General features: G+C 40.4%; 40 protein-coding genes (1 of these 40 cut by a window edge). 26 read left to right on the plus strand and 14 right to left on the minus strand.

Annotated elements, in window-relative coordinates; genetic code table 11:
- The 4 genes from AB5062_RS00615 to AB5062_RS00630 form a co-directional block, all read left to right on the plus strand.
- On the plus strand, positions 1–2,389 hold the 3' portion of the coding sequence (locus AB5062_RS00615) for a TonB-dependent receptor (protein WP_224205244.1). Its footprint begins 659 nt before the window's first position; 2,389 of the gene's 3,048 nt are visible here — the last part of the coding sequence; the start codon falls outside the window, past its left edge; the stop codon is at positions 2,387–2,389.
- Positions 2,390–2,415: 26 nt separating this feature from the next.
- On the plus strand, positions 2,416–4,035 hold the full coding sequence (locus AB5062_RS00620; protein ID WP_011965061.1) for a RagB/SusD family nutrient uptake outer membrane protein: 1,620 nt from the start codon (positions 2,416–2,418) through the stop codon (positions 4,033–4,035).
- A gap of 139 nt (positions 4,036–4,174) precedes the next feature.
- Positions 4,175–7,531 carry a beta-L-arabinofuranosidase domain-containing protein gene (locus AB5062_RS00625; RefSeq protein ID WP_115649008.1) on the plus strand — a complete coding sequence of 1,119 codons (3,357 nt, stop codon included), beginning with the start codon at positions 4,175–4,177 and terminating at the stop codon, positions 7,529–7,531.
- Between the two features lie 140 nt (positions 7,532–7,671).
- Positions 7,672–11,658 (plus strand): hybrid sensor histidine kinase/response regulator transcription factor, encoded by a 3,987-nt coding sequence (locus AB5062_RS00630; RefSeq protein ID WP_016271777.1) that lies wholly within the window; start codon positions 7,672–7,674, stop codon positions 11,656–11,658.
- Between the two features lie 93 nt (positions 11,659–11,751).
- Here the strand turns inward: AB5062_RS00630 and rbr are convergent, their stop codons facing one another.
- Entirely contained in the window at positions 11,752–12,330 is a 579-nt protein-coding gene (rbr, locus tag AB5062_RS00635; protein ID WP_005844074.1) for a rubrerythrin, read from the minus strand.
- Positions 12,331–12,510: 180 nt separating this feature from the next.
- Between rbr and AB5062_RS00640 the strand changes: the two genes are divergently transcribed.
- On the plus strand, positions 12,511–12,780 hold the full coding sequence (locus AB5062_RS00640; protein WP_005849984.1) for a DUF4884 domain-containing protein: 270 nt from the start codon (positions 12,511–12,513) through the stop codon (positions 12,778–12,780).
- Between the two features lie 98 nt (positions 12,781–12,878).
- Positions 12,879–14,561, plus strand: coding sequence for a SulP family inorganic anion transporter (locus AB5062_RS00645; RefSeq protein WP_368326918.1), 1,683 nt, complete (start codon positions 12,879–12,881; stop codon positions 14,559–14,561).
- Positions 14,562–14,750: 189 nt separating this feature from the next.
- On the opposite strand, the gene AB5062_RS00650 is transcribed toward AB5062_RS00645, so the two are convergent.
- The 4 genes from AB5062_RS00650 to AB5062_RS00665 form a co-directional block, all read right to left on the minus strand.
- On the minus strand, positions 14,751–14,927 hold the full coding sequence (locus AB5062_RS00650; protein WP_157226777.1) for a hypothetical protein: 177 nt from the start codon (positions 14,925–14,927) through the stop codon (positions 14,751–14,753).
- Positions 14,928–15,149: 222 nt separating this feature from the next.
- Positions 15,150–15,281, minus strand: a complete 132-nt coding sequence (locus AB5062_RS00655; protein ID WP_255323867.1) for a hypothetical protein — start codon at positions 15,279–15,281, stop codon at positions 15,150–15,152.
- Positions 15,282–15,471: 190 nt separating this feature from the next.
- Positions 15,472–16,248 (minus strand): radical SAM protein, encoded by a 777-nt coding sequence (locus AB5062_RS00660; protein WP_008666505.1) that lies wholly within the window; start codon positions 16,246–16,248, stop codon positions 15,472–15,474.
- 45 nt (positions 16,249–16,293) lie between these two features.
- Positions 16,294–18,366 carry a helix-hairpin-helix domain-containing protein gene (locus AB5062_RS00665; RefSeq protein ID WP_011965066.1) on the minus strand — a complete coding sequence of 691 codons (2,073 nt, stop codon included), beginning with the start codon at positions 18,364–18,366 and terminating at the stop codon, positions 16,294–16,296.
- A 162-nt stretch (positions 18,367–18,528) separates the two neighbouring features.
- Between AB5062_RS00665 and AB5062_RS00670 the strand changes: the two genes are divergently transcribed.
- Positions 18,529–19,035, plus strand: coding sequence for a DUF4294 domain-containing protein (locus AB5062_RS00670; RefSeq protein ID WP_007847909.1), 507 nt, complete (start codon positions 18,529–18,531; stop codon positions 19,033–19,035).
- 30 nt (positions 19,036–19,065) lie between these two features.
- On the opposite strand, the gene AB5062_RS00675 is transcribed toward AB5062_RS00670, so the two are convergent.
- Positions 19,066–19,602: an RNA methyltransferase gene (locus AB5062_RS00675; protein WP_368326919.1), complete on the minus strand. Its 537-nt coding sequence runs from the start codon at positions 19,600–19,602 to the stop codon at positions 19,066–19,068.
- Between the two features lie 722 nt (positions 19,603–20,324).
- Between AB5062_RS00675 and AB5062_RS00680 the strand changes: the two genes are divergently transcribed.
- Positions 20,325–22,643, plus strand: a complete 2,319-nt coding sequence (locus AB5062_RS00680; protein ID WP_016271782.1) for a carboxypeptidase-like regulatory domain-containing protein — start codon at positions 20,325–20,327, stop codon at positions 22,641–22,643.
- 102 nt (positions 22,644–22,745) lie between these two features.
- Complete coding sequence (nadA, locus tag AB5062_RS00685; RefSeq protein WP_130084984.1) at positions 22,746–23,738, plus strand: quinolinate synthase NadA; 993 nt, start codon at positions 22,746–22,748, stop codon at positions 23,736–23,738.
- Positions 23,739–23,992: 254 nt separating this feature from the next.
- Here the strand turns inward: nadA and AB5062_RS00690 are convergent, their stop codons facing one another.
- Positions 23,993–24,574 carry a non-canonical purine NTP diphosphatase gene (locus AB5062_RS00690; RefSeq protein WP_005844057.1) on the minus strand — a complete coding sequence of 194 codons (582 nt, stop codon included), beginning with the start codon at positions 24,572–24,574 and terminating at the stop codon, positions 23,993–23,995.
- Between the two features lie 159 nt (positions 24,575–24,733).
- On the opposite strand from AB5062_RS00690, the gene AB5062_RS00695 reads away from it, so the two are divergent.
- Positions 24,734–25,261 carry a GNAT family N-acetyltransferase gene (locus AB5062_RS00695; RefSeq protein ID WP_005844055.1) on the plus strand — a complete coding sequence of 176 codons (528 nt, stop codon included), beginning with the start codon at positions 24,734–24,736 and terminating at the stop codon, positions 25,259–25,261.
- Between the two features lie 98 nt (positions 25,262–25,359).
- Here AB5062_RS00695 and AB5062_RS00700 read toward each other — a convergent pair whose 3' ends face one another.
- The 3 genes from AB5062_RS00700 to AB5062_RS00710 form a co-directional block, all read right to left on the minus strand.
- The gene (locus AB5062_RS00700; protein ID WP_005849962.1) at positions 25,360–26,256 is read right to left on the minus strand and encodes a YitT family protein; all 897 of its coding nucleotides are present in this window, start codon (positions 26,254–26,256) and stop codon (positions 25,360–25,362) included.
- A gap of 81 nt (positions 26,257–26,337) precedes the next feature.
- Complete coding sequence (gene leuS / locus AB5062_RS00705) at positions 26,338–29,172, minus strand: leucine--tRNA ligase (protein WP_005844051.1); 2,835 nt, start codon at positions 29,170–29,172, stop codon at positions 26,338–26,340.
- Positions 29,173–29,470: 298 nt separating this feature from the next.
- Positions 29,471–32,695, minus strand: a complete 3,225-nt coding sequence (locus AB5062_RS00710) for a S41 family peptidase (protein WP_005844049.1) — start codon at positions 32,693–32,695, stop codon at positions 29,471–29,473.
- A 178-nt stretch (positions 32,696–32,873) separates the two neighbouring features.
- Here AB5062_RS00710 and AB5062_RS00715 point away from each other — a divergent pair, with 178 nt between their 5' ends.
- The 7 genes from AB5062_RS00715 (at position 32,874) to AB5062_RS00745 (ending at position 45,098) form a co-directional block, all read left to right on the plus strand.
- The gene (locus AB5062_RS00715; RefSeq protein WP_005844047.1) at positions 32,874–33,461 is read left to right on the plus strand and encodes an RNA polymerase sigma-70 factor; all 588 of its coding nucleotides are present in this window, start codon (positions 32,874–32,876) and stop codon (positions 33,459–33,461) included.
- Between the two features lie 88 nt (positions 33,462–33,549).
- Complete coding sequence (locus tag AB5062_RS00720; RefSeq protein WP_007847886.1) at positions 33,550–34,560, plus strand: FecR family protein; 1,011 nt, start codon at positions 33,550–33,552, stop codon at positions 34,558–34,560.
- A 64-nt stretch (positions 34,561–34,624) separates the two neighbouring features.
- Entirely contained in the window at positions 34,625–38,152 is a 3,528-nt protein-coding gene (locus tag AB5062_RS00725; RefSeq protein WP_057098772.1) for a TonB-dependent receptor, read from the plus strand.
- A 21-nt stretch (positions 38,153–38,173) separates the two neighbouring features.
- Positions 38,174–40,096 (plus strand): RagB/SusD family nutrient uptake outer membrane protein, encoded by a 1,923-nt coding sequence (locus AB5062_RS00730; protein WP_007834228.1) that lies wholly within the window; start codon positions 38,174–38,176, stop codon positions 40,094–40,096.
- A gap of 94 nt (positions 40,097–40,190) precedes the next feature.
- On the plus strand, positions 40,191–41,612 hold the full coding sequence (locus tag AB5062_RS00735) for a sulfatase (RefSeq protein WP_007834230.1): 1,422 nt from the start codon (positions 40,191–40,193) through the stop codon (positions 41,610–41,612).
- Between the two features lie 110 nt (positions 41,613–41,722).
- Complete coding sequence (locus AB5062_RS00740) at positions 41,723–43,249, plus strand: arylsulfatase (RefSeq protein WP_016271786.1); 1,527 nt, start codon at positions 41,723–41,725, stop codon at positions 43,247–43,249.
- Between the two features lie 256 nt (positions 43,250–43,505).
- Positions 43,506–45,098 carry an ABC-F family ATP-binding cassette domain-containing protein gene (locus AB5062_RS00745; protein ID WP_368326920.1) on the plus strand — a complete coding sequence of 531 codons (1,593 nt, stop codon included), beginning with the start codon at positions 43,506–43,508 and terminating at the stop codon, positions 45,096–45,098.
- A gap of 89 nt (positions 45,099–45,187) precedes the next feature.
- Here the strand turns inward: AB5062_RS00745 and xyl3A are convergent, their stop codons facing one another.
- The 3 genes from xyl3A to AB5062_RS00760 all read right to left on the minus strand — a co-directional run bounded on the left by xyl3A (position 45,188) and on the right by AB5062_RS00760 (position 49,849).
- Positions 45,188–47,782: a xylan 1,4-beta-xylosidase gene (gene xyl3A / locus AB5062_RS00750; RefSeq protein ID WP_008666475.1), complete on the minus strand. Its 2,595-nt coding sequence runs from the start codon at positions 47,780–47,782 to the stop codon at positions 45,188–45,190.
- Between the two features lie 185 nt (positions 47,783–47,967).
- On the minus strand, positions 47,968–49,461 hold the full coding sequence (locus tag AB5062_RS00755; protein ID WP_005849940.1) for an acetyl-CoA hydrolase/transferase family protein: 1,494 nt from the start codon (positions 49,459–49,461) through the stop codon (positions 47,968–47,970).
- A gap of 37 nt (positions 49,462–49,498) precedes the next feature.
- Entirely contained in the window at positions 49,499–49,849 is a 351-nt protein-coding gene (locus AB5062_RS00760; protein WP_005844031.1) for a hypothetical protein, read from the minus strand.
- Positions 49,850–50,186: 337 nt separating this feature from the next.
- Between AB5062_RS00760 and miaB the strand changes: the two genes are divergently transcribed.
- Entirely contained in the window at positions 50,187–51,557 is a 1,371-nt protein-coding gene (gene miaB / locus AB5062_RS00765; RefSeq protein WP_005844029.1) for a tRNA (N6-isopentenyl adenosine(37)-C2)-methylthiotransferase MiaB, read from the plus strand.
- Positions 51,557–51,958, plus strand: coding sequence for an FKBP-type peptidyl-prolyl cis-trans isomerase (locus tag AB5062_RS00770; protein ID WP_016271789.1), 402 nt, complete (start codon positions 51,557–51,559; stop codon positions 51,956–51,958). Before miaB ends, AB5062_RS00770 begins: the two co-directional genes overlap by 1 nt.
- A 9-nt stretch (positions 51,959–51,967) precedes the next feature.
- Here the strand turns inward: AB5062_RS00770 and AB5062_RS00775 are convergent, their stop codons facing one another.
- A complete protein-coding gene (locus AB5062_RS00775; protein ID WP_005844025.1) occupies positions 51,968–52,204 on the minus strand; it encodes a PspC domain-containing protein in 237 nt (78 codons plus the stop codon).
- A 137-nt stretch (positions 52,205–52,341) separates the two neighbouring features.
- Here AB5062_RS00775 and AB5062_RS00780 point away from each other — a divergent pair, with 137 nt between their 5' ends.
- Genes AB5062_RS00780 through folK form a run of 7 tightly spaced genes read left to right on the plus strand, consistent with a single transcriptional unit; the run spans position 52,342 to position 57,450 of the window.
- On the plus strand, positions 52,342–53,238 hold the full coding sequence (locus AB5062_RS00780) for a bifunctional 2-polyprenyl-6-hydroxyphenol methylase/3-demethylubiquinol 3-O-methyltransferase UbiG (RefSeq protein ID WP_011965074.1): 897 nt from the start codon (positions 52,342–52,344) through the stop codon (positions 53,236–53,238).
- A 2-nt stretch (positions 53,239–53,240) separates the two neighbouring features.
- On the plus strand, positions 53,241–54,110 hold the full coding sequence (locus tag AB5062_RS00785; RefSeq protein ID WP_005844021.1) for an ABC transporter permease: 870 nt from the start codon (positions 53,241–53,243) through the stop codon (positions 54,108–54,110).
- A 12-nt stretch (positions 54,111–54,122) separates the two neighbouring features.
- A complete protein-coding gene (locus AB5062_RS00790; protein WP_005844019.1) occupies positions 54,123–54,368 on the plus strand; it encodes a DUF3098 domain-containing protein in 246 nt (81 codons plus the stop codon).
- A 37-nt stretch (positions 54,369–54,405) separates the two neighbouring features.
- The gene (locus AB5062_RS00795; RefSeq protein ID WP_005844017.1) at positions 54,406–55,206 is read left to right on the plus strand and encodes an undecaprenyl-diphosphate phosphatase; all 801 of its coding nucleotides are present in this window, start codon (positions 54,406–54,408) and stop codon (positions 55,204–55,206) included.
- Between the two features lie 4 nt (positions 55,207–55,210).
- Positions 55,211–55,918 carry a tRNA pseudouridine(55) synthase TruB gene (gene truB / locus AB5062_RS00800; RefSeq protein ID WP_005844015.1) on the plus strand — a complete coding sequence of 236 codons (708 nt, stop codon included), beginning with the start codon at positions 55,211–55,213 and terminating at the stop codon, positions 55,916–55,918.
- Positions 55,919–55,929: 11 nt separating this feature from the next.
- A complete protein-coding gene (gene queA / locus AB5062_RS00805; RefSeq protein ID WP_007854827.1) occupies positions 55,930–56,985 on the plus strand; it encodes a tRNA preQ1(34) S-adenosylmethionine ribosyltransferase-isomerase QueA in 1,056 nt (351 codons plus the stop codon).
- 18 nt (positions 56,986–57,003) lie between these two features.
- On the plus strand, positions 57,004–57,450 hold the full coding sequence (folK, locus tag AB5062_RS00810; protein WP_005844011.1) for a 2-amino-4-hydroxy-6-hydroxymethyldihydropteridine diphosphokinase: 447 nt from the start codon (positions 57,004–57,006) through the stop codon (positions 57,448–57,450).
- Positions 57,451–57,671 lie beyond the last annotated feature (221 nt).

The following is a 57,671-nucleotide window of genomic DNA, read 5'->3' on the forward strand; positions in this document are numbered from 1 at the left end:
AGTAGCCCCTGAAGATGTTGAGTCCATCGATGTATTAAAAGACGGTTCGGCTACTGCCATTTATGGTACACGTGGTACAAATGGCGTAATTATTATTACAACCAAACAAAGTCGTAAAGAAATGGCTCCCACCATTGATTATAATGGATATGTTTCTGTATCAAACATTTTAAACAGACCTGATTTCATGGATGCTGATGACCTTCGTCAGAAATGGAATGAAGGATATACTTTCAACGGAGCTAACTTGAAAGATTTCGGAGCCAATACCGATTGGCTGGGTGAACTGACCCGCACAGCTGTTTCTCATTCACACAACTTATCCTTAAGAGGTGGTAGTAAAAATACCAATTATACAGCCTCCATCAACTATACCAACCGGCAAGGTACTTTTATAAAGACTGACTTTGAAGCTATAAACGGTCGTATGGACATCACTCACTCTATGTATGACAATAAATTGACAGCCAATGTCAGTACATTCGTCAGCCAACATACCATGCCTCGCAGTTGGAATACATACGCTTATCGACAGGCTTTGATTCACAATCCTACAGAACCTGTAAAAGATGAGAACGGTGACTGGTTTGAGCGCGACTTGTATTTTTATGATAATCCTGTAAGTTATATCCGCGAAACAATTGGTGAAATGAAACGTAAAAACATCCGTTTCAATGGTAGCCTGACTTTCCGCCCTATTGAATCTTTGACCTTGAAAGCCATGTATGCCCGCCGGAGTACGACTTCTACCGATGGATATTACCAAACCAAGAAACATGTATCTACAACCAAGAGTGGCCGTAACGGCTATGCATATCGTTATGATTCTGATTTTGATAATAATCTGATAGAATTGACGGCCAACTTTCAGAAAGCATTCGGCAAGCACAATGTCAGTGTATTGATAGGTTATAACTATGAAGACAACACCAACTCTAACCTGTCCATGTCCAACTACGATTTTCCTACCGATGCTTATTCTTACAACAAAATGGAAGCAGGTATGGCCTTGAAACGTGGTGAAGCTTCCATGACCAGTTATAAAAATTCTGATAAATTAATCGGATTATTCACCCGTGTCAGTTACAATTTCAATGACCGCTACTTATTGATGGCTTCTTTGCGTCATGAAGGCTCTTCCAAGTTCGGTAAAGATCATAAGTGGGGTAATTTCCCCGGCATCTCTTTAGGATGGAGAATTAACAGAGAGAATTTTATGAAAAATGTGAATTGGATGGATAACCTGAAACTTCGCGTGGGATACGGTGTGACCGGAATCAATGTAGCCGACCCGTACACATCACTCTCAAGTTTGAATTATAATGGCGCTTTCCTGTACAATGGAACATGGGTCAAAGCATTGGAAACAATCCGTAACAACAACGCTGACCTGCGTTGGGAAAAGAAACACGAATTCAATGTAGGTCTGGATTGGGATGTCCTAGGAGGACGATTGGGTGGAACCGTTGACTACTATATACGTAGAACAAAAGATGCTCTTTGGGACTACGAGGTTCCTGTTCCGCCTTATATGTATCCAACCATGCTAGCCAATGCATCGGAAATGGAAAATAAAGGACTTGAAATTCTAATTCGTGCTACGCCTATCCAGACAGAAAAATTCACTTGGAATACCAATGTGTCCTATTCTACTAATTCAAACAAGGTCGTTGCACTATCCAGCGAGAAATTCTCGATGGACCAAGATTATTTTTATACAGGGTATACCGGAGAACCCATTCAAACCACTACCCATATCGTCCAAGTAGGCAAGCCTATAGGTACTTTCTATGGTTTGAAATCGGTTGATATTACAGATGACGGACTATGGTTGGTAGAAAACAAAAAAGGTGAACATGTTTTAGCCGAGGAAACCGATGCCACTGACTGGCAAGTATTAGGTAATGGTATTCCTAAACATTATCTGAACTGGAACAATACCTTCAATTTCTTTAATTTCGATTTAAGTATAAATATGCGTGGTGCTTTCGGCTTCCAGATTTTGAATTACCAACGTATGTATTATGAAAATGCAAAACCTGAAATCCAGTACAACCGCCTGAATTCTGCTTTTGACAAAGTATATGGCAAAACCCAATTGAAAGATGACCAACGCTATGTCAGCTATTACGTAGAGGACGGTGATTACTGGAAAATTGACAATGTGACTTTGGGGTATACCTTCAAACTATCCAAACAGCATATCATCAAAAACCTACGTATCTATGCTTCAGTATTGAATCTAGCTACCATTACCGGTTACAAGGGTATGGATCCGGAAGTACCATTGAGCAGCAACACCTATGGATTATTGGATGCCGGTACTGACAATCGCGACAAGTATCCTACCAATCGCACTTATACTTTTGGAGTTAATCTTACATTCTAAATCTAATTAAACAAAAAAGAACAGTTATGAAACTATTTAAATATGGTGTTTATGCACTCTGTGCATCTGCCATGCTCAGTATAAGCAGTTGCTTTAATTTGGATGAGGAGCCTTATTCTGAAATCATTGAAGAAGACTATGTACCAACCGAAGCCGATGAGATAGCCTTGTTGGCTACCACCTATTCACAATTACGCTTTGTGATGGACTGGTATGGCTTGTTTGACCTACAGGAAGAATCGGGCGATGTAATTGTCACACCTACCCGCCCGAACGGCTGGGATGACGGAGGTACTTACAAGCAAATGCACAAACACACTTGGGACAACCAGCAAGGACAGCCCCAAAGTATTTGGGACTATTGCTATAAAGGCATCGCCAATGCCAATAAAATATTAAAACGTGCCGATGAAGGTTTTTTTACAGAAGAAAGTAAACCTAAAGTCGTAGCTGAGGTAAAAGGAGTACGTGCACTTTGGTACTCCATTCTTTGCGATACACATGGAAATATTCCTATACAAACCAGTTTCAGTGAAGAGGTTCCGGTTCAATCTACTCGTAAACAAGTTTTTGACTTCATTATCAATGAACTGAAAGAAGTAATGCCCAATTTGCCTACTGAAGTCAATAAATCCACTTATGGCAGACTCACTCAATGGGGGGCCAAATGCTTGATGGCACGTATGTATCTGAATGCTGGGGTCTATACAGGAACTCCAATGTGGAACGAATGTCTGGAACAATGTAACGATATCATTAACAGCGGTTTGTTTAGTTTAGAAACAAACTACACAGATATCTTCAAAACAGAAAACTCCGGATGTGTGGAAACGATCTTTGCCATTCCTTATGATGAAGTTTATAATGAAGGGGACAACAATGGTCCTGTTTTTGGAGCCCACATGAAATTTCTATCTTCAAACAGTCGTAAGGTCTTCAATATGCAAACCACCCCATGGGGAGGTTCAGCAGCAAACCCTCAGTTCATTAACAGCTATGATCCTGATGATATGCGGTTAAAATATACATGGCTGCAAGGTGACCAGTACAGCCCGGACGGAGTACTGATCACCACTTTCCCCAATAAGCTACCCAGTATTTACAAAACAGACACAGATGACGGTTATCGGGTAGGAAAATACGAAATTAAGGTAGGAGCTAAAAGCCTTCTAAGCAACGACTTCCCTTATTTCCGTTATACTGAAGTATTGCTGATGAAAGCAGAATGTCTGCTCCGCTTAGGACAAAACGAAACCGAAGCAGCCCATATCGTATCACAGATCCGTGAGCGTGCATTCCGTGAATCGGCTCATCCGGAAAAAGCAACGGTTGATGCAGCTTGGTTAAAAGGCGATACACATATTAACTATGGTACGCTTGACGAAAAAGGTCAGATTGATGATGCGGGTAATACAGAAGTCGTAGAATTAGGCGGACTTTATGATGAATGGGGATGGGAATTTGCAGCCGAGGCCCGTCGACGTACGGATATGATTCGCTTCGGAACCTATCAGAAGAAAAGTTGGTTTAATCATACTCCGACTGCCAATGACTTGAATGGCAACTCTATCCTGTTCCCGATTCATTTAGATCATCTTAATACAAACCCTAATTTACAGCAAAATCCAGGCTATGCCGGTAAATAAGAAATAATGTGATAGAAAGCAACCTTCTTTCTTCTCAATAGTTGCTAATTATTTAAACAAATATTTATTTTCCAGCCCGGTTTAAGTTATTAGAACCGGGCTTTATATTCCCATCTCTTATAAAATCATTACTTAAAATATGCTCATGGAAATGAACAGATATTTATCTTTTACTCTCTTTACAGGATTATCCCTATTGACAACAATACCCATTGAGGCGTATACACTAAATCCTAATAAAACAGCAACATCCATCTTACAGACAAATGTTATCGAAGTACGAAGCATAACTTCTGTACAACCCATCGTGATCTATTGTCCTGTGGGAACTGTTCCTCAATTACCTTATCAAGTATGGGTGACTTATTCAGACGGACAAGGTGAATACCGTCAAACTAAATGGTCCAATTCCGCTTTATCCACAGAACAATCAGAGGCTGACGATAAAGTTTATCCCATTGGAAGCCAATACACAATAAACGGATTCATTATAGGAGACGATACTACAGAAAACGGATATCCTATCACTGCTAAAATAGAGGTGGTAGACACTAAAAATACAATTTCCCCCAAGCTAATAGCCCATACTATCCCCTTAAACAATGTAAAGATTAACGGCAACAATCGCCTGACCTCCAATCGTGATCTTGCCATTAAAGAGATTATCAGTTGGGATGTAAGCCAACAGCTATATAATTATCGCGACACTTATGGCCTGAGTACCGAAGGATATACCCGGTCTGACGGATGGGACTCACCTGAAACTAAATTAAAAGGACATGGTTCCGGACACTATATGTCCGCACTGGCCCTTGCCTATGCCGCTGCAACAAATCCTTCGCATAAAGAAATTTTACGCCGTAACATCACCCGAATGGTGAATGAACTGCGCGAATGTCAGGAGCGTACATTCGTATGGAGCGAAGAATTAGGAAGGTATCTCGAAGCCCGTGATTTTGCCCCTGAAGAAGAATTGAAAAAGATGAAAGGTACATGGGAAGCTTTTGATGAACATAAAACAAAATGGGCTACTTATGGCTATGGTTATCTAAATGCGATCCCCCCGCACCATCCCGCACTGATAGAGATGTATCGTGCATATAACAATTCGGACTGGGTATGGGCTCCCTATTACTCCATTCACAAACAGTTAGCGGGTCTGATAGATATTGCAACTTATATGGATGATAAAAGCATTGCCGACAAAGCATTGCTCATAGCCAAAGATATGGGTCTGTGGGTATGGAATAGAATGCACTACCGCACTTATGTAAAAAAAGACGGAACACAAGAAGAACACAGGACACATCCCGGCAATCGTTATGAAATGTGGAACATGTACATTGCAGGTGAAGTGGGAGGTATGGGAGAATCTTTAGCACGTCTTTCAGAAATGGTCAGCGCCCCTGAAGAGAAGGCGCGTCTGATAGAAGCATCCAATTGTTTTGATAGTCCGGCCTTTTACGAACCGCTTTCAAAGAATATTGATGATATACGTAACAGACACGCCAATCAGCATATCCCTATGATCATCGGTGCACTGAGAAGTTATTTAAGTAACAATGATACATTTTATTATCATGTATCCCATAATTTCTGGAATTTAATACAAGGACGTTATCGTTATTCTACCGGCGGTGTGGGTAATGGCGAAATGTTCAGACAGCCCTATACCCAAATAGTAAGTATGGCCATGAATGGCGTATCTGAAGGAGAGAGTCACTCAAATCCACATATCAATGAAACTTGTTGTGCATATAACTTGCTAAAATTAACAAAAGACCTCAACTGTTTTAATCCGGACGATGCCCGTTACATGGATTATTACGAACGGACACTTTACAACCAAATAATCGGCTCATTACACCCTGAACACTATCAGACTACTTATCAATATGCCGTAGGACTAAATGCATCGAAACCATGGGGCAACGAAACTCCGCAATCTACCTGCTGCGGAGGTACGGGATCTGAAAATCATGTAAAATATCAGGAAGCAACCTACTTTGTTTCAGACAATACATTGTGGGTAGCCCTTTATATGCCTACCACACTCCATTGGGAAGAGAAAAATATCACTTTACAACAGGAATGTTTGTGGCCAGCAAAAAGCTCCACAATTAAAGTTACTGCCGGAGAAGCCCGATTTGCCATGAAACTTCGAGTACCTTATTGGGCCACCGACGGCTTTGATGTAAAACTAAATGGAATCTCTATTGCCACTCATTATCAACCTTGTTCATACGCGGTAATACCTACCCGGCAATGGAAAGAAAATGATATAGTAGAAATTACAATGCCATTCACTAAACATATAGACTATGGTCCCGACAAGCTACCAACCGAAATAGCAAGTAAAGACGGACACCAACTTGAAACGGCTTGGGTAGGTACATTAATGTATGGACCGTTTGCCATGACAGCTACCGATATCACTAATTGGACGGAAGCAACACTCAATATAGACTCACGTCTTGCCAGTATTACCGTTGTTGAACCTAACGGTCTGCAAACCGGTACTACAGGAAATTTATATACACTAATGCAAGGTGGACGAACTTTCCAACCAGATTATTATCGCCATGACCATACAACTCATTACTTCCGCATCAATCATATTAAAGATCCTACTGTAGAACTGAAAATGGCTCTGTCGGCAAAATTACGAGAAACTACGGCATTTAGTAAAAGCCATTACACAAAAGCAAGTTTCGCCAAACTAACAACCGCTATACAAGAGGGAGAGAAACTAATGAAAATATCTCCTCTGACAGAAACTACCATTTCTACTTGTGTAGACAATATTGACAAGGCCATAGAATCATTAGTCGCCTCCCGATTAGATAAGAGCAATCTTGAAGCCAGTATCCATATAGCTAAAAAATGTAATCCGGACCTTTATACTACTGATAGTTTTAAAACATTGCAAGCTACTCTTGAAAGCGCCCATGAAGTAATGGATAACATTGATTTACAAATCGTTATTGATAAACAAACTTTATCACTACAAGATGCCACCGCTTCTTTGGTACTGGCAAATAATGTAGATAAAACAGAATTAAAGGAGTTACTTAATATAGCTATGGAACGCCAAACAAACCAAGAAAAATGGAATGCTCTCGCAGTCAAGGTTCCTGAATTTGCTCCTTGGGCTCATTTCGGGTTTACCCGTTTGAAACGTACATTGGAACATGCCCAAAATGTATATTTTAATAAGGATAAAAACTACTCCCAAGGAGAAGTCAATGCCATAGTAGCTAGTTTGAATACCGTCATCAATACAATGAGACCGGGTAACTTACCCGAAATGGAAGATTTAAGACCTTTATCTGCTCTATTAAGGCGCGTAGGCACCATAGACGATTCTACAGATCCGACATTAAAAGACGCTGTTGCATTCACTGAAATGGTCATAAAATACGTAGCAGACGGCAGTGGCACACATGATATGATAGAAACAGCTATCAGCCGCTTAAAATCTGCAGCAGGATTATGATAAGCTAGCTTTTAGAGAATGTCTGAAAAGGTCTATTGAAAGATTCATCTGGAATCCTCACTTTTTCTTCGAATTTTCTCTTTTCTTTCTCAGAAAAATAGTAATCTTGCATAAGATTTAGAAAATAAGAAGAAAATACTATGAAAAGACTAGTCCTATTGCTATTGAACTTACTGATGCCGATGATTCTGTTTGCAGCGTCCAATGACCTCTGTTTCCGTCATTTTTCTGTAGAAGACGGACTATCATCCAATTCGGTACGTGCTTTAATGCAAGATAAATACGGTTTTCTATGGATAGGAACGGATGAAGGACTGAACCGCTATGACGGCACTACTGTAAAACTCTATAGACTGAAAGATAGGGGAGCTAATGAAGCTATTTCATCTTTATACAGCACCCTCAACAAAATATGGATAGGTACAGACGAAGGCATATATATCTATGATTACGAAACAGAAGATATAATGCCTTTTGTACTGGCCACCTCCAAAAATATCCATATTGAAACAAATACGAACCATATTGTCGAAGATAAAGACAAAAACCTATGGTTCACTACGGTAGGACAAGGAATATTCAAATACAACACTATCACCAACCACTTGGAGCAATACGAATTTAAAAACGCAAATGGTTTAATGGCAAGTGTACTGGTGGATAGTGAAAACCAAATATGGGCCATTACCAATTGGGGAAACTCAGGTCTTTTCAAACTGAATAAAGCAGAAAATAAATTCGAGACTTTTCCGCTCTCCTATGAAAGCGGAAAGCATGACTCAAACGCATTGGTCATGTTGGAAGACTCGGAACATACACTGTGGTTAGGAACCTGGGAGTGTGGTTTGCAAAAAATCGATAAATACAGCGGAAAGGCCACTACTTATCTGCATCCCACAGACGGAAAAGGTGCCACCCATATTCATTCTATCATGGAATATGCCCCTCACCAGCTACTCATAGGCTCGGATGACGGGCTTCTGTTATTCAATACCATTACAGAGGAATATCAATTGTTTACAGAAGATGAAACAAACCCACATTCATTGTCCAACCGTTTTGTTTATCCTATTATAAAAGATCATGAAGGTGGAATATGGATCGGAACTTACTATGGAGGAGTAAATTATATTTCACCCAATACTGGACAATTCGAAAGTTTTGTCCACTCACGTTTCTCCAATTCTGTTAACGGAACAGTCATCGGACGGTTCTGCGAAGACTCTAACGGAGATGTGTGGATCGCTTCGGATGACGGAGGGTTAAACCGCTTTTCTCCCAAAAATAGAAAATTTTCCCATTATTTGCCCTTAGAGGGAAAAAACAGTCTGTCCTATCACAATGTACATGCACTTTGTATGGACGATGATAATTTATGGATCGGTACTTATACTGGAGGGGTAAACGTATTAAATCTGCAAACGGGAACTTTTAAAACATATTCTGCCTATCAGGATAATCCCGCCTCACTGGACGGAACCAGTTCTTATGCCATATTCAAAGACAGAAAAGAGAGAATATGGATCACCTCCATGTCCGGAGTAAATCTATATAACCGGGAAAAAGATAATTTCACCCGAATTAAAGACTTGGACGCACTGACCATTGACATTGACCAGGATACCAAAGGAAATCTCTGGTTCTCCACCCAAGGCAAGGGATTATTTAAATACCATCCAGAAAAACAGATATGGAAGAACTATATACATGACCATAAAAATCCGAACTCACTGGCAAACAACCAAGTGAACTGCGTACTGATTGACACAAACGGAGAGATGTGGGTGGGAACCATGAACGGGCTCTGCAAATACAATGCGGAAGAAGATGCATTCGAAACTTTACCTCTTGAAATTCCCAGTCACAATATATGCAGCATCATCGAAGACCAACGCACATTGTGGCTCACCACCACCAAAGGGCTAGTGCGCTACACCCCTGGAGAAGGTTGCCGAGTATTTACTAAAAGCGACGGACTGCAAAGTGAACAATTCCTACCTAATGCTGCCTTAAAAGCATCGGATGGAAAAATCTATATCGGCTCAGTAAACGGATTCAATGCTTTCTACCCTCATCAGATTAAGACAAATGTGATGCTTCCTCCAGTAATCATTACAGAACTGGAAATAGATAATAAGGAAATCCAAACTGGAAACAAACTGCTTCCAAAATCTCTCAACCAGTTGGAAGAACTGGAGCTATCCTATAAAGAAAATGCATTCAGCTTGCTTTATGCCTCTTTAAGCTATTGCATTCCCAATAAAAACAAATACGCCTATAAACTGGAAGGATTTGACAAAGACTGGAACTATGTAGGCTCCCAAAATAAGGCCACTTACACCAATTTGCCCGCAGGAACCTATCTTTTCAAAGTAAAAGCGACCAATAATGACGGAATATGGAATGAAAAAGGAACCAGTCTGAAAATCACCATCCACCCTCCTTTCTATTGGTCCACCGCTTCCAAACTGCTCTATTTTGTATTGGTTTGCATAGCTTTCGGATTCGTCATCCACTTTATCATCAAACGGACAGAGAAGAAACATACGGCTGAAATAAACAAACTGAACGCCAACAAGGAAAAAGAAGTACACGAAGCCAAAATCAAGTTCTTCACCATGATAGCCCACGAAATACGCACACCGGTATCCCTTATCATAGGACCTTTGGAGAAAATAATGAAATCTCCCGTGTCCCTGCCGTCTACAGTACGCGACGATCTGAATATTATTGACCGTAACAGCCAGCGTCTGCTGTTCCTGGTAAACCAATTGCTGGATTTCCGGAAAGTGGAACAGGAAGGAATGAAAATGAAGTTTGCTTCCCAAAATATCCACCAACTGCTCAAAGCGGTTTGTGAACGTTTCGAACCTTTCATCGCCCAACATGGAGCACGGCTTACTGTAAAATATCCTGAAGCAGATTTCACGGCTATAGTAGACAGTGAGGCGGTAACCAAACTAGTCAGCAATCTGTTGACCAATGCCAGTAAATACACAAAAGATGAAGTTACTCTTACCTGTATCGTACAGCCGGAACAACATACTTTTATAATCCGAGTGACAGATAACGGCATAGGGATCAGCAAAGAAGAACAAAAGAAGATATTCCATCCGTTCTATCAGGCTATGGATAACAAGCCGGGAACAGGTATCGGCCTCAGCATTGTCAAAAGTATCGTAGAATCACACAATGGCTGTATTGAAGTGGAATCCGAGGTTAACAAAGGATCATCTTTTATCGTAACGTTGCCTATAGAACAAGCACAAGTCCTGCCACAGGATACGGGCACATCACTATTGAACAACCCAGCCATTCCCGAAGGAATCTTGCAAGAGGACCTCTCCGGTTCTCCTATCAAACATAAACCAACCATGCTGATTGTGGATGATAATGAGGAAATGTTGAATTTCCTTTCGAGTAGTCTGGCTGATAAATACAGCATACTTACCGCAGAAGACGGTATAGAAGCACTGAATAAACTGAAAGAAAACGAAGTGACACTCATTGTAAGCGACTGGATGATGCCACGCATGGACGGAGTGGAATTCTGCAAAGCAATAAGGACTAACCAGGCTACCAGTCATATACCCTTCATCCTGCTAACGGCCAAGACAGATACCAACTCCAAGATAGAAGGTATGGATTGTGGTGCAGATGCCTACATAGAGAAACCTTTCTCCATGCAATACTTGGAAGCATGTATCAAGAATCTGGTAGACTTGCGTAATCTGCTGCGTCAGAAATTCTCGAAGATGCCGTTGGTTCCGCTGAACAGCATTGCCAATAATTCTATGGACGACAAGTTCCTTACCCGTATGAATGAAATCATAGAAGAGAATTTCTCCAATCCGGAATTATCCGTAGATTTCCTGACCGAAAAATTGTGTATCAGCCGTTCGGGCCTGTTTGCCAAAATAAAGACATTGGCCAATATCACCCCTAATGAACTGATTCAAGTGGTACGTTTGAAAAAAGCAGCGATCTTGCTGGCAGAAAACAAATATCGCATCAATGAAATCTGTTATATGGTAGGATTCAATAATCCGTCTTATTTCTCCAAATGTTTCCAAAAACAGTTCGGCATGAAACCGGGGGAATTTGTAAACGGGAAAAGAGAAGAATAAAAACCAATCAAAAATCATTTCCTAAAAATAAAAAATCCGGTTTCCCCTTTTCAGAGAAACCGGATCCATGATGAACGAGTGGTTTTATTTCAATCAATAATTATTCTTCTTCACTTCGAAATAAGCTTGCGGATGCAGACATGCAGGACATACTTCAGGAGCTTCCGTACCTACATAAATGTAACCGCAGTTACGGCACTGCCATACAGTTTCTTCCGCTTTCTTGAATACTGTGCCTTCTTCCACATTCTTCAATAAAGCCAGATATCTTTCCTCATGCCCCTTTTCAGCTTCAGCGATTCTGCGATACATAGTGGCGATAGCAGGAAAACCTTCCTGATCGGCCACATCAGCAAAGTGAGGGTAATCAGTAGTCCATTCTTCATTTTCACCGGCAGCGGCAGCTTTCAAATTTTCCATAGTGGTACCAATGATACCTGCAGGATAGCTGGCAGTAATTTCTACCATACCGCCTTCCAACCATTTAAACATACGTTTTGCATGTTCTTTTTCCTGATCAGCTGTTTCTGTAAAAATAGCTGCTATTTGTTCATAACCTTCCTTCTTTGCTGTACTTGCAAAGTAAGTATAACGCATTCTAGCCTGTGATTCACCTGCAAATGAAGTCAGCAAGTTTTTCTCTGTCTGTGTACCTTTTACGCTTTTAGCCATAATTGTTAGTTTTATTAGTTAGTATTATTTGATCATCTGTTGATGACACAAAGATATATATATTATTTCAAAATTGTATTCATTACAATTACGTTTTTATATTTAATTAAACGTTCACTTTATATAAAATAAACAAGAACACCTATATTTGTGTTCACAACAACATTAACATTTTCCATTATGAAAAACATCATCAAATTATTCACTTTTCCCCTCCTTACTATAATAGGATTTAATTCATGTGCGTCCATACCGTTAAAAATCGGAGAGTCTGAAAACAACTCCACTTATACTGTCAGCTATCTGTTTGAACATGACGGTTGCAAGGTATATCGTTTTTACGATAAAGGAAATTACGTTTACTTCACTACGAGAGGAGATGTAACCAGTATCACAAATGATTCTACCGCCCAACGCACCATTACTATCAACAAAACACCCTATGAATAACAAAAATACGAATTTAAATAGAATAATACCTTAATTTATACATTAATTTTATCTACTTTTGCAACTCGTTTAAAATCATAGCATAAAGTAGTTGACAAATGAAAGCATTTGAATTCAAACCGAAGCTCTTCACTACCCTACAGAATTATTCAAAAGAGAGCTTCATGACCGACCTCATGGCCGGAATTATCGTAGGTATTGTTGCACTTCCACTGGCTATCGCATTTGGTATCGCTTCGGGAGTTTCTCCAGAAAAAGGCATCATCACTGCTATTGTAGCAGGATTTATCATCTCTTTATTAGGAGGAAGCAAAGTACAGATAGGCGGACCTACCGGAGCATTTATCGTAATTATCTATGGAATCATCCAAGAATACGGCATCAGTGGATTAACAGTAGCAACTCTTATGGCAGGAGTACTCCTTATTTTATTAGGTGTATTCAAGCTGGGAGCTGTTATCAAATTCATTCCTTATCCCATTATTGTAGGATTTACCAGTGGTATTGCCGTTACCATCTTTACGACACAGATTGCCGATATCTTCGGACTGAACTTCGGAGGAGAAAAAGTACCGGGAGACTTCATAGGTAAATGGATGATGTATTTCCGTCATTTTGATACTGTTAATTGGTGGAACGCCATTGTCAGCATAGTCAGCGTCCTGATTATCGCACTGACTCCCCGGTTCTCAAAAAAGATTCCAGGTTCACTGATTGCCATCATTGTAGTAACCATTGCCGTGTACCTGATGAAAACATATGGCGGAATCACTTGTATCGACACCATTGGCGACCGTTTTACCATTCAGTCACAGCTGCCGGATGCAGTAGTACCCGAATTAAATTGGGAAGCTATCAAGAATTTATTTCCGGTTGCCATCACCATTGCTGTACTGGGAGCCATAGAATCTCTGTTGTCTGCTGCCGTAGCCGATGGTGTCATTGGTGACCGCCACGATTCAAACACGGAACTGATAGCCCAGGGCGCAGCCAATATTATCGCTCCGCTGTTTGGCGGTATTCCTGCTACAGGAGCCATCGCACGTACCATGACCAATATCAACAACGGTGGAAAATCACCTGTTGCAGGTATCATTCATGCAGTCATTCTGTTGCTGATTCTCTTGTTCCTGATGCCTCTGGCACAATATATCCCGATGGCCTGTCTGGCAGGTGTATTGGTGATTGTTTCCTATAACATGAGCGGCTGGCGTACTTTCAAAGCGTTGCTGAAGAATCCGAAATCAGACGTCACCGTACTGTTGATCACTTTCTTCTTGACTGTTATCTTCGATTTGACCGTAGCTATTGAAGTAGGTTTGCTCATTGCCTGTGTATTGTTCATGAAACGTGTCATGGAAACAACAGAAATATCGGTTATCAAAAATGAAATCGACCCCAATAATGAATCCGATCTGGAAGTGCACGAAGAACATCTCATGGTTCCCAAAGGTGTGGAAGTATATGAAATCAACGGTCCCTACTTCTTTGGTATCGCTACCAAGTTTGAGGAAATCATGTCCGAACTGGGCGACCGTCCCAAAGTACGGATCGTACGTATGCGTAAAGTACCATTCATTGATTCTACCGGTATTCACAACCTGACTAATCTATGCGAAATGTCTAAGAAAGAAAATATTCAGATTGTGCTTTCGGGAGTGAATGAAAAAGTGCATCAAATTCTTGAAAAATCAGGATTTAATGAACTGCTGGGAAAAGAAAATATCTGTCCTAATATCAATGTGGCTTTGGAGAAAGCAAAGGCTATTATAGAAAAATAAAATAAGAAAGGAGAGCATTATGGACTAAAATAAATGCTCTCCTTTTTGATTCTATTCTGCTAATGAAGGACAGGAATAGAAAGCCAATATCCTTTTTTCAGTAAATAAGTGTAAAATGCCCCCATACTCCTCACTGGTGTTTTAAAATCTTGAAATCAGATTTATCATTAAAAGACCTTATCCGCATCCCTAAGCCCTTCCTGCCATATAGCCAAGTGCTTTCTTCGTGTTTGTTGTATTTCCATAGCTTATGGAAATAGATAAATGAATATTCAATGCCTCCAACAGCATATTTCCTAAAAGGCTGTTACCTCCCCCATTATACCGCATATCAACAACCAGCAAAGAAACTCCCCTTTGATTCATATCCTGAATCATGTGTTCCAAAAAATGGAGTATAAATAAAAATTCCCGTTAAAATAGCGGACAGAAAATGGATATAGCGACAACGGTTCTATATTCACAAAAGTATGGGCATCCTGCAAAAGAACTAACAATTCATTAATTCTCAGATGGAAATCGGCTAAAGTGATGTTATTTATTCATATCACAAAGCTCATCGCAAGCGGACAGGACAAACTGACGGCATTAGGCTTTCAATGACTTGTCAAGAATAAAAGCTGGATGTACCTTGGTCAGAAAGATGAAAAAGTTCATCAGTTCGTTCTGATAAAGATTAAAGCTTCCATCATTATAATCAGGGATAGAAGTATATTCCATTATTATTCAAATCCATTCAATTGCAAGTATGTGAAACAACGTATCTCCAGTCTTTGAAAAATATCCAGGAATAAATTATATGTTTTAATAGTGACCTGAAAAAGTAAGATATGTTCATGAGCAAAGTAAGTTCACTTCATCGGCAAAGTAAGTCAACTTACTTGCCCTTTGAAGTCAACTTACTTTTTTCTCAATACGAGACCGATACCGGAATGCCGGAATCCTTTATCAATTTTCCTATTCTGTCCAATTCCTCATGAGTAGCCTTTTCCAAATCATGATCGGGCGTTTCACGGTCGATGGTGTAAATCATCACCTGACGGGGAGCAATCTCTTTCACCGTTTCCAGCCAGGGCAGCACATACCGATCTGAAGTATTATCCACATCCTGCCCTTGATATTTACCTTTCATGAACATGGTCTGAATAATCAGATTACCTTTGAAAGCTTTCATCCCTTTTATAATTTTCCGCACATCATAGTGCCCGGTCGGGCGGTCTGTCAATCGAATATAATCCGTATCAATAGTATCCAGCTTCAATATATTATTATCTATCTTATTCAATGCATCAAATACCTCCGGTTTGTGAATAAAAGTAGAATTACTCAATACACTCACTTTTGCCTGAGGAAAATATATATCACGCAATGCCAAAGTATCCTCTATAATTCCTGCAAAGTGAGGATGAGCCGTCGGTTCGCCATTACCGGCAAAAGTCAGCACATCCGGTTTAGGACCATTTTGCTGCATATCAATCAAACGGGCTTCCAAAGCCTCACGAACCTGCTCGCGAGTAGGCAGTTTCTTTTGGGGACGATGATCTTCATTAAAACCACATTCGCAATAAATGCAATCGAAGGTACAAAATTTACCATCTTCAGGAAGAAGATTGATTCCTAAAGACACTCCCAAACGACGACTATGTACCGGACCGAAGATGGGAGAAGGATAAATGACTGTTGACATAGTTCTTTTTTCAGTTGATAACAGTACAAAAATACAGAATGTTTTTCAAAATTTCAGTCTCAACTGCAAATAAAGGTCACTCTTTGTACTGCCGTCAATTTCCTCCAAAGCGGAACTTATCTTATCCCGATTGAAATAATGGGTAGTTCCGTACTTGGCCTGCAAGATAATGTGTTTATTCAATTCATAACGGGCGTTCACTGCCACACGCATACCTTTATAATAGAATGAAGGCATGGAAAAAGCATAGAGCACACTCTTTTCATAGATAGTAAGACGGGAATTATAGTCATCCGTATTAAACCATGCGGCACTCAAATCAAGCTGAAGAGGAAGCAAATGAAATGTATAAGCAGCACTTTGAGAAACCAGAAAACCATTGGAAGCAGATTGCCCACGAAAGTTGATGCGTACATAATCCGCTATGGTTTTCAATGTCAGTTTATCTTTCACGCTATAATTCAATTGGTATCGGCATTTCTGCTGAATAGATGGAATAGTTTGCTTGGTTTTATCCGCAGCAGTGAAGTCCTTTTCCTTCTTTTTATAACGATATCTTATAAACATTTCCAGTTCATAAGTAGGTGAATAACTTAATTGGAGTAATCCATCCAATCCTTTGGTTCCTGCTTTGCTTACTAAATATTTCTTCCAAGGGAAATAGAAAAAATCACCATAACAGGTCATTTTGATATACTTTAAAATACTGGTTTCCAATCCTATATAAAATCCACTCTCATTTTGTACCGTACTTCCCTCTCCTATAGAACGAGCATAAACCGATTGATATTTGGCATCATAATACCTGTTCATAACTATTAACTGTGTTCCTCCTTTCGGTGAATAACGTAACATATTCATGGTTGCCCAAGTACCACATTTGTCTATAGCCGTTTCACCCAATAAAGAGAAGCGTTTCCAAAAGAATTTATAATCTCCTCCCACATTATAAAAGTCCTTTCCACGGGGATAATAAATATTATAGTACTTCTTCTCAGGATTCAACGGCTTGTTGAAAACATTATAAACAGCTGTTAATCCTAACTCACAGTACTTTCCATTATAATTTAAATTACTGCCAACCAACTGATTAGTTAATGTATTTTTCTTCTCAAACTCACGATACAACCGATGATATCCATCTTTTTTCAACGACCTTATAAACTGGTTATCAACAATACCATCCATCTTCCGATAAGAATAGAAACCATCCAATGTCCATCTTTTCGCCAACTTATAGCTGACTGCCATTCCTTGAAAATAGTTATATTCATCGGTAGAAGAATGCTTGCGTATGCCCCGGCTCTTATTTCCCAAAGTAGAGAGTGTAGCTGTTTTTCCCATCCCGAAATCAGTGTTGATAACTAGTCCATAACCATAGCTAACACGGTAATTACCAAGAGCTAAAGTCTTGATATGACCTATATTACGAATTAACAAGTATAGTGAATAAAAATCATAACCTTTTTTATTTTGTCCGGTAAAGAAAGGTTCTCCTGCATCCTTTTCAGCAGTAATTCCTGCATAAATCTGATCCCGATAATGAAAACTATATCGCAGATTATGATAATATCCATATCCCAAATACTGTTTGTTCGGATTCTTTTTTAAAGTTTCTGCCGGGTACTGTTGATACCCGGCCTTCGTATAAAAAGGAATATCGACACGTGTTGATAACTCTTGTTTACCGTATTTCAATATTCGCTTTATATTTGGTTTATATTGCTCTTTTTCAGGAGTTTCAAAGTAAATAAAGGGTAGTAAATAGTGAATAGTCTGCCTGTCAATATCTTCAATCATCCATAACTCATTGCGGGTAAGCATAGGACCATATTTGTACAGATAATACAATATATTCTCTACCAGTTGGTCAGAGAGAAATGGAAAACGTTCCAGTTGCTCTTTAGTTGCTGTATTGATATTGATGGGATTTTCACGTAATTCGGAAAGCTCCTCAAAGTGAGTATCCCATTGAAACGAACTGTTTTCATCTTCATCCATCAATTGCTCTGCCAGTTCTTCCCATACTTCCTGCGCACACAGGTTATGCACCGATAAAAGTATTGTAATACAGATAATTAACATTACTCTTAACAACCTGTTCATTTTGTAATTCATTGGCGTGTTTTAAGTTAAATAGTTTTATCCACTATACAGAGTAATCATATTTCTTGCTACTTTTGCACCAAGATGAAAAGGAAACTCTTTATAGCATTGTTTTTTTCCTTTATAGCCGCTGCTGCTTATTCCCAGCAACAAACGACTACTATAAACGGATACATGGTACCTGTATGTGTATACAAAGGAGATACTATTCCAGCTGTACAGTTACCTAATGTATACATTTTCAGACCATTAAAATTCAAAAACGAAAAAGAAAGACGGGAATACTACCGCCTGGTAAGGAATGTGAAGAAAACCCTGCCATTAGCCCGTGAAATTAACCGTGCTGTGATAGAAACTTACGAATATATAGAAACACTGCCTGACAAAAAAGCCAGGGAAAAGCACCTGAAACTCGTAGAGAAGGGACTAAAAGAGCAATATACACCGATTATGAAGAAATTAACCTTTTCACAGGGTAAACTGTTGATAAAGTTAGTAAACCGTCAGACGGATTCTTCCTCTTATGAATTGGTAAAAGCTTTTATGGGACCCTTTAAAGCCGGATTCTATCAAACTTTTGCAGCACTTTTTGGTGCCAGCCTGAAGAAAGAATATCATCCGGAGGGAGAGGATCGACTGACCGAACGGGTGGTATTGTTAGTTGAAAACGGACAAATCTAACTGATTCCTACTGTTTGAATTTTACTCTTATTATCTGAATTTTATTAATTTATTGGCAAACTCCCATAAAATAATTCCTGTGGTAACCGATACATTCAACGAATGTTTTGTGCCGTATTGGGGAATCTCAACACAACCGTCGCAAGCATTGACCACTTCCTGCTGTACCCCTTTCACTTCATTTCCCATTACGATGGCATATTTTTTATCGGCATCCAGTTCCAGTTTATCCAGCAAAGTACTGCCTTCCACCTGTTCGATAGCCAATACGGTAAACCCTTGATCATGAAGTTCCTGAACGGCATCAAGCGTATTCTTTTTATATCTCCACTCCACCGAATTCTCAGCTCCTAAAGCTGTTTTATGCATTTCGGGATGGGGAGGAGTGGCTGTAATACCACATAAATAAATGCAATCTACCAAAAATGCATCCGATGTGCGAAACACTGCCCCTATGTTGTGTAAACTGCGTACTTCATCCAGCACCACTGCTAAAGGCAACTTATCGGCTTTCTTGAATTCGTCTACAGTAAGCCGGTTCAGTTCTGTTATTTTGAGTTTCCTCATACTCTATTTTCTACTTTATTATTAACGGTTACAAACTTACATAAAAATCTATGATCTTTACGCCTATATAATGAAAAAGAAGTCTCTCCTACTCTCTTTTTATTTTTACTTCAGTCCTAAACTCAATTGTAAAACAGATGGATTTCTTTATACAAGAAAAGATAATAACTAATTCACATCCCCCTGTTGATAACGGTTGAAAACATGTAAAAAGAATGAGGATATCATTTCAAAAGTATTTCTTGCATATTTCAAATAATGGTATAACATACACTTAAAATCAACAATCCAAAAATTAATCACATAACTTAAACAATCAATATCAACACAATTTAATCACTATTTCAGGCGTTCATAACCATAAAGTTTTTAACTCATATTCTTATCAACAATATGTTAATAGAATAAGTAAAACCTGTATTATCAGTATTTAAGCCGGTTGATTATTTATTCATATCTTGGTATTATATATAAATAACTTATCAGACAAGAGAAAGAACTCTTTTTTACTAACAATATAAACAGCCTATTATTAATACCATATTTCTTTTTTTTGAAAGAAGGAGAAAAAATATAGATATAATAGATACAAAGAAATTGTTGGTAACTGTTCATTGTGTTTCTTGAAATGTAACCTGTAGTAATTTCCTGCGTCTAAGTAACAGAAATAAAAGGTAGAAGATCGCGGTCTTTTTATTAACTAATGCACTAAGATAAAGAATATGATAAAAAGAATATTGGTTGCCACATCACTTTTGTGTATGTGCTGCATACTTTTTGCTCAAAATGTACAGGTTAAAGGAAAAGTAGTTTCAGAAAATGAAGCGGTGGAATTTGCGAATGTCGTATTGCAGACAAAGGATTCTATATTTATAGCCGGAGGAGTAACCGACAGTAAAGGAAGGTTCATGATGGAGAATATCCAAACAGGAAGTTATCTGCTTTGTATTTCCGGTATGGGATATACCTCCCGGATTATATCATTGGATCATTTAGCTGTTTCTAAGGATTTAGGCGTTATCATGATATCTCCGGAATCGATCCTGTTAAAGGAAGTGGTGGTAACGGGAGCCAGTGTGATAAATGCCGCCGACAGGAAAATTATCCTTCCTACAGCACATCAGTTAAAATCGGCCGGCAATGGTCTGTCTTTATTGCAGCAGATGAAGCTGAGCAGAATACAAGTGGATCAAATGCGTAACAAGGTAACATCCTCCGGTGAAGGGGATGTACAGTTACGGATGAATGGAGTAAATGCCGAGATACAGGATATATTGGTTCTTCGTCCTGAAGATGTGATTCGTATAGAATATCATGATGCTCCCGGTTTGCGATATGGGGATCATACGGCTGCTGTGATTGATTACATTGTAAGACGGCATGAAACCGGTGGATATGTGGCTTTGGATGCGCAGGATTCTCCGCACGTACTTTTTGGAAACAATAATTTTATAGTGAAGATAAACCATAAAAAATCAGAATTCGGTTTGAATTATAATAATGTTTATCGTTCGGTAGATAATTATTGGCGTAATAATTGGGAAACTTTCCGCTATGAGGATGGTTCTTCCTTTACACGGGTGGAAGATGGTATTCCGAGTAGAATTTCCACTTATGGGCATAATATAGGATTGAATTATAGTTTTCAGGATCAGGGGAAATGGTTCTTTAATTCCACTGTACGGTGGGCTTTTAATAAGAACAAGCAGAATAACCAAAGCAGTCTGTATATTTTGGAGAAGCCTGAAGAAATTTTGATGATGAAAGAACATAGTACGGGCCGGACTTCCCGTCCATCGGTGGACTTGTATTTTCAATGTAAACTGAACAATGACCAGTCATTGATTATCAATGCTGTGACTACATATATTGACACTCAAAGTGACAGGAGTTATACGGAGGGGAAGAGTAATGAACCGCTGACTGATATTTATTCTACCGTATCGGGAAATAAATACTCATTTATAGGAGAGGGTATTTATGAAAGGAAAGTAACCAAGAAGAGCAGATTGAGTGCAGGAGTGAAATATCAGCAAAGTCTGGCGGATAATACCTATGGTGGAAACGAGTCATCTGAAACAAAGATGCATGAAACCCATGCGACAGCTTATGTGGAATACAGTGGGAAAATGGATCGTTTCAATTATTCTTTTGGACTGCAAGGCAGTTATTCCCGATTCAAACAGAAAGAGGAAGGATATAACAGGTATTCGTTATTGCCCCGTTTGAGGTTGGGGTACCAATTTTCAGATAATGTCTTTATCCGTTACCGGGGACAGATTTCACGTAAATCTCCCGGTTTGTCCGATATGGGAAATGTGAGACAATTGATTGACTCTTTACAGGTGAGAAGCGGAAATCCGGAATTAAAGATATTCACAGTATATAAAAATGAGTTGGAGGCAGATTTCCGGAAAGGTTTGTTTAGTGGTAATGTTCATTTGTCGTATCAGTATCAGCACAGGCCTATCATGGAAGAAACCATACGAGATAAGAATAACAGTTTTGTCCGTACCAATGCCAATCAGTTAAGTTGGCAGAAATTGAATCCTGAGTTGGAATTGAAACTCGGTCCTCTGAAAGATATTTTGACTTTTTCTTTTTCTACCGGTATAAATTATTATGATAGTCGTGGTTTGGATTATCATCATACATATACCAATTGGTATTACAGGGCCGAAGTGATGGCATCTTATAAAAGATGGTCCGGATTCTTTCAAATGGAAAATCATCGGAATAATTTCTATGGGGAAACATTGTCATACGGAGAGAGTTTTCATACCTTGGGATTGTCCTATCGATACAAGCGTTTGAATATCGGGATGATGACTTTGAATCCATTTGTTGATAATTACAGAATGGGAGGAGAAATGTTCAGTAAAGTGGCTCCTTCTAAGAATTGGTGGTATGTGAAAGAGAGCTGCCGCCTGTTTGTGGCAAAAGTATCATGGAATATCAGTTTTGGACGTAAGTATGAAACCATGCAGAAACGTGTGAATAACGAAGATAGCAATGCAGGTACATTGAAGTCGGGGAAATAAAAATCACTATTTTGGGTGGTCATAACCATAAAGTTTTTAACTTTGCATATTATCAATACCCATATTTCTTTTTTTGAAAGAAGGAGAAAAAATATAGATATAATGAATAAAGAGGAATGGTTGAAAAAAGGGTATGTTACCGAACTGGTAGACAAAACTCTGGATTTGAAAACTGAAATTGATAAGTTGCGTAAGGAAAAGAATGCGCTTATCCTAGGTCACTATTACCAGTCGGGCGAAATACAAGATATTGCCGACTTTGTAGGTGACAGCTTGGCACTGGCACAATGGGCGGCAAAAACGGATGCGGATATCATTGTGATGTGTGGTGTTCACTTTATGGGTGAAACAGCTAAGATTCTTTGTCCTGATAAAAAAGTGCTGGTACCGGATTTGAATGCAGGCTGTTCATTGGCCGACAGTTGTCCTGCTGATGAGTTTGCTAAATTTGTTCAAGAGCATCCGGATTATACAGTGATTTCGTATGTTAACACTACAGCGGCTGTTAAAGCGGTGACCGATGTGGTGGTCACTTCTACCAATGCCAAGCAGATCGTAGAAAGTTTTCCGGCAGATGAAAAGATTATTTTCGGTCCGGATAGAAATTTGGGTAATTATATCAATTCGATTACAGGACGCAATATGTTGCTTTGGGATGGTGCCTGCCATGTGCACGAACAGTTCTCTGTGGAGAAAATACTGGAGTTGAAAAAACAGTATCCTGACGCTGCTGTTCTGGTTCATCCCGAATGTAAAGGAGCCGTTTCCAAACTGGCCGACAAGGTTGCTTCTACGGCAGGATTGTTGAAATATGCCATTGCCAGTGACAAAAAAGACTTTATTGTGGCTACGGAAAGCGGTATTTTGCACGAGATGCGTAAGAAATGTCCTGAGAAGAACTTTATTCCCGCTCCTCCCGAAGACAGTACCTGCGCTTGCAATGAATGTAATTTCATGCGTCTGAATACGCTGGAGAAGCTGTACAATACGTTAAAGTATGAATGGCCGGAAGTGACAGTGGATGAAGCGGTAGCTGAGAAGGCAGTGAAACCTATCAAGAAGATGCTGGAAATTTCGGAGAAGCTGGGATTATGACTTTTGTAAAAGATAACAAGATGTGGTTAATAAAAGACGTTTCTGTTATTCTTAAAAGTAAAGGGGAATTCTTCTGGAAAGGATTTATCATCGGAATAGGAGTGACATTTCTGTTTCATTAAAGATTTGTTTTGACGGAATAATGGTTCTCATGGAAATCATTATTCCGTCAAAATTGTTTTCAAAGGAAAACAGAATACTTGTTTTTATGAGGCTCAATAGAGGTAAACAAATGATATAACTAATTTATATAGTTACGCCTTCAGAAACCGGCAAAGTTTCTCTACGGCCAGCGCACGGTGACTGATTTTGTTTTTCGTCTCATTGCCTAGTTCGGCAAAAGTTTTAGTATATCCTTCGGGCACAAAGATAGGGTCGTATCCGAAACCTGACGAACCTCGTTTTTCTTTGATAATCTCACCTTTTACAATTCCTTCGAACAAATGCTTCTTTCCATCCAGAATCAGGCAGATAGCTGTGCGGAATTGTGCTTTTCTATTTTGCACTCCCTGCATATTCTGCAATAATTTTTGCATATTGGCTTCCGCATTGTGTCCTTCGCCTCCGGCATAACGGGCGGAATAAACACCCGGAGCACCATTCAAAGCTTCCACTTCCAGGCCTGTATCGTCGGCAAAACAGTCTAAACCGTAGTTTTTATAAATATACTCCGCTTTCAGCATCGCATTGCCTTCCAACGTATCAGCAGTTTCGGGGATATCAACATGGCAATGGATATCTTTCAAACTCAATAATTCAACTTTTTCTCCTAGAATGGAGGATATTTCATCCAGTTTATGAGCATTGTTTGTAGCAAATACTAATTTCTTTTTCATTTTATATCATATTAATTGAATGCAAAGATACTGAGAATGAACCAAAGTAAGATAATTCCTGACAGAATAATATAGGTGAAAAGGTAAATAGTAATTTGTTTGCTATGTGTATTTTCAATTTTTGATTATTTTTGTTGGTATCATTTGATACTTGATAGTATGGTATATATAGAAACTCCTCATTTGTTGTTACGGGACTGGGAGGAAGAAGATATTCTTCCGTTTGTCCGTATGAACAGTGATAAAGAAGTAATGGAATTCTTTCTCACTACTTTGACAGAGGAAGAGACGATGGCTTTTTATTGTCGTATCCGGAAAGAATTTGAAGAATATGGTTATGGTTTGTATGCTGTAGAATGTAAAGAAACTCAGAATTTTCTAGGCTATGTGGGTTTTCATAATATTGCTTTCGAGTCGGATTTTACTCCCGGAGTGGAAATAGGCTGGCGATTGTGCCGGGATGCATGGGGAAAGGGATATGCCACAGAAGCCGCTTCTGCCTGTCTGGATTATGCGAGTGATAATTTACCTTTTAAAACGGTATATTCGTTCACTGCCATACCCAATAAACGCTCTGAACGGGTCATGCAGAAAATAGGAATGCATTTTGAAAAAGAGTTCGATCATCCTTTGGTGGAACAAGGGCATTGGTTATGCAGACATATATTGTATAAAATAGAAATTTGAGAAAATAGATTAACCGATATGTAGTAATCTTATCATTGCTTCATCGTTCTGTTTTTCAATGCAGAAACAGTGAAGCAATGGAAGAGATTATTTTTTAGTTACTTTATTTTTAGTTTGTCGAATCCTTCGCCATACACTCCTACCACATTACTTTGTGATATAAATGCATTGGGATCAATATCTTTCACCAATCGGAATATATCCAGTGACTGGCTTTTCTTTGCCAGTACCACTACGACCTTGATTCCTTGTTTGCTATACCATCCTGTACCATCCAATAAGGTAACTCCACGATCTATTTGTTTGGTGATTCCTTCGGCTATTTCATCATGTTTACGCGAGAAAATAAGGAACTGTACGGATTGGCGTGAACTGTTTATAACATAATCAATCACAATGCTCATAATAAACAATACACAGAAACCAAACAACACCCGTTTCCAGTCATGGAATATGAAATAACAGGAGGATATGATGACAATATCACAATACATCATCATGCGGCCAAGGGTTACATCTTTATATTTATTGATAATCCAGGCAATGATATCCGTTCCGCCGGTACTTCCATTATTGCAGAAAACAATGCCGATACCAAATCCCAGCAAGCCGGCACCTACTACACAAGCCATGAATTCTTGTCCCGGTCCTAACAATTGCGGCAGTGTACCATCCGGGTTCTTCAATAATGCTTGAAAGAGCCATAATAGGAATGTTAGCATAAAGATGGCATAAATGGTTTTAAGGCTGAATTTAGGTCCTAGTATCTTTAATGCGAAACCTAAGAAAACAGCGTTGATAATAAAATAAGAAACCTGGATTTCAATGCCTGTAACATAATATATAATGGCTGAAATACCGGTTACTCCGCCTGTAGTTATTTGATAAGGCAGTAAGAAAGCCGCCCATCCCAGTGCATAGCAAATCAGTCCGAAGGTAATGGATAAATAGTCTTTTACCTCTCTGCCTAGTTTGATTTTTAATATTTGGTCCATGGTAATGAGGATTGTTTTTAATGTAAGTAGAAAGGTGTGTCAAAAGTTACTGCTTTTGACACACCTCAAGGATAGTATCGATTATAATACGATGTTTACAATTTTTTTGGGAACGATGATTACCTTTTTCGGGGTTTTTCCTTCAATCCATTTCTGGGCTTGTTCATCTGCCATAACTGTTGTCTGAATGGTATTGTTATCAGCATCAGCGGCGAAATCCATGGTGAAACGTGCTTTGCCATTGAAAGAGATAGTGTATTTTACAGTGTCTTCTTTCAGGTAATCTTCATTGAATGCAGGCCATTGTGCATCGCATACGCTGGTGGTATTTCCCAGAGCTTCCCAAAGTTCTTCTGCATAATGTGGAGCGAACGGAGCTAACAGGATGATGAGATTGCTCAATACCTCTTTATTGCGACATTTCAATGAAGTAAGTTCGTTTACACAAATCATGAATGCACTGATAGAAGTGTTGTAAGAGAAAGTTTCAATATCTCCGGTTACCTTTTTAATCAGCTTATGAATTGCTTTCAACTCTTCTTTAGTCGGTTCACCCTCTACAGGCAAGAATTCGTCTGTGCGGCTATAGAACAGATTCCACAGTTTCTTCAAGAAACGGTGAACACCGTCAATACCATTGGTATCCCAAGGTTTGGACTGTTCTACCGGACCGAGGAACATTTCGTACATACGCAGCGTGTCGGCACCGTATTTCTCGACAATCATATCCGGATTGACTACGTTGTACATGGATTTACTCATCTTCTCTACCGCCCATCCGCAGATATATTTTCCATCTTCCAGGATAAACTCAGCATCGTTATACTCAGGACGCCATGCTTTGAAAGCTTCTACATCCAGAATATCGTTGGATACAATATTCACATCCACATGCAGCGGAGTGGTTTCGTACTGGTCTTTCAGGTTCAATGACACAAAGGTGTTGGTGTCTTTGATGCGATATACAAAATTGCTTCGTCCCTGAATCATTCCTTGGTTTACTAATTTTTGGAATGGTTCTTCCTTGATACTTACGCCCAGATCATGCAGGAACTTGTTCCAGAAACGAGAATAAATCAAGTGACCCGTAGCATGTTCGGTACCGCCTACATAGAGATCTACATTTTGCCAGTAATGATCTGCCTTTTCTGATACTAGTGCTTGTGCGTTGTGTGGGTCCATATAGCGCAGATAGTATGCGGATGAACCTGCGAAGCCCGGCATGGTATTCAGTTCAAGCGGGAATATAGTGACGTTGTCAATCAAGTTGTTTTCCACGACTTCACCTTTTTCTACATCCCAAGCCCACTTGGTGGCATGTCCCAATGGAGGTTCGCCTGTTTCGGTTGGCAGGAACTTAGCTACTTCGGGAAGTTCAAGCGGCAATTTAGATGAGTCAATCATATAAGGCATACCGTTTTTGTAATATACAGGGAACGGTTCACCCCAATAGCGCTGGCGTGAGAAGATGGCGTCACGAAGACGATAATTCACTTTCACGCGTCCCAAATTGTGGGTTTTCACATATTCTTTGGTAGCTGCGATAGCTTCTTTGATGGTCAGTCCGTTTAAAGAAAGGTCACAATAAGGAGTGACATCCTTGCGGGGTGAGTTGCAAACAATACCTTCTTTGGCATCGAAACTTTCTTCACTTACATCACAACCTTCTACCAACGGAACGATAGGCAGATTGAAATGTTTTGCAAAAGCGTAGTCACGGCTGTCGTGAGCAGGAACCGCCATGATGGCGCCTGTTCCATAACCTGCCAATACGTAATCACTGATCCATACGGGAACAGCCTCGCCGGTAAACGGATTGATGGCGTATGAGCCACTGAATACACCGGTTACGCGGCGGTCGGCGATACGTTCACGTTCCGTACGTTTCTTGGTGCGGTCCAGATAGGCTTCCACTTCGGCTTTCTGTGCTTCAGTAGTAAGTTGGGGAACCAGTTCGCTTTCGGGCGCCAGTACCATGAAGGTTACACCGAACATGGTATCTGCACGGGTAGTAAAGATAGTGAATTCAATATCACTGTCTTTCACTTTGAATTGTACTTCCGTACCTTCCGAGCGTCCAATCCAGTTACGCTGTGTTTCTTTCAGTGAATCAGTCCAGTCCACAGTGTCCAGTCCGTCCAGCAGCCGTTGTGCGTAAGCCGATACGCGTAAACACCATTGGCGCATTTTTTTCTGAACGACGGGGAAACCGCCGCGTTCCGAAACGCCATCCACCACTTCGTCATTGGCAAGAACAGTTCCTAGTTGCGGGCACCAGTTCACCATGGTTTCTCCCAAATAGGCAATGCGGTAGTTCATCAGGATTTCCTGTTGTTCTTTTTCGCTTTTGGCATTCCATTCTTCGGCTGTAAAGCTGAGTTCTTCGCTGCAAGCCGCATTCAGTCCTTCGTTGCCGTATCGGGCAAATGCTTCCGTTAGTTCGCTGATGGGGCGTGCCTGCTGTGTATCGTTACAATAATAGCTGTTGAACATTTGTTGGAAAGCCCACTGAGTCCAATGGTAATATCCTGGTTCACAAGTACGTACTTCACGGTTCCAATCAAAAGAGAAGCCGATTTTGTCCAACTGTTCACGATAGCGGTTGATATTGTTCACAGTGGTGATGGCAGGGTGTTGTCCGGTTTGTATAGCGTATTGTTCTGCAGGAAGTCCATATGCGTCATATCCCATCGGGTTCAGCACGTTGAAACCTTGCAAGCGTTTGTAACGGGCGTAAATATCACTGGCTATGTATCCCAACGGATGTCCTACGTGCAATCCGGCTCCCGACGGATAAGGGAACATATTCAATACGTAGAATTTCTTTTTGCTTTCGTCTTCAGTCACTTGATAGGTATGGTTCTCTGCCCATCTTTGCTGCCATTTCTTTTCAATCTCTCTGAAATTGTATTCCATGATCTATTTTTTGTTATTTAATATCTTTGTTATTAAGTGATTGCAAAGATAATGAAAGTCGGGGAGATATATGGAAAGAACAGAAATAAAAAACTTCTTGTTATGTATATAGATTTCTTTTTGATGACACTTTTTGGAGGAATATATAATATATATACCTCCAAAAATTATTATATTTATTTGTACAAATAGCAATTGTACGATATATAGGCGGTAAGATTAGAAGATTTATAATGATGCAGCCGAAAGATTATAGTTCTTTCGGCTGCATCATTTATATGTTTAATTTACGGGCTTTTTATTCCACTCCCAAATCTTTATAAGTTCTCGGAGCCGGGACAGAAGGTAACGGTTTGCGATCCTTCAGCTCTTGTAGAATTACTTCAATAGCTTTATTCAACTGCTGGTCTTCACCTGACTGTTCTTTTACCGGATCATTATCAATCAGAATATCAGGGTCCACTCCATGATTTTCTACTATCCATTGACCGGTCTTTGCATCATAATTGGTAAAGAACGGAACACGCACATCCGTACCATCCATATAAGGTAACGGACCACTGATACCGACAATGCCACCCCATGTACGAGTACCGATAACTTTACCGATCTTATTTGCCTTGAAACTCCATGGGAACAAGTCACCGTCTGAAGCCGAGTATTTATTGATCAGCAATACTTTCGGCCCCACTAGTGTTGCATCAGGAATGGTACCGATTTTAGTTGATCCACGACGCATGGTCAGGCGATAGGGTTCACGAAGCAAACGTTCGATAATCATTGGAGATACATTACCACCTCCATTGGCACGGTCATCAATAATCAAGGCTTCTTTATCGAGTTGGGGATAGAAGTAGCGGGCGAATTCATTCAGGCCGTCCGGTCCCATATCGGGAATGTAGACATAGCCTACACGGCCATTAGTTGCTTCTTCCACTTTTTTGATATTATTCTGTACCCAGTTATAATGATACAATGGGTATTCATTGTCTAATGGTTTAATGACTACTTTACGTGCTCCTTTACTTGATGCGGTACGGTTTATGCTTAGTTCAGTCAAGACATTGGCTTTGCCTGCCAGCAGACTGTAAATGTTATCAACAGTAGCTGTTGAAATGCCATCAATAGCTGTGATATAATCTCCTTCTTTTACTCCGATACCCGGTTCTGTAAGGGGAGAACGCAGTTTCTGACTGTAAATTGCACCCGGTAGAATTTTGTCAATACGGTAGAAGCCACCCTTGTCACGACTCAGTTCAGCTCCCAGTAATCCCATTGGAATACGTTCGGGACCTTTTATTTCACCCGGACTCACATAAGCGTGTCCGCAAGCCAGCTCGGCAATCATCTCACCGATGATATAGTTCAAGTCCAGACGGGTTTTTGCATGGGGAACTAATACAGCATATTTTTCTTTAATCGCATTCCAGTCTGCTCCATGCATATTTTCCAGATAGAATCCGTCACGGAAAGCCCGCCATGTTTCATCGAATATCTGAGCCCATTCCTGACTGTAGTCAATGGGAGCAATCATGTCGTCCAAGTTGACGTTCTCTTCCAATGAGGCTTTAGTGCATGGAAAATCACAGATATACAGATTATTTCCTTTAAAGAACAATGCTTTCCTATGATTGGCAGCTACATCCATATATGCTCCTTCGGCCACGGTTTCTTCTTTTTGTTCGGTCAAATCATATACTTTGGTACTTCTACCACTGGCATACCACACTTTTTTACCGTCTGAATAGAAATTATCGTAGTTACCTGCTTGTAAAGGCAGTTTAATCAGTCTTCCGGGCAAGCCTTCCGGATCAATTTTAACTGCATTATTTGTGGCTTCCGTTTTTTTATTGACAGCATCAGTTGCCTGTTGTTCTATGCTGACCATTTCATCCGAAGGTAATAAAGGTGATGGCGTATCATTGGCGAGCATGGCCATATAGACTCCTCCCATACGATTATAGGCATGGTTCCACTCTGTCTGGCTGTAAATGGGATTAAAATCTCTTTCGGAACTGAATATGAGGTATTTTCCATCTGTGCTGAAAACAGGTGAAGAAGAATTGTACCATTTTTCGGTTACCGGATATTCCTTACCTGAAGTCAGATGGTATACATAAATGACACTCATGTTATTAGCTCCGGATTTAGTATAGGTAATCCACTGGCTGTCTGGTGAATAGTTTACTTCATAGAACTCTCCTTCCGGATTCTGCATGACAGTCCGTTTCGCTTTTGAGGCAATATCAACTTCTACGATACGGTTTTTACGGTCGGTATAAAGTATTTTCTTGCTGTCCGGGCTCCACATCAGTTGGCGGATATAAGTATCATTGTTTTGGGTCAGTTGGATGGGATCACCCCCTTCGATAGATTGCAGCCAGATTTCAGTTTCACCGGTACGGTCACTGATATAGGCTATTTGTTTACCGTTCGGACTCCATTCCCCTTCCCGTTCATTGGCTCCCGGGGTGCGGGTGATATCACGGGTTACCCCTTTTTCGGCAGGAACATCGAATACCTCTCCGCGGGCAGTTACTGCCAGGCGGTGCCCATCCGGTGAAAGACTGGCGGCAGTCAGGTTATCTGCTACCCGTTTCATTTCTTTTCGGGCATAGATATTGTCTGAAGTCAGCGTGATGGAGATTTTTTCTGATTTGCGCGTTTTAGGATCCAGTTTATAGAGGTATCCTCCATGTTCGTAGACAATAATTTGTCCGTTACTGCTGGGGAATTTTACATCATAATCCGTATAGTGGGTTACTTTTTCAGTTTGTTTGGTCCGGATATTATAAACAAAGATATTCATGGTGCGATCCCGATCGGAAATAAAGTAGATTTCCTCTCCTATCCACATAGGGATAATATCTTGTGCAATATTATTGGTGATATTCTCTACTTTCTTGGCAGCCGGATCATAAATCCAAATGTCATCTGCCATGCCACCGCGATAATATTTCCAATTACGGAATTCTCGCATAACCCGGTTGTAAGCCAGCTTTTTTCCATCGGGGGAATAGCTGCAAAAACCTCCTTCGGGTAATGGAATCACTTCTGACATTCCTCCGTTTTTCGATATACTCCATAGCTTGCCATCGAAACCGTCACTGATACGATTGCGGTAGACTATGTTTTTTCCATCTGGTGTCCAAGTCATTACAATGTTATTGGGACCCATTCGGTCTCCTAAGTCATCCCGGCTGTTTGTTGCTGTATAGGTAAGCCGTTGGGGTTCGCCTCCATCGGTTGGAATCAGATATACTTCAGTGTTACCGTCATATTGACCGGTGAAAGCAATTGATTTTCCATCCGGAGAAAAACGTGCGAACATTTCATAACCGATATGAGAAGTCAGCTTTTGTGCTTCTCCTCCATTCAAAGGTGCTTTGTACAGATCTCCGGCGTAAGAAAAGACAATGTCGGAGCCATTGGTAGCGGGGAAACGGAGTAACCTAGCCTCATCGGCATGTCCGGTGAAAGCTGTTCCTGCCAGTAACAGGGAGAATAATAGCTTTTTGTTCATTTTATTTAGGGTTTGATTTTCGTCGGAAACAAAGTTAGGTATTATTCTTCAGATTATGAGCTGGAACTTATTTCTTTTTTCAGTTGATTATTACTAGAGTTTTTTAATAAGAAATAGTTTTATTGGCATGATGTTTTTAAGAAATGCTATATTTGCAATATTAATAGTCTTAATAAAGATGGATGCAAGTATAGTAGATAAAGATTTGATTGAAAGAATAAACAAAGGAGAAGAAAAAGCTTTTGAGGTTTTATATAATAGCTATTTTGTCTATCTCTGTGCTTGTGCTAATTCTTATATCTTTAACCCTGTGGAAGCGCAAGATATAGTTAATGAAACTTTTGCTAAAATATGGTATAGGCGTGGTGAGTTATCTTTTCCTATTCATGCTTATTTGATACGTGCTATTCAGAACGGGTGTTTGAATTACCTCCGTTCGCTTCACAGCCGTGAAAGAATTATAGATGAATACCGTGAAGCATTACTTGAGTATCAAGAAGAATTTTGTGCTTCCGAGTGTTCGCCTTTGCAAGAAATGGAATTAGCTGATTTGGAAAAATCAGTCCAAAATATAGTGTCTTCCTTGCCTGATAAATGCAGGTTCATTTTTGAGCAATATCTTTATTCCAATCTGACTCCTCAAGAGATTGCAGATAAAAATAATATTTCAGTCAATACAGTCAGAGTACATGTAAAAAATGCCATGGATAAAATAAGAGAAAAGGTGGGATCTAGAGTAGGGATTCTATTATTTTTTCTTTTCTAAAAAAAGAATGAAAAAAATCTGTTTTTGGCTTAAATGTTTTGTCTGTTGCTTGTGTATTATCTATAGTAGATAATTCCAAAGATATAAAATGAACAGCCAAATAGATGAATTTGAACGAATAATGCTGGATTATCTGAAAGGCGAAATCTCGTCTGAAGATATGCAGAAACTAACTATATTACTGAAAAGAGAGAATGCTTGTCGCGAAAAATATCGTGAAATAGCCCGTTCTTATGCATTGGCATCCTCTTCTTGGTTTGCACGCAGGAAAGAGCAAAACTTTGAGCAATTGTGTGATACATTGAATTTCTATTCTTCTCGTAAACATTCTTTTTTCCGTAAAATAAGCGTTTGGAGAAGCGTTGCTATATGGACTTTACTGATTGGTTGTAGTATAACATTCTTTTATTTATATCATTCGTCTAGTCCAGAAGTTCTTACTCCTTCTTATTGTCAGATTGAGGTTCCCCAGGGGGCCAGTTCGAAATTATTATTGCCTGATAGTACCATTGTTTTTCTGAATGGGGGGACGGTTTTAAAGTATGATGTTTCTTTGCAGCAGCGGACTGACCGGAAAGTTTTTCTTTCAGGTGAGGCTTATTTCAAAGTTTCTAGAAATATGCTCAAGCCTTTTATTGTTCATACGGGGGAATTGAATATAAAAGTATTAGGTACAACATTTAATGTGGCTTCTTATCCTGATGATGCGGAAATAAAAGTGAGCCTTGTGGAAGGTAGTGTGAATGTTTACACTACTTCAGATGCTAAAAAGAATATTCTTCTTTCTCCTGATGAGCAAGCTGTTTATAATAAAAATGATAAGGTATTGTCTATGAGAAAGATAGATGCGGTATCTCAAGCAGCATGGACTACAGGAAGACTGGTATTTGTTAATGAAAAGTTATTTGATATTTTGAAAACAATCGGGAAAAAATATGATGTACAGATACTTGTGCAGTCTCGGAAAGTGTATACTGAATATTTTTCAGGAAGTATAGATACGAATCTGACTTTGGATGAAATTCTTTCTTATTTAGATGTGGATAATAAGTTTATGTGGAGAAAGAAAGGAAAAACAATAGTTATTACAGACCGGTAACTGATAGATAAAAAGTACTGTGAAAAGTACATGCTTAAATAATTGTTAACTAAAAATTCTAAGTATGAAAAAAAACTTTTGTAAAGTTCGTAGGGGGCATTGCCTCTCTCTTGTATGGATAGTTTCATTTCTACTATGGGGAAATGTCACTATGGCCGCATTGCCTATTCAGGAGGCAAAACTTTCTATACAACAGCGTTCAGTGGCTTTGAGTCGGGTTTTTTATGAGATTGAAAAACAGACCGGCTACTCTTTCCTTGTTCGTAATAATGATATTAATATGAATGAGAAAGTATCTATTGATGTTAAAAATAAAAGTGTGGAAGAGGTGCTTGAGATGTTGTTTGTAGGGAAAAATATCCGTTATAAAGTGGAAGGGGAGCATATTTCTGTTTATAAACCCCAGCAATCAAGACAAAATGCAATTACCGGATTGGTTATGGATGTGGCAAAAGAACCAGTTATTGGTGCTTCTGTTGTGGTAATGGGATCTACTAACGGGTGTATCACAGATTTTGATGGAAAATTTTCTTTAGAAGTTTCTGAATTTCCTGTGAAGTTACAAATCAGTTATATTGGTTATAAATCTCAAGAGGTAACTGTACGTGATACAAAAACTATTCAGGTGGTATTACGTGAGGACACTGAAACTTTAGATGAAGTGGTGGTAGTGGGATACGGTTCGCAGAAAAAAGCAAACCTGACAGGAGCCGTTGCCTCGGTCAAGATGGATGAAGTGATAGGCAATCGTCCTTTGTCACAAGCTGCTGATGCATTGCAAGGTACGGTTCCCGGCTTGTTTGTGTCTAGTGATGGCAATGCTCCAGGTAAAAGTAAGTCATTCCAGATTCGTGGCGCTTATTCTGTAGGTATTAAAAATGATGATGGTTCTTATGGTAGTGCTATCAAGCCTTTGATTTTAATTGACAATGTGGAAGGAGACTTGGATATGGTTAATCCTGAGGATATTGAAACGGTTACAGTGTTGAAAGATGCTGCTTCAGCTGCCATTTATGGTGCCCGTGCTGCCGGTGGTGTAATTTTGGTTACTACCAAACGTCCGAAAGGAGAAACTTCTTTCCAACTGAATTATAATAATAACTTTGCCTTTGCAACTGCCATGAATTTGCCAGAACAGGCACCGTTGATGGAATATTTGCAGGCCTATTCTGATGCAGCCGGAGATCAATTCTGGACAATGGGTTCGCCTAGTGTAAGCAAATGGATGGGATATTTGGAGCAATATCGTAATAATCCGTCTTCTATTCCTACTGTCGGCGATGGTATCTTTAAAGATACGGATGGGGCTGTTTATTATATGAATGAAAAGGACTTGGTGAAGAACATGCTTGAGACTAGTTTCCAGCATACACATAATATATCAATGACAGGTGGTACTGATAAGCTCCGTTATCGTCTTTCTGCCGGATTTATTGATAATGACGGTGTGCTGATTACTGACAAGGATAAATACAGACGAATGAATGTCAGTGGATTTATATCTGCCAATGTTACAAAATGGTTTACTCAGGAAGCCACTTTTAGCTATGCACATAGTAAAAGAATGGAGCCAAAGTCTGCTTTGGGCGCTGTTTACAGTACTCGTCTTGCTTCTTTCTATCCGGAAGGCAATATGCCGGAAGGTATTTCTGCTGCAGGCGATGGATTACCTTTCTTTACTCCGTCCAATCAGATACGTTGGTCCAATCCAGAAAAAACATTGTATGACAATCCTCGTATTTTCCTGAAGTCTATATTGAAGCCATTAAAGGGATTTGAAATAGCATTTGAATATACTTTCGACAAGAATATATATGATTATAGCTGGTATACGGGAAGTGTGGTATATACTACTGTGCAAGGTGGTAAAGACACGACTCCGACCAATGACTATCTACAAAAAAAGAAAAGATATACCGACTATAACTCAATCAACTTGTATGGTACTTATGATTTCTCATTGGGTAATCATCAGTTTAAGATAATGGCAGGTTTCAATCAAGAATCCAGTTATCAGGAAACAATGGAGGCTTTATCCTATGGACAAGCTGTTATTGAGGTGCCTTCATTGGGTTCGGGTACATCTACATTGAAAGCTACGGACAAGTATAATGAGTTTTCTGTTCGCGGCGGATTCTTCCGTGTGAATTACAACTATCAGGATAAATATTTGCTGGAAGTAAACGGACGTTATGACGGTTCTTCTAAGTTTTCTAAAGAATCACGTTACGGTTTCTTCCCCTCTGTTTCGGCCGGTTGGAACATTGCACAGGAAAAATTCATGGAAAGTACTCAGAATTGGTTAGGTTCTTTGAAGCTACGTGCTTCTTATGGTATGATTGGTAACCAGAACGTGCCTGCTTATTCGTTTATTCCAACTATGGCGGTGAATAATAAATACAATGGTTGGATATCCAATGGTAATTATGTAACCGCTATTACTTCTATTCCTTCATTGGTAAGTCGTAACTTTACTTGGGAAAAGGTAGGGACATTAGACATCGGTATTGATTTCTCTATGTTCAGTAATCGCTTTACAGGTACTTTTGACTGGTATCAGCGTAATACGAACGGCATGCTTGCTCCGGGTGTGCAATTGCCTGCTGTAGTAGGTGCGGATGCTCCTTATCAGAATACGGCAGATATGCGTACACGTGGCTGGGAACTGAGTTTCAATTGGCGCGACCAGATTGGAAAGGTGAGCTACCGAGTCGGTTTCAACCTGTCCGACAGCAAGTCAAAGATTGTGAAGTATGACAGTAACTCATCCTACATATTAAGCAGCCAAAAGACGAATGCGCTGACGGGTGGAACATATACATTTTGGGAGTTTTATAAAGGTAAGGAATTAGGCGAAATCTGGGGATATGAAACAGATGGTTATTATACCGTAGACGATTTTGTCGATACTTCTTCATGGAAATTAAAGGATGGCGTTCCAAGCATAGATGGCTATAATCCTCGTCCGGGTGATGTGAAGTTCAAGAACTTAATGGATGATGAAAGAGGGACAAATATGATTTCCAGCGGCAACAATACGTTGAATAATCCGGGCGACCGTAAAGTGATTGGTAATGAAACTCCTCGTTATCTTTATGGTATTAATCTAGGATTAAACTATAAAGGTTTTGATTTGAGTGCCTTTTTGCAAGGAACCGGTAAACGCGATAAATGGATTGCCAATACATTGACTTTCCCATTATATTCTGACTTTAAGTTTATTCCTTTATATAAAGGTTTGGGTGATTACTGGCAACCGGTAGATGCTGCCAATGGTGATTACACAGCAGTTAATCCTAATGCTGAGTTCCCACGTATTTATGGCAACTATGGTAACCAAGGCTCTAATTACCGCCAGTCAGACAAGTACTTGTCCGATGCTTCTTATCTGCGTATCAAGAATGTTACTTTGTCATATACATTCCCCAAAGCATGGATTACCAAAATATCTTTGTCGCAGTTACGTGCTTTTGTCAGTGTAGAAAATCTGGCAACGCTCTCATCATTGCCAAAGGGTATCGACCCGGAAACGCTGAAATGGGATTATCCCGCATTCCGCACAGTATCCTTTGGGCTTAATCTTACATTATAAACCTTAAATTAGTACGAGTATATGAAAAGATTATTTATAAGTTTAGCAATTCTCGCAGGAATCAGCCTCTCTAGTTGTAATGATAGTTTCTTGGAAAAGACTCCTGTTACAGACTTGACGGAGAATAATGCATTCAATTCCTACGATAACTTCAAGGCTTTTATGTGGCCTTGTTATGAGATGTTTACAAATAATACTATTCGCACTTCCTTACAAGGATTCGGACAAGACGGACAGTATAAGGGCGATATGGCAGCAGGATACTTTCAGCAAAAATATGAAAGTGGCTACAATGAATTTGCTTATCAGACAGTTGCCAGTGTAGCATCCGGTAATGGCTGGGATTTTAAATCATTTATCCGCCGTGTCAATATCATGCTTTCACACATTGATAATTCTAGTATGACAGAGGCTCAGAAAGACCATTGGCGTGCAGTAGGATATTTTTTTCATTCTTTTTGGTATATGGAATTGATAGATCGTTTTGGCGATGTGCCTTGGGTGGACCAGGTATTGCAGGAAGATTCTCCCGAAGCTTATGGACCTCGTGTGGATAGAAAAACCGTAGCCGACAAGGTATTGGAACGTCTGCAATGGGCGGAACAGAATATTGGAAATTTCACATCACAGGATGGGGACAATACGATTAACCAAGATTGTGTACGTGCCGTTATTTCGCGTTTCGGATTACGTGAAGGTACATGGAGGAAATATCATGAATTGGGTGATGCTGAAAAATATCTGCAAGAGTGTGTACGCGCATCCGAGTTATTAATGGCCGCTTATCCTACTCTTTACACAGGAACAGACGGTCAACCCGGTGCCGGATATGGTGAAATGTGGACAACAGAGGATTTGGGACAAGTTCCAGGTATCATTCTCTATAAATCTTATGTGAAGGATATAAATCCTATGGGCATGAGTTATATTGAACATACTTCTTCACACTATGTGGAGATGAACCAGAATACGGTAGATCTTTATTTGATGAAGAATGGCAAGCCGATTTTGGCTGACGGATCGGGCTACCATGGAAATAAGGACATGTATGCGGTATTTCGTGACCGTGACCCGCGTTTGTATCACACGGTTATACCTCCTTATAAAGTAAAATCTGGAAAAGGCGACTATCCTACCTGGTCGTATACAGACAATCCGGCAGACCGTGAATATATTGATATTATGGGAGCAAATGAAAGTTGCAGTAACCCGGGTGTTGGTATGAAACGTTTGCCTGGGCAGAACTGGAGTGCATCACTTGTACCTGAAATACCAAGATTAGGTACTGGAGCATTTGTGACTTGCCGTTCAGGCTACTATGTATGGAAGAATTGGGATAACTGGGAAACCAGCTTTAATAATGGTAATTTGAATACAGCTGACAAACCTATTTTTAAAATTGAAGAAGTCCTGTTGAATGAAGCTGAAGCCAAATTTGAATTGGGAGTATTTGACCAAGGGGTTGCAGACAAAACAATCAATAAGTTGCGTGATCGTGCCGGTGTAGTCAAAATGGTGGTTGCTGACATTAATGATAGTTTTGATCCTAACCGTGGAAAATACTATCCTAAAGGTAATGAAAGTGGTATTTTGGTTGATCCTGTCTTATGGGAAATTCGTCGCGAACGTATTATAGAATTGATGGGTGAGGGATTTGGTATTTATGATATCCGTCGTTGGCGTATGGCTCCGTGGTTCCTCAATAAACCTGCAACTGGTCTTTGGATGAGTAAAGAAGAGGCAATGAAAAATAATATGACTTTATATAATCCTGAAACTGGTTATTCTGATGGAACTGACGGTTCATTGACGGAAGGTAATTTGTATCTTTTCAATGATCCTCTAAAAGAAGGTAAAGGTTGGTTAGATAAATATTATTTGTATCAAGTACCGACTACCGAAATATTATTGAACCCAGAACTGGAACAGAATCCTGGTTGGTAATTTATAGTGTGATACGAATGAGGCTGTCTCAAATGCGGAATAACGTATGGAGACGGTCTTGTTTGGTTTTTAAACTTAGAAAAATCGAAATAAAATGAGATTTCAGAAAATAGGATTGACTACTGTAGTGTTGTGTACCGTAGGAATACAACAGAGCTTTTCTATCGATATAGTTACAAAAGAAAAACCTAATATCGTGTTTATTTTGGCTGATGATTTAGGTTGGACGGATTTGGGTGTAATGGGCAGTGATTATTATGAAACTCCTAATATAGACCGTCTTGCTACAGAAGGAATATTGTTTGACAATGCTTACGCTGCAGCCGCCAATTCAGCACCTAGCCGTGCTTGTATGATGACAGGAATGTACACACCACGCCATGGAGTATATACAGTTAGTCCTCCCGACCGTGGTGATCGTACCAAACGTAAATATATAGCTATTCCCAATGTAGAAGATGTCTGTGCCGACTTTGTGACTATGGCCGAGGCTTTGCAAGAACAGGGTTATCAGTGTGGTCATATCGGGAAGTGGCATTTGGGGGATGATGAGGACGGTACAGGACCCTTGTCACAGGGATTTATATGGAATGTGGGCGGTAATAGAGCAGGAGCTCCCTATTCTTATTTTTATCCCTATTGTCTGCCTGATAAAAGTAAATGTCATGTGGGATTAGAAGAAGGTATATTGGGTGAATATCTTACTGATCGGTTGACTGAAGAAGCTGTTTCTTTTATAAAATCTCATAGTGAAGGTCCTTTTTTCTTACATTTGTCCCATCATGCCGTACATACGGTTTTGCAAGCACCTGATTCATTGATAAATAAATATCGTAATAAAACTCCCGGTAAATATCATAAGAATCCTATATATGCTGCAATGATTGAAAAACTAGATGATAGTGTTGGTAGGATATGCCAAGTTATTAAGACATTAGGAATAGCAGATCGTACAATAGTCATTTTTTATTCAGATAATGGAGGTTCGGAACCAGTGACAGACAATTATCCGTTAAATGGAGGAAAGGGAATGCCTTATGAAGGTGGGAGCCGTGTGCCGTTGATTATAAGGTGGACTGGTAAAATAGAAGGAGGCATCCGTTCATCTGTTCCAATAACAGGAGTTGATTTTTATCCAACTTTTGTTACTTTGGCACAGGGTAAGATTCCTGCTAACTTAGATGGAAAAGATATTTTTACGCTTATAAATAATAATGAGACGGAACGTGATCTTTTCTGGCATTTTCCGGCTTATTTGGAGTCTTATTTAAACGGGGGAAGAGATTTCCGTGCAAAACCTTATTCCAGTATTCGTTCAGGTGATTGGAAATTGATATATCATTATGAAGATAAGTCTATGGAACTGTTTAATTTGAAGAATGATCTGGGAGAATCACAAGATCTATCAGGTTCAAATCCTGTAAAGCGAGGAGAACTTTATCAGAAACTGATGAAGTGGATTCAAGAAACTCATGCTCCTATTCCTGTGAAATTGAATCCTTATTATCGAGAGTAGGTGAATGATATTTTTTTCTTCTATAGCTTTGCAGCCTAGGATATTTTCTCTAAATTGCCGATGTTTATAGCAGGAGTAGTAATTATTAAATTCAGTAAAAAACAGAATATATGAAAAATCGAAACCTCTTTCTTTTAACCAGTGGATTAGCATTTCCTCTATTAGGCGCTTATGCTCAGAAAACTCCTAAACCGAATATCATTTATATTATGTGTGATGATATGGGTTATGGTGATTTAGGGTGTTATGGTCAGTCCTACATCAGTACACCGAATATTGATAATATGGCTAAAGAAGGTATGCGTTTTACACAAGCGTATGCCGGTAGTCCGGTGAGTGCTCCATCACGTGCGTCATTTATGACCGGACAACATTCCGGACATTGTGAAGTACGTGGGAACAAAGAGTACTGGCGCGATGCCCCTGTTGTGATGTATGGAAATAATAAGGAATATGCCGTGGTGGGGCAACATCCATACGATCCCGGTCATGTGATTATACCTGAAATAATGAAAGATAACGGTTATACTACCGGTATGTTTGGTAAATGGGCAGGGGGCTATGAGGGATCTGTGTCTACGCCGGACAAACGGGGTATTGATGAATATTATGGTTATATTTGTCAGTTTCAGGCTCATTTATATTATCCGAATTTCCTGAACCGGTATAGTAAATCGGCTGGTGATACGGCAGTGGTTCGTGTAGTGATGGATGAGAATATCAACTATCCTATGTTTGGTAAGGACTATTTCAAACGTCCGCAATATTCTGCGGATATGATCCATGAAGAAGCAATGAAATGGTTGGATAAACAGGATGGCAAGCAACCTTTCTTTGGTATTTTTACTTATACGCTTCCTCATGCAGAGCTGGCGCAGCCCGAAGATTCTATTCTGACAGGTTATCAAAAGAAGTTTTTTGAAGATAAAACTTGGGGTGGACAGGAAGGATCAAGATATAATCCGTCGGTACACACCCATGCGCAGTTTGCCGGCATGATTACTCGCTTGGATTATTATGTAGGAGAAGTTTTGAACAAATTAAAGGAGAAAGGACTGGACGAAAATACCATTGTGATTTTTACCAGTGATAACGGCCCCCATGAAGAAGGGGGGGCTGACCCTACCTTCTTTGGTCGTGATGGCAAACTTCGTGGATTGAAACGTCAATGTTATGAAGGGGGGATTCGTATTCCGTTCATTGTGCGTTGGCCGGGTAAAGTACCCGAAGGAACGGTTAATGATCACCAGTTAGCTTTCTATGACCTGATGCCTACATTTTGTGACTTGGCAGGTGTGAAGAATTATGTAAAGAAGTACACTAACAAGAAAAAAGATGTGGATTATTTTGATGGTATTTCTTTTGCTCCGACTTTGTTAGGGCAGGAAGGACAGAAGAAACATGATTTCTTGTATTGGGAATTTGATGAAACCGATCAGATTGGTGTACGTATGGGAGACTGGAAGATGGTAGTGAAAAAAGGGACTCCTTTCCTTTACAATCTTGCTACAGATATTCATGAAGACCATGATATCGCTGCCGGACATCCGGATATTGTGAAACAAATGAAAGAGATTATCAGAACACAGCATACTCCGAATCCTCATTTCTCTGTGACTTTGCCTTCATTTGAATAAATAGATTTTTTATTCTGATATTCCTCAATCTATTCATTTAGATTGGGGAATATTTTTTTATGTTCCATAAACCTGCTATCTTTGCCTCGCAAATTTAAAAATATTCCGATGAGAATTTAAAACATTCATTTCCATACAACTATTTGTTTTTACGTTGGGACAGCAGGCGAAATAATTTCGTTTGTTGCGCAATAGTTGTCTTCTTATTCCAACTACGAACTTTTCAGTATTCATATTTAAAATTCTTAGAAAGAGTATGTGTATACATGTACAGTCCATTACTTACATGCATCCGGATAAAGATGTGCTTTTCAGTAATGTCAGTTTTACTATCAGTAAAGGGAAAAAAGTAGCCCTCATCGGAAACAACGGTTCGGGAAAATCTACCTTGATGCGATTGATAACTAAAGAGCTATTACCTTCTGAAGGACAAATTATATGTCCGGATATCCCCTATTCTATTCCACAGCATTTTGGTCAGTTTAATCATTTGACAGTAGCCGGGGCATTGGGAATAGAAAGAAAGTTATATGCACTTCATGCCATTTTACAGGGAGATGCTTCGATAGAGCATTTTACGGCTTTGGCGGATGACTGGAAAATAGAAGAGAAAGCGGTTGCTGCTTTGAATGAATGGGGGTTGGCAGAAGTACCTCTCTCCTATCCCATGCATTTGTTGAGTGGCGGTGAGAAAACAAAAGTTTTTCTAGCAGGAATTACTATATACTCTCCTGCTTTTATTTTGATGGATGAGCCTACCAATCATTTGGATGACGAAAGCCGTATCCGGCTGTACCGTTTTATAACTACTGCTGCAGCAGGGATACTGGTTGTCAGCCATGACCGGACATTACTCAATTTACTTTCTTCTACCTATGAGCTTACTGCAAAAGGTGTCACTTATTATGCTGGAAATTACGATTTCTATAAAGAACAGAAGAAATTGGCTGTAGAAGCTCTGCAAACCCGGTTGAAGGAGAATGAAAAGCAATTACAAAAAGCCCGAAAGCAGGCACGTGAGGTAATGGAGCGTCAACAAAAGCATGATGTGCGAGGTAAAAAACAAAATGTGAAGAAAGGAGTCGGAAAGATGGCAATGCATACATTCAGGGATCAGGCTGAGAAAAGTACTGTCCGTTTAGGAGATGTTCATGTTGATAAGATCCGTTTTTTGGCAGGAGAAACAGTAGAACTGCATAAAGCTTTACCTGATATGAAGACGATGAAAGTAAATTTCAATTCATCTTCTTTGCATATCGGTAAAATACTTATCGTAGCTTCAAGTGTGAATTATTCGTATGGAGAAAATCCTTTGTGGTCTTCTCCTCTTGAGTTTACCATCAAAAGTGGTGACCGTATTCATTTGAAAGGAAGTAATGGTAGTGGTAAAACAACTTTATTGAGGTTGATAACCGGAAGTCTTGCTCCTACTCAAGGTTCTTTGATACAGGCAGAAGGGCTGACGTACGTTTATCTTGATCAGGAATATTCTATAATTCGTAATGATTTGTCGGTATTGGAACAATTTGCCTTATTCAATAGTGAATTGTATGATAATGAATTGAGAACGATTCTCAACCGTTTTTTGTTTCCTGTTTCCACATGGAACAAGAAGTGTAGCTATCTGAGTGGAGGTGAGAAGATGAAACTTTCTCTCTGTTGTCTTATGGTGAGTGCACAGGCCCCCGATGTTTTTATTGTGGATGAACCTACTAATAATATTGATATTCTGAGTATGGAGATATTGACCGAAACTTTGAAGGATTATCAAGGCACTTTGTTGGTGGTGAGTCATGACAACTATTTTGTGCAACAAATAAAGGCAGATAAGCAGATTGAGTTGTTCTGATGTTTTTATTTTGTCAAGTGCGGCATTTTTGTCAAATTCTATATTTAAAACAAAAATGCCGCAGACTTGATTTATTTTATTCGGAGTTATTATTGCAGTGTCAGCGTCTTTACTTGTAATTCGGCATCTTTAGAATTACCCCCTACCATTATATCGAAGTTTCCGGCTATGGTGCGCATGGTATTTGTCTGCGCGTCCCACCATTCCAATTGTTTGGGTGTTAACTCTAATTCTACATTGACTGTTTTTCCTGCAGGAATTTGTACACGTTTGAAAGCACGCAGTGTTTTAACCGGTCCTTCCGCATCTTCTTGTTTTTTCAGATATACCTGTACTACTTCTTCCCCGTCACGATTACCGGTATTGGTTACAGGAACAATAATTTTGGCAGTTTCCCCTACTTTAATCGTTTGCTCCAGTTTGATGTTACCATAGTTAAAAGTGGTATAACTCAAACCATAACCGAATGGGAAAAGAGGATCACCTTTAAAATAACGGTAAGTACGTCCTGTCATATTATAATCTTCAAAATCAGGTAATTGCGTTATATTCCGGTAAAAAGTAACGGGCAGTCGTCCTGCAGGATTGTAATCTCCAAACAAAACTTCGGCGGCAGCTTTACCTCCGGATTGTCCCGGATACCATGCTTGTAAAATGGCCTGACAATATTTGGTTTCGGGTTCCATGGCAATGGGTGATCCGGAAAAATTAACGAAAATAACTTTTTTCCCGGCATCACAGAGTGCTTTTATCAATTCACGCTGAACAGCCGGAAGCTCGATGTCAGTACGGTCTCCTTTGCGGAATCCCGGTAAATTGACACCCATCTCCTCTCCTTCCAAACTTGGAGATATACCGCCTGCAAATATAACTACATCAGCATCTTTCACTTTTGCTACCGTGTTTTTAATGTTGACTTCTTCTTTAAATCCAAGATCGAAATTCAACTGTGCATCTCCACTAAAGTATTGGAAGCGGATTTCTATATCGTATGGCTTGCCGGCTTCTGCATGCATGGCGTAAGCTTGTCCCCTGCCCCCATGTTTGTTGGTGAATTTCTTTACTTCTTCACCATTTATCAATAATTGTGTAGCTCCACAACTATAGAAGTTGAAAATAACCTCTCCTGTTTCCTGGGGGGTGAACACACTTTGATAGACGGCCGAGAAATCGGTCAGGTTCACACCGGGAGCAAATACGGTAGCTCCGGAAGTGCAAAGACGGAACGGTGTGGTAAGTTGTGCGGTGGCTACCGCATTTCCTTCATATTCCTTGTTGTTCCAATAGCGGGCGGAGAATCCTGGACCTTCTTTAGAAGTACACTGGCTGAAAACGCTTCTGATTAATGAGCGCTCCACCCAGCTGCAACCTTGTTCATAGATCAGTTTGTCGTTCTCTCCCATGGCTGAGCGGATACCTTCCAATAAGGTGATCGTATGTTTGGGAGTACCGTTATAATTACCCCATTGCATCACAGAATCATTTGCGTTAGGTCCCATGACGGCGATGGTTTGTCCACCGCGTTTCAGTGGCAGGATATTATTTTTGTTCAGTAACAGCGTCATTGATTTGCGTGCTATATCTAGTGACAGGGAATCATGTTCTGCCGAGCAAACCACTGAATAAGGAATTTTAGTCCATTCCACTTTGTCAGGATCATCCATTTCCCCCAATTCAAAGCGTGCTTTTAATAATCGTTTTACGGATACATCAATGTCCTTTTCACTGATTAATCCTTTTTTAGCGCTTTCTACCAATGCTTTATAACTGGAACCACATTCCAGATCCGTACCGCTTAATACTGCGGCGGCAGAGGCCGATTCAGCATCCGGATGTGTTTTGTGTCCTTTTTCCCGATAGAAATCGTCAATAGCGCCACAATCTGAAAGTACAATGCCGTCATATCCCCAGTCTTGACGGAGAATTTGCATCAGCAGGCGGTCACTTCCGCAACACGGATCGCCTTCCAAACGGTTGTAGGCACACATTACCTCCTTTACTTTTGCTTCTTTTACTAATGCTTCGAAAGGTACAAGATAAGTTTCATGCAAGTCACGCGGTTTGATATTTTCCGCATTGAACTCATGACGATTCCATTCCGGCCCTGAATGGACGGCAAAGTGTTTGGCACAAGCGTGTATTTTATCGTATTTTTGATTAGCATCCATGCATTGCAATCCTTTCACCACATTTACCCCCATGACACTTGTCAGATAAGGATCTTCCCCATACGTTTCAATACCTCTCCCCCATCTGGGATCGCGATAAATATTGACGGTGGGTGTCCACATGGTCAGGCCTTGATACCGTTCGTAGCTTCCCGCCGCCGAGTATGCGGCATTTTTGGCCCGGGCTTCATCCGAAACTGCGGTATAGATGGTATGTATGGCATCGGGCTCAAAAGAGGCCGCCATACCTATAGGCTGAGGAAAGACGGTGGCCAGTCCGCTCCGTGCCACTCCGTGCAAGGCTTCGTTCCACCAATTATAAGGTTTAATGCCTAATCTTTCGACAGGTTTGGAGTTGTCCATCATTAAGGCAACTTTTTCTTCTAGAGTAAGTTGTTGCAATAAATCCTCTGCCCGTTCTTCGGGAGATAAACTGCTGTCTTTATAAGCCGGTTGATTGTTACAGCCGCTTAGCATCACAAGGGAAGCAAATAAATATAGAATTTTGTTTCTCATAGTAAAATGGTAAAAATGATTAGTTACACGGCAAAAATAGAATAATTATGAAAAAAGTCCGTGTATTTTTTGATTAAAAAGGTGGAAGATATTGTTTTTTATACAAAAAGGTGGGATAGATATAAAAAGTTTCCGGCCGGATACATCGTACCGACCGGAAACGTATGAGATACAGCAAATAATGACTATTTATATTCTGCCCAATCTATCAGGCGCATATCCCCTTTCTTGGCCAGCGTATCATGCATAGCCAATGCAGCCGGAATACAATGAGGAGTTTGTCCTTTGGAAGACATTTTTACATAATCCCAAAGAATGTTCTTATAATCCGGATGTGCACAATTTTCGATGATAGCCTTGGCGCGTTCTACCGGGCTCTTGCCGCGTAAGTCGGCAACACCTTGTTCAGTAATAAGGATATTGACATCGTGTTCACTGTGATCTTCGTGAGAAACCATAGGAACGATGGCACTGATTTTTCCTTCTTTTGCCACAGACGGGCAAGTAAAGATGGAAATATAGGCATTGCGGGTAAAGTCACCTGAGCCACCAATACCATTCATCATTTTGGTGCCGCTGATGTGAGTAGAATTTACATTACCGTAAATATCTGCTTCGATGGCTGTATTGATAGATATAACACCAAGACGACGGATAATTTCCGGGTTGTTTGAGATTTCAGACGGACGCATGACCAGTTTGTCACGGAAGAAGTCGATATCATCATAAATACCTTGCAGACATTCGTTGGTGACAGTCAATGAACAGGTACTTCCAAATTTTACACGTCCTTGGCGAATCAGGTCCACCACTGCGTCTTGTAATACTTCCGTATACATTTCGAAGGCGGGAATTGTTTTGTCTCGTCCCAAAGCACCCAATACGGCATTAGCAATGTTACCTACTCCACTCTGTAATGGCAGGAAGCTTGCAGGAATAATACCCCGTTTCATGTCAGCTGCCAGGAAGTCGGCAACATTTTGTCCAATCTGGTCGGTGATAGGATCCGGTGCGGTAAATGAACGGGCCTGGTCAGGGGTGTTTACTTCCACTACGCCGATGATTTTTTTCGGGTCTACCTGTACATAAGGCAGACCGATACGGTCGCTGGGTTTGTAAATAGGAATTTCACGACGGTAAGGCGGGTCAAGCGGTTCATAAACATCGTGCAGGCCCATACCGTTTTTACTGTGGGCAGCGTTCAATTCGATAATCACTTTATCTGCCAGACGTGCAATAGTCGGTGCAATTCCACCGGCGGCTGTCAGATAAACTTTGCCGTCGGGAGTGATTTCACACGCTTCCAGAATAGCGACATCTACTTTACCCATGAACCCGTAACGTACCTCCTGTGCCATTTGTGACAGATGGATATCGTTGTATGCTATTTCGCCGTTATTTACGGCTTTGCGGAAATCGGGGTTGGTTGTGTAAGGAGCACGGTAACGGATTGCCTTGACCCTGGATAAGATGCCGTCTGTAGCATCTCCTGTAGAAGCACCGGTAAAGATACTAATTTGAAAAGGGTTACCTTTGGCATGTTCTTCTTCTGCTATTTTTGCGACTTCGGGTGTTACGGCTTTCGGTGTTCCTGCCGGAGTAAAGCCGCTGAGTCCAATGTTGTAGCCATGCTTGATATAGCTGGCTGCTTCGGCTGCGGAAATAATATTAAATCCCATGATATTCAATGTGTTATTCTTATTAGTATAGTTGTTATTAATATTTGCGATTAAAAATCTCTGAATAAATAAAAGCACGTCGTGCCTCTTCTTTAGTACTCAGTCTTATAGGAGTCCGGTCTTCCCTTTTGTTCTCTTTCCGGGGTGAATCTGTTGGTTTCTTGACCATCGGCTGATGCTGCATGCGGGGAGTCTGAGGTGTGCGGACTGTTTGAACGGAAGAAACAGGAAGGTCCTCCTCTATGTTCTCCTGCTCTATTTCAGGAAATATATCTGCAAGCACTTTCTTTGGAGAAGGTGTTTTCTTCTCTTTGCCTGTTTTTGAGATTTGTTGCACGATGGCTGCAACAATGATTATTATAAATATGATAACCTGAATGATATCCATACTTTCCTTATTATATAATGAATGCTCAAAGTTAGAAAAATATTTCATAACTAACTCTATAAAAGGGCATAAAAAAAGGAAGAGAACTTCACAGTTGTCTTCCCCTATTTTTTTAACCTAAACCTTAACTATGAAAAAATCTAATGTTTTTCGGAAGCAAATATGCGAATTATAATAATACGTTGGTAACGTTAACGGTTTTTTTTGTTCACTGGTTATAATTATTTAACAGTTAAATGCATAATTCTCTTATAATATTCAATTTTCGGCTCTTTTATTCGTTTAATTTGTCGGTAACTCCGTATCTTTGCCTACGAAACCATAAAACAGAGAAAATATGAAAGAAACAACAGGAGCAGACTTTAAATCTGCAACTGATTCCGAAAACAAGAAATTGTTTATTGAAACTTACGGATGCCAGATGAATGTTGCTGATAGTGAAGTGATTGCTTCTATTATGCAAATGGCAGGCTACCATGTATGCGAAACATTGGATGAAGCGGATGCTGTATTTATGAATACCTGTTCCATTCGCGACAATGCAGAACAAAAGATTCTGAACCGTCTGGAGTTTTTCCATTCTATGAAGAAAAACAAACGCCGGAATCTGATTGTCGGTGTGTTGGGCTGCATGGCAGAACGTGTAAAAGATGATTTGATCGAGAACCATCATGTAGATCTTGTCGTAGGACCGGATGCCTATCTCACTTTGCCCGATTTGGTCGCTTCGGTGGAAGCGGGGGAGAAAGCCATTAATGTGGAGCTTTCTACTACAGAAACCTATCGTGAGGTAATTCCGTCCCGTATTTGCGGCAATCATATCTCCGGGTTTGTATCCATTATGCGTGGTTGCAATAATTTCTGTCATTATTGTATTGTACCGTATACCCGTGGGCGTGAGCGCAGCCGTGATGTGGAAAGTATTCTGAATGAGGTGCGTGACTTGGCAGACAAAGGTTATAAAGAAGTAACGTTGCTGGGACAGAATGTGAATTCTTATCGTTTTGAGAAAGAGGGTGAAATAATTACTTTCCCGATGCTGCTCCGCACAGTGGCCGAGGCGGTTCCGGACATGCGTGTTCGTTTTACCACTTCACATCCCAAGGATATGAGTGATGAAACCTTGCAAGTCATTGCGGAAACGCCTAATGTATGCAAGCATATTCATTTACCGGTACAGAGCGGCAGTTCGCGCATATTGAAGCTGATGAACCGCAAATATACCCGTGAGTGGTATTTGGAAAGGGTAGCGGCTATTCGCCGTATCATTCCCGATTGTGGTCTGAGTACTGATATTTTCTCCGGCTATCATTCGGAAACGGAAGAAGATCATCAGGAATCTCTATCCTTGATGCGTGAGTGTGCGTACGATTCCGCCTTTATGTTTAAATATTCCGAACGTCCCGGAACATATGCTTCCAAGCATCTGCCGGATGATGTACCCGAAGAGGTTAAGATACGCCGGCTGAATGAAATCATTGAATTGCAGAACCGTCTTTCTGCCGAAAGTAATGCCCGTGATGTAGGCAAGACCTTCGAGGTGATGGTAGAAGGTGTTTCCAAGCGTTCCAGAGAGCAGCTTTTTGGCCGTACACAGCAAAACAAGGTGGTGGTCTTTGATCGTGGGAATCATCGTATCGGTGATTTTGTCCATGTACGCATTACTGAAGCCAGTTCGGCCACATTGAAAGGAGAAGAGGTGTTCTGATGGGGAGAAAAGAAGAATATAAGGAAAAGAACTTGCAATATTTGCAAGTTCTTTCTACACAGGAAGGTATTTGTCCTTTATCTTGTAATATGTTTTATAAAGTATTGCAGACAGGTACGGGTACAGTTTCACCTACAATCCGAAGTATTGTCACCGTTCATTATCGGGGAAGTCTGATAAACGGAAAAGAGTTTGATAATTCCTATGACCGTAACTGCCCCGAAGCTTTCCGGCTGTGTGATGTCATAGAGGGATGGCAGCTGGCGCTTCAACGTATGCATGTAGGAGATAAATGGGTGGTTTATATTCCTTATACTATGGGATATGGCAACCGTACAAGCGGGCCGATTCCTGCTTTCTCTACATTAATATTTGAGGTGGAACTGCTGGGCATTGCATAATGCCTCCGGTTATCGGTTATGCAGTCTGTCATTCATCCGGTCTTCGTAACCGTCACGATATTTCTTTTCGGGCATAACAATCCATAAGATTATATAGACAATAATGCCCGAAAAGGCTGTGAAAACCGTGGCAAATGAATAGATAATGCGCACTACCGTAACATCCCAGCCAAAATAATCAGCCAGTCCCGCACATACTCCGGCTAGCATTCTGTTGTTGGAACGGGTCAGTTTTTTATTTTCCATTTTCGTTTCTTTTTAAGTTATCTGCACAAATGTAGGAAAAGTAAAAACGAATTATTAACTTATACTCTTAAAAGTACTTAAAGGATAGTCCTTCTCATTCAATTTATTTGTTATTTTGCAGCAAATTAGGGCAAAAAGTGGATATACTCAAAATAAATACTTGTCCGTTGTGCGGCGGAAAACATTTGGGACATGCAATCACTTGTACGGATCACTATGCTTCGGGTGAACAATTCAATTTGGTTCGCTGCGATGATTGTGGCTTTATTTTTACACAAGGTGCACCCGTGGAAGCCGAGATAGGGCGATATTATGAGACCCCCGATTATATTTCACACACTGATACCCGCAAGGGGCTGATGAACCGTGTATACCATGAGGTACGCAAGTATATGCTGTCACGCAAAGCCAAGCTGATAAAACGGACATCCGGTTTGAGTAAAGGTACTTTGTTAGACATAGGTACCGGTACCGGATATTTCAGTAATGCTATGAAGGAGCGCGGATGGCGGGTGAAAGCGATAGAGAAAAGTCCGCAGGCGCGTTCGTTTGCCAAAGAGCATTTTGAATTGGATGTAGATACGGAGGATGCTTTGGCGGGATATGCCGATCATTCTTTTGATGCCATAACTTTATGGCATGTGATGGAGCATCTGGAGCATCTGAATGAAACGTGGGAGAAATTATTCAAGCTGTTGAAAGAGAGGGGAGTATTGATAGTGGCTGTGCCTAATCCCAGTTCGTATGATGCGGAAAAGTATAAGGAATGGTGGGCGGCATACGATGTGCCCCGTCATTTATGGCATTTTACACCTTCCGTCATGCAACAATTCGGTGTCAAGCATGGTTTTAAATTAGCGGAACAGCATCCGATGCCTTTTGATGCTTTTTATGTATCCATGTTGACGGAAAGATATAAAGGCAGCCGTTTGTCCTTTTTGAAGGGAATGTGGACGGGCCTGTTGGCCTGGTTCAGTTCACTGGCGAAAAAAGAACGCAGTAGTTCAATGATTTATGTATTCAGAAAGAAGTGATTATGGGAAAAAAATCAGGGTCCTTTTTCGATATGCAGTTCATTACCTCCAGCATCAGTACAATGCTGGTGTTGCTCTTGTTGGGGATGGTGGTATTCTTTGTGCTGTCTGCCAATAACTTATCCAAGTATGTACGCGAGAACATCAGTTTCTCCGTACTCATCAGCGATGATATGAAAGAAGCAGACGCTTTGAAATTCCAGAAAAAATTGAATGAGGAACCTTTTGTGAAAGAAACTTCCTATATATCGAAGGAGCAGGCGTTGAAAGAGCAGAGCGAAGCGATGGGTACAGACCCGGCTGAATTCTTGGGATATAATCCTTTTACAGCTTCTATTGAAATAAAACTGAATGCCGATTATGCCAATTCGGACAGCATTTCTTGGATAGAGCAGAAAATTATGCAGAACAAGAAAGTAATGGAAATCAACTATCCCCAGGATTTACTGGATGCAGTGAACAGCAATATACGGAAAATCAGTTTTTTGCTATTGGGACTGGCTGCGCTGCTTACCCTTATTTCTTTTGCGCTGATTAATAACACCATCCGTCTGGCCATTTATTCCAAACGTTTTCTGATTCATACCATGAAACTGGTAGGGGCAAGCTGGGGATTTATCCGTCGTCCTTTTTTGGTGCGGAATATATGGATAGGGATACTGGCCGCTGCTATGGCAGATGCGGCATTGATAGGAATGGCCTATGCGTTGGTAAGATATGAACCCGAATTGATTGAGATTATTACCCCTATGACCATGCTTATGGTAATGGGTTCTGTTTTTGTGTTTGGTGTGGTTATTACCTTTATGTGTGCATATATATCAATCAACAAATACTTGCGCATGAAAGCTAGTGCGTTGTATTACATTTAATAATAAAAGGATATGGATAGACAAAAATTCGCCTTTGATAAAACTAATTTTATATTGCTTGCCATAGGTATGGCAGTGATTATTGTCGGTTTTCTGCTGATGACAGGACCTAGTTCGACAGAAGGATATTTTGAGCCGGATATTTTTAGTGTACGTCGCATCAAAGTGGCGCCCGCAGTATGTTTCTTTGGCTTTATCTTTATGATTTATGGTATTGTCCGCAAGCCAAAGGACAAGACAGAAGTGGTTAACTCTTGATTTTTTTAATTTTTAATTCTCAATTTTTATTTAAAGAATGGAATGGTTTGAGGCATTGATCCTTGGTGTGCTCCAAGGATTGACAGAGTATTTGCCGGTCAGCAGTAGTGGTCATCTGGCTATCGGTTCGGCATTGTTTGGCATACAAGGGGAAGATAATCTGACTTTTACCATAGCAGTGCATGTGGCTACGGTGCTCAGTACTTTGGTTATATTATGGAAAGAAATAGGCTGGATATTCCGCGGCTTGTTCAAGTTTGAGATGAATGCGGAGACAAAATATGTGATCAATATCCTGGTATCCATGATTCCTATCGGCATTGTGGGTGTGTTTTTTAAAGATTATGTGGAAGAAATTTTCGGTTCCGGCTTGCTCATTGTAGGTTGTATGCTGTTATTGACAGCTTTGCTTCTTGCTTTCTCTTATTATGCAAAACCTCGTTTGAAAGAGAACATCAGCATGAAGGATGCGTTTATTATAGGTCTGGCACAGGCTTGTGCCGTGATGCCGGGATTATCCCGTTCGGGTACTACCATTGCTACCGGTTTGTTGTTGGGAGACAACAAGGCGAAACTGGCTCAGTTCTCTTTCCTGATGGTGATTCCTCCTATATTGGGTGAGGCGTTGCTGGATGGTATGAAGATTGTAAAAGGAGCTGCAGCCGGCACATCAGATATATCTGTATTGTCATTGGTTGTAGGTTTTCTGGCAGCTTTCATATCGGGCTGTGTAGCTTGTAAGTGGATGATTAATATTGTGAAGAAAGGTAAGTTGATTTATTTTGCTATCTATTGTGCCATAGCCGGTGCCGTTACGATAGCGTGCACATTGATGTAATTGGATGAATTTTAAAGAAGGAGAAGTATTATACTTTGATAAACCGCTGAAATGGACCTCATTTGCAGTGGTGAACAAGATAAGATACCATATTTGCCGCAAACTGGGCGTGAAGAAAATAAAAGTGGGACATGCCGGGACATTAGACCCGCTGGCTACCGGGGTGATGATTATTTGTACAGGCAAGGCAACGAAACGCATCGAAGAGTTCCAGTATCATACCAAAGAATACATTGCCACCTTGCAGTTAGGGGCTACCACACCTTCATTCGACCTGGAGAAGGAGATAGATGCTACCTATCCTACGGAACATATCACCCGCGAGTTGGTAGAGGAAGCCTTGCAGCGTTTTATCGGCAGGATAGAACAGATTCCGCCTGTTTTCTCGGCTTGTAAGGTAGATGGTAAACGCGCTTACGATTTGGCTCGAAAAGGTGAGGATGTGGAGTTGAAAGCCAAGACGTTGATTATAGACGAGATAGAGTTGCTGGAATGTAATCTGCCTGAGATTAAAATCAGGGTAGTGTGCAGCAAGGGCACTTATATCCGTGCATTGGCCCGTGATATTGGCGAAGCTTTGAATAGCGGTGCTCATTTGACAGGGCTGATACGTACCCGGGTGGGGGATGTGAGACTGGAAGACTGTTTGTCGGTGGAAAGTTTTCCGGAATGGCTTGACCAACAAGAGATTGAAGAAGTTATAAACGAATAAGGAGAGATAAGATGAAACTGTCGCAATTTAAATTTAAACTGCCGGAGGATAAAATAGCTTTGCATCCGGCTAAGTATAGAGATGAGTCGCGCCTGATGGTTGTTCACAAATCAACAGGTAAGATTGAACACAAGGTATTCAAGGATATCCTGGACTATTTTGATGATAAAGATGTGTTTATCTTTAATGATACGAAAGTTTTCCCTGCGCGTTTGTATGGAAATAAGGAAAAGACCGGTGCCCGTATCGAGGTATTTTTGTTGCGCGAGCTGAATGAGGAACTTCGCTTGTGGGATGTGCTGGTAGATCCTGCCCGTAAGATCCGTATCGGTAACAAGCTTTATTTTGGTGACGATGATTCCATGGTGGCCGAAGTGATTGACAACACCACTTCCCGCGGACGTACCCTGCGTTTCCTGTATGACGGTTCTCACGACGAGTTCAAGAAAGCATTGTATGCGTTGGGAGAGGCTCCGCTGCCCAGTTTCATCCGTCGTCCGGTAGAAGAGGAAGATACCGAACGTTTCCAGACTATCTTTGCCAAGAACGAAGGGGCTGTGACAGCTCCCACTGCCGGACTTCATTTCAGCCGCGAGTTGATGAAGCGTATGGAAATCAAAGGTATAGACTTTGCTTTTGTGACGATGCATGCCGGACTGGGTAATTTCCGCGAGATTGATGTGGAGGACCTTACCAAGCATAAGATGGATTCGGAGCAGATGTATGTCAATGCGGATGCGTGCCATATTGTGAATAATGCCAAGGATGAAGGAAAGAATATTTGTGCGGTAGGAACGACAGTGATGCGCACGATAGAGACTGCGGTAGGTACGGATGGTCATCTGAAAGAATTTGACGGATGGACCAATAAGTTCATTTTCCCTCCTTATGATTTCTCGGTAGCCAACAGCATGGTTACTAACTTCCACCTGCCTCTCTCCACTTTGCTGATGCTGGTAGCTGCCTACGGTGGTTATGATTTGGTGATGGAGGCTTATCACACAGCGTTGAAGGAAGATTACCGTTTCGGTACTTATGGCGACGCTATGTTGATTTTGGATAAGTAATACCGGTTGGAGCAGCGTATGAGGGTTTATTTGGGACTTGGAACCAATCTGGGTGATAAAGAATCAAATCTGCATGTTGCTGTCCGGAAGATAAATGAGCGGATAGGGGAGGTTACTGCCCTTTCCGCTTTTTATGTTACTGCCCCTTGGGGGTTTTCTTCTGAAAATTCTTTTCTGAATGCCGCCTGTTGCGTGGAGAGTGTGCTTCCTCCCTTGGATATATTGCGGGAAACACAGGAGATAGAGCGTGAATTAGGCCGGATGAAGAAGTCGGCGGGAGGTAATTATAGTGACCGCCTGATTGATATAGATATTTTGTTGTACGGCGATTTAATACTGCATACGCCGGAATTGGAAATCCCTCATCCCCTGATGACTGAACGGAGGTTTGTCATGGACCCGCTGGCGGAGATTGCATCGGATGTGGTGCATCCGGTATTGGGAAAAAGGCTGGGGGAGCTTTAAACCTGTAAGAGTATATTAATTAAAAGAGGACGGAAAATTCTTCAAATCCGTCATTGTGGTGTAGATAGCTGATTGATAGTGTATTGTTATGAAGGATTCGTAATAGAATCCTTCATAAATGTTTCAGATGAATGTAAGCGTCTCCGCGATTCTATCTTGTCGCCCATTTTTCATTCTTATATTTTTGCCATATATAAAAATGAATCATTATGGATTTAGCA

Source organism: Phocaeicola sp. RTP21359st1_B8_RTP21360_211022, from assembly GCF_040911965.1.
GTDB lineage: Bacteria > Bacteroidota > Bacteroidia > Bacteroidales > Bacteroidaceae > Phocaeicola > Phocaeicola vulgatus.

Excerpts from the sequence above, each read along its gene's own strand:
- AB5062_RS00620 (WP_011965061.1), top strand. The coding sequence starts at position 2,416 with ATGAAACTATTTAAATATGGTGTTTATGCACTCTGTGCATCTGCCATG.
- AB5062_RS00625 (WP_115649008.1), top strand. The coding sequence starts at position 4,175 with ATGCTCATGGAAATGAACAGATATTTATCTTTTACTCTCTTTACAGGA.
- AB5062_RS00630 (WP_016271777.1), top strand. The coding sequence starts at position 7,672 with ATGAAAAGACTAGTCCTATTGCTATTGAACTTACTGATGCCGATGATT.
- rbr (WP_005844074.1), bottom strand. The coding sequence starts at position 12,330 with ATGGCTAAAAGCGTAAAAGGTACACAGACAGAGAAAAACTTGCTGACT.
- AB5062_RS00640 (WP_005849984.1), top strand. The coding sequence starts at position 12,511 with ATGAAAAACATCATCAAATTATTCACTTTTCCCCTCCTTACTATAATA.
- AB5062_RS00645 (WP_368326918.1), top strand. The coding sequence starts at position 12,879 with ATGAAAGCATTTGAATTCAAACCGAAGCTCTTCACTACCCTACAGAAT.
- AB5062_RS00650 (WP_157226777.1), bottom strand. The coding sequence starts at position 14,927 with ATGAATCAAAGGGGAGTTTCTTTGCTGGTTGTTGATATGCGGTATAAT.
- AB5062_RS00655 (WP_255323867.1), bottom strand. The coding sequence starts at position 15,281 with ATGGAATATACTTCTATCCCTGATTATAATGATGGAAGCTTTAATCTT.
- AB5062_RS00660 (WP_008666505.1), bottom strand. The coding sequence starts at position 16,248 with ATGTCAACAGTCATTTATCCTTCTCCCATCTTCGGTCCGGTACATAGT.
- AB5062_RS00665 (WP_011965066.1), bottom strand. The coding sequence starts at position 18,366 with ATGAATTACAAAATGAACAGGTTGTTAAGAGTAATGTTAATTATCTGT.
- AB5062_RS00670 (WP_007847909.1), top strand. The coding sequence starts at position 18,529 with ATGGTACCTGTATGTGTATACAAAGGAGATACTATTCCAGCTGTACAG.
- AB5062_RS00675 (WP_368326919.1), bottom strand. The coding sequence starts at position 19,602 with ATGAGGAAACTCAAAATAACAGAACTGAACCGGCTTACTGTAGACGAA.
- AB5062_RS00680 (WP_016271782.1), top strand. The coding sequence starts at position 20,325 with ATGATAAAAAGAATATTGGTTGCCACATCACTTTTGTGTATGTGCTGC.
- nadA (WP_130084984.1), top strand. The coding sequence starts at position 22,746 with ATGAATAAAGAGGAATGGTTGAAAAAAGGGTATGTTACCGAACTGGTA.
- AB5062_RS00690 (WP_005844057.1), bottom strand. The coding sequence starts at position 24,574 with ATGAAAAAGAAATTAGTATTTGCTACAAACAATGCTCATAAACTGGAT.
- AB5062_RS00695 (WP_005844055.1), top strand. The coding sequence starts at position 24,734 with ATGGTATATATAGAAACTCCTCATTTGTTGTTACGGGACTGGGAGGAA.
- AB5062_RS00700 (WP_005849962.1), bottom strand. The coding sequence starts at position 26,256 with ATGGACCAAATATTAAAAATCAAACTAGGCAGAGAGGTAAAAGACTAT.
- leuS (WP_005844051.1), bottom strand. The coding sequence starts at position 29,172 with ATGGAATACAATTTCAGAGAGATTGAAAAGAAATGGCAGCAAAGATGG.
- AB5062_RS00710 (WP_005844049.1), bottom strand. The coding sequence starts at position 32,695 with ATGAACAAAAAGCTATTATTCTCCCTGTTACTGGCAGGAACAGCTTTC.
- AB5062_RS00715 (WP_005844047.1), top strand. The coding sequence starts at position 32,874 with ATGGATGCAAGTATAGTAGATAAAGATTTGATTGAAAGAATAAACAAA.
- AB5062_RS00720 (WP_007847886.1), top strand. The coding sequence starts at position 33,550 with ATGAACAGCCAAATAGATGAATTTGAACGAATAATGCTGGATTATCTG.
- AB5062_RS00725 (WP_057098772.1), top strand. The coding sequence starts at position 34,625 with ATGAAAAAAAACTTTTGTAAAGTTCGTAGGGGGCATTGCCTCTCTCTT.
- AB5062_RS00730 (WP_007834228.1), top strand. The coding sequence starts at position 38,174 with ATGAAAAGATTATTTATAAGTTTAGCAATTCTCGCAGGAATCAGCCTC.
- AB5062_RS00735 (WP_007834230.1), top strand. The coding sequence starts at position 40,191 with ATGAGATTTCAGAAAATAGGATTGACTACTGTAGTGTTGTGTACCGTA.
- AB5062_RS00740 (WP_016271786.1), top strand. The coding sequence starts at position 41,723 with ATGAAAAATCGAAACCTCTTTCTTTTAACCAGTGGATTAGCATTTCCT.
- AB5062_RS00745 (WP_368326920.1), top strand. The coding sequence starts at position 43,506 with ATGTGTATACATGTACAGTCCATTACTTACATGCATCCGGATAAAGAT.
- xyl3A (WP_008666475.1), bottom strand. The coding sequence starts at position 47,782 with ATGAGAAACAAAATTCTATATTTATTTGCTTCCCTTGTGATGCTAAGC.
- AB5062_RS00755 (WP_005849940.1), bottom strand. The coding sequence starts at position 49,461 with ATGGGATTTAATATTATTTCCGCAGCCGAAGCAGCCAGCTATATCAAG.
- AB5062_RS00760 (WP_005844031.1), bottom strand. The coding sequence starts at position 49,849 with ATGGATATCATTCAGGTTATCATATTTATAATAATCATTGTTGCAGCC.
- miaB (WP_005844029.1), top strand. The coding sequence starts at position 50,187 with ATGAAAGAAACAACAGGAGCAGACTTTAAATCTGCAACTGATTCCGAA.
- AB5062_RS00770 (WP_016271789.1), top strand. The coding sequence starts at position 51,557 with ATGGGGAGAAAAGAAGAATATAAGGAAAAGAACTTGCAATATTTGCAA.
- AB5062_RS00775 (WP_005844025.1), bottom strand. The coding sequence starts at position 52,204 with ATGGAAAATAAAAAACTGACCCGTTCCAACAACAGAATGCTAGCCGGA.
- AB5062_RS00785 (WP_005844021.1), top strand. The coding sequence starts at position 53,241 with ATGGGAAAAAAATCAGGGTCCTTTTTCGATATGCAGTTCATTACCTCC.
- AB5062_RS00790 (WP_005844019.1), top strand. The coding sequence starts at position 54,123 with ATGGATAGACAAAAATTCGCCTTTGATAAAACTAATTTTATATTGCTT.
- AB5062_RS00795 (WP_005844017.1), top strand. The coding sequence starts at position 54,406 with ATGGAATGGTTTGAGGCATTGATCCTTGGTGTGCTCCAAGGATTGACA.
- truB (WP_005844015.1), top strand. The coding sequence starts at position 55,211 with ATGAATTTTAAAGAAGGAGAAGTATTATACTTTGATAAACCGCTGAAA.
- queA (WP_007854827.1), top strand. The coding sequence starts at position 55,930 with ATGAAACTGTCGCAATTTAAATTTAAACTGCCGGAGGATAAAATAGCT.
- folK (WP_005844011.1), top strand. The coding sequence starts at position 57,004 with ATGAGGGTTTATTTGGGACTTGGAACCAATCTGGGTGATAAAGAATCA.